This window comes from Serratia sp. NA_13, from assembly GCF_052691735.1.
Genome location: NZ_JBQZFV010000014.1, coordinates 57672 through 114336 on the forward strand (window position 1 = coordinate 57672; position 56665 = coordinate 114336).

General features: G+C 54.1%; 54 protein-coding genes and 1 pseudogene (2 of these 55 only partly in view). 31 read left to right on the forward strand and 24 right to left on the reverse strand.

The genetic code is table 11. The features are described from left to right. On the forward strand, positions 1-767 hold the 3' portion of the coding sequence (locus ACUTSU_RS17870; protein WP_445654490.1) for a divergent polysaccharide deacetylase family protein. Its footprint begins 196 nt before the window's first position; the window shows 767 of its 963 coding nt (coding positions 197-963); its start codon lies beyond the left edge, outside the window; the stop codon is at positions 765-767. 217 nt (positions 768-984) lie between these two features. Here ACUTSU_RS17870 and tdh read toward each other — a convergent pair whose 3' ends face one another. Next, positions 985-2010, reverse strand: a complete 1026-nt coding sequence (tdh, locus tag ACUTSU_RS17875; RefSeq protein WP_445654491.1) for an L-threonine 3-dehydrogenase — start codon at positions 2008-2010, stop codon at positions 985-987. Between the two features lie 9 nt (positions 2011-2019). Continuing rightward, complete coding sequence (gene kbl, locus ACUTSU_RS17880) at positions 2020-3216, reverse strand: glycine C-acetyltransferase (protein WP_445654492.1); 1197 nt, start codon at positions 3214-3216, stop codon at positions 2020-2022. A 240-nt stretch (positions 3217-3456) separates the two neighbouring features. Here kbl and rfaD point away from each other — a divergent pair, with 240 nt between their 5' ends. Genes rfaD through ACUTSU_RS17910 form a run of 6 tightly spaced genes read left to right on the forward strand, consistent with a single transcriptional unit; the run spans position 3457 to position 9837 of the window. Beyond that, positions 3457-4386: an ADP-glyceromanno-heptose 6-epimerase gene (gene rfaD / locus ACUTSU_RS17885; RefSeq protein WP_445654493.1), complete on the forward strand. Its 930-nt coding sequence runs from the start codon at positions 3457-3459 to the stop codon at positions 4384-4386. Between the two features lie 22 nt (positions 4387-4408). Then, the gene (gene rfaF, locus ACUTSU_RS17890; protein ID WP_445654494.1) at positions 4409-5455 is read left to right on the forward strand and encodes an ADP-heptose--LPS heptosyltransferase RfaF; all 1047 of its coding nucleotides are present in this window, start codon (positions 4409-4411) and stop codon (positions 5453-5455) included. A 2-nt stretch (positions 5456-5457) separates the two neighbouring features. Continuing rightward, positions 5458-6423, forward strand: coding sequence for a lipopolysaccharide heptosyltransferase RfaC (gene rfaC / locus ACUTSU_RS17895; RefSeq protein ID WP_445654495.1), 966 nt, complete (start codon positions 5458-5460; stop codon positions 6421-6423). Next, on the forward strand, positions 6420-7583 hold the full coding sequence (locus tag ACUTSU_RS17900; protein ID WP_445654496.1) for a glycosyltransferase: 1164 nt from the start codon (positions 6420-6422) through the stop codon (positions 7581-7583). The genes rfaC and ACUTSU_RS17900 overlap by 4 nt, the downstream gene beginning before the upstream one ends. A 27-nt stretch (positions 7584-7610) precedes the next feature. Then, on the forward strand, positions 7611-8849 hold the full coding sequence (locus ACUTSU_RS17905; RefSeq protein ID WP_445654497.1) for an O-antigen ligase family protein: 1239 nt from the start codon (positions 7611-7613) through the stop codon (positions 8847-8849). Between the two features lie 4 nt (positions 8850-8853). Continuing rightward, positions 8854-9837, forward strand: a complete 984-nt coding sequence (locus ACUTSU_RS17910; RefSeq protein WP_445654498.1) for a glycosyltransferase family 2 protein — start codon at positions 8854-8856, stop codon at positions 9835-9837. On the opposite strand, the gene ACUTSU_RS17915 is transcribed toward ACUTSU_RS17910, so the two are convergent. Then, entirely contained in the window at positions 9834-10937 is a 1104-nt protein-coding gene (locus ACUTSU_RS17915; RefSeq protein ID WP_445654499.1) for a glycosyltransferase family 9 protein, read from the reverse strand. The two genes, ACUTSU_RS17910 and ACUTSU_RS17915, sit on opposite strands and share 4 nt — an antisense overlap. Position 10938: 1 nt before the next feature. Then, positions 10939-11895: a polysaccharide deacetylase family protein gene (locus ACUTSU_RS17920; RefSeq protein ID WP_445654500.1), complete on the reverse strand. Its 957-nt coding sequence runs from the start codon at positions 11893-11895 to the stop codon at positions 10939-10941. 211 nt (positions 11896-12106) lie between these two features. Between ACUTSU_RS17920 and rfaQ the strand changes: the two genes are divergently transcribed. The 3 genes from rfaQ to ACUTSU_RS17935 are packed head-to-tail and all read left to right on the forward strand — an operon-like array spanning position 12107 to position 15413. Beyond that, on the forward strand, positions 12107-13189 hold the full coding sequence (gene rfaQ, locus ACUTSU_RS17925) for a putative lipopolysaccharide heptosyltransferase III (RefSeq protein WP_445654501.1): 1083 nt from the start codon (positions 12107-12109) through the stop codon (positions 13187-13189). Beyond that, complete coding sequence (locus ACUTSU_RS17930) at positions 13186-14313, forward strand: glycosyltransferase family 4 protein (RefSeq protein WP_445654502.1); 1128 nt, start codon at positions 13186-13188, stop codon at positions 14311-14313. Before rfaQ ends, ACUTSU_RS17930 begins: the two co-directional genes overlap by 4 nt. A gap of 2 nt (positions 14314-14315) precedes the next feature. Then, positions 14316-15413 (forward strand): glycosyltransferase, encoded by a 1098-nt coding sequence (locus tag ACUTSU_RS17935; protein ID WP_445654503.1) that lies wholly within the window; start codon positions 14316-14318, stop codon positions 15411-15413. A gap of 31 nt (positions 15414-15444) precedes the next feature. On the opposite strand, the gene ACUTSU_RS17940 is transcribed toward ACUTSU_RS17935, so the two are convergent. Next, positions 15445-16458 (reverse strand): glycosyltransferase family 9 protein, encoded by a 1014-nt coding sequence (locus ACUTSU_RS17940; RefSeq protein WP_445654504.1) that lies wholly within the window; start codon positions 16456-16458, stop codon positions 15445-15447. Positions 16459-16583: 125 nt separating this feature from the next. On the opposite strand from ACUTSU_RS17940, the gene waaA reads away from it, so the two are divergent. From waaA to coaD, 3 genes are read left to right on the forward strand one after another with little or no spacing between them, the layout of a single operon-like run. Further along, a complete protein-coding gene (waaA, locus tag ACUTSU_RS17945) occupies positions 16584-17861 on the forward strand; it encodes a lipid IV(A) 3-deoxy-D-manno-octulosonic acid transferase (RefSeq protein WP_153858501.1) in 1278 nt (425 codons plus the stop codon). Next, entirely contained in the window at positions 17862-18635 is a 774-nt protein-coding gene (locus ACUTSU_RS17950) for a glycosyltransferase family 2 protein (RefSeq protein WP_445654505.1), read from the forward strand. Positions 18636-18638: 3 nt separating this feature from the next. After that, entirely contained in the window at positions 18639-19124 is a 486-nt protein-coding gene (gene coaD / locus ACUTSU_RS17955) for a pantetheine-phosphate adenylyltransferase (RefSeq protein WP_445654506.1), read from the forward strand. Here coaD and mutM read toward each other — a convergent pair whose 3' ends face one another. From mutM to radC, 4 genes are all read right to left on the reverse strand, one after another. Continuing rightward, positions 19125-19934, reverse strand: a complete 810-nt coding sequence (mutM, locus tag ACUTSU_RS17960) for a bifunctional DNA-formamidopyrimidine glycosylase/DNA-(apurinic or apyrimidinic site) lyase (protein ID WP_445654507.1) — start codon at positions 19932-19934, stop codon at positions 19125-19127. It lies immediately after the preceding gene. Between the two features lie 130 nt (positions 19935-20064). After that, positions 20065-20232: a 50S ribosomal protein L33 gene (gene rpmG / locus ACUTSU_RS17965; protein ID WP_004392084.1), complete on the reverse strand. Its 168-nt coding sequence runs from the start codon at positions 20230-20232 to the stop codon at positions 20065-20067. 11 nt (positions 20233-20243) lie between these two features. After that, entirely contained in the window at positions 20244-20480 is a 237-nt protein-coding gene (gene rpmB, locus ACUTSU_RS17970; RefSeq protein ID WP_004953342.1) for a 50S ribosomal protein L28, read from the reverse strand. A gap of 263 nt (positions 20481-20743) precedes the next feature. Next, a complete protein-coding gene (gene radC, locus ACUTSU_RS17975) occupies positions 20744-21427 on the reverse strand; it encodes a RadC family protein (protein ID WP_445654508.1) in 684 nt (227 codons plus the stop codon). 180 nt (positions 21428-21607) lie between these two features. Here radC and coaBC point away from each other — a divergent pair, with 180 nt between their 5' ends. The 3 genes from coaBC (at position 21608) to slmA (ending at position 24112) form a co-directional block, all read left to right on the forward strand. Next, a complete protein-coding gene (coaBC, locus tag ACUTSU_RS17980; protein ID WP_445654509.1) occupies positions 21608-22825 on the forward strand; it encodes a bifunctional phosphopantothenoylcysteine decarboxylase/phosphopantothenate--cysteine ligase CoaBC in 1218 nt (405 codons plus the stop codon). Continuing rightward, the gene (gene dut, locus ACUTSU_RS17985) at positions 22803-23261 is read left to right on the forward strand and encodes a dUTP diphosphatase (RefSeq protein ID WP_012147515.1); all 459 of its coding nucleotides are present in this window, start codon (positions 22803-22805) and stop codon (positions 23259-23261) included. The genes coaBC and dut overlap by 23 nt, the downstream gene beginning before the upstream one ends. A 254-nt stretch (positions 23262-23515) precedes the next feature. Next, a complete protein-coding gene (slmA, locus tag ACUTSU_RS17990; protein ID WP_012147516.1) occupies positions 23516-24112 on the forward strand; it encodes a nucleoid occlusion factor SlmA in 597 nt (198 codons plus the stop codon). A 48-nt stretch (positions 24113-24160) separates the two neighbouring features. Here the strand turns inward: slmA and pyrE are convergent, their stop codons facing one another. Both pyrE and rph read right to left on the reverse strand, forming a co-directional pair. Beyond that, positions 24161-24802: an orotate phosphoribosyltransferase gene (gene pyrE, locus ACUTSU_RS17995; RefSeq protein ID WP_445654510.1), complete on the reverse strand. Its 642-nt coding sequence runs from the start codon at positions 24800-24802 to the stop codon at positions 24161-24163. A gap of 293 nt (positions 24803-25095) precedes the next feature. Beyond that, the gene (rph, locus tag ACUTSU_RS18000) at positions 25096-25812 is read right to left on the reverse strand and encodes a ribonuclease PH (protein WP_129938895.1); all 717 of its coding nucleotides are present in this window, start codon (positions 25810-25812) and stop codon (positions 25096-25098) included. 126 nt (positions 25813-25938) lie between these two features. Between rph and ACUTSU_RS18005 the strand changes: the two genes are divergently transcribed. Further along, positions 25939-26802, forward strand: a complete 864-nt coding sequence (locus ACUTSU_RS18005) for a YicC/YloC family endoribonuclease (RefSeq protein WP_017894448.1) — start codon at positions 25939-25941, stop codon at positions 26800-26802. A gap of 48 nt (positions 26803-26850) precedes the next feature. Here the strand turns inward: ACUTSU_RS18005 and ACUTSU_RS18010 are convergent. Beyond that, positions 26851-27245 (reverse strand): annotated as a pseudogene (locus ACUTSU_RS18010) (hypothetical protein). A 359-nt stretch (positions 27246-27604) separates the two neighbouring features. On the opposite strand from ACUTSU_RS18010, the gene ACUTSU_RS18015 reads away from it, so the two are divergent. Continuing rightward, positions 27605-28789 carry a NupC/NupG family nucleoside CNT transporter gene (locus tag ACUTSU_RS18015; protein WP_445654511.1) on the forward strand — a complete coding sequence of 395 codons (1185 nt, stop codon included), beginning with the start codon at positions 27605-27607 and terminating at the stop codon, positions 28787-28789. A gap of 35 nt (positions 28790-28824) precedes the next feature. Here the strand turns inward: ACUTSU_RS18015 and ACUTSU_RS18020 are convergent, their stop codons facing one another. Further along, on the reverse strand, positions 28825-29259 hold the full coding sequence (locus ACUTSU_RS18020; protein ID WP_445654512.1) for a DUF3574 domain-containing protein: 435 nt from the start codon (positions 29257-29259) through the stop codon (positions 28825-28827). A gap of 282 nt (positions 29260-29541) precedes the next feature. Here ACUTSU_RS18020 and ACUTSU_RS18025 point away from each other — a divergent pair, with 282 nt between their 5' ends. After that, a complete protein-coding gene (locus ACUTSU_RS18025; protein WP_012147533.1) occupies positions 29542-30159 on the forward strand; it encodes a trimeric intracellular cation channel family protein in 618 nt (205 codons plus the stop codon). On the opposite strand, the gene ligB is transcribed toward ACUTSU_RS18025, so the two are convergent. Continuing rightward, positions 30134-31867 carry an NAD-dependent DNA ligase LigB gene (gene ligB / locus ACUTSU_RS18030; protein WP_445654513.1) on the reverse strand — a complete coding sequence of 578 codons (1734 nt, stop codon included), beginning with the start codon at positions 31865-31867 and terminating at the stop codon, positions 30134-30136. The genes ACUTSU_RS18025 and ligB overlap by 26 nt on opposite strands. Before the next feature lie 284 nt (positions 31868-32151). On the opposite strand from ligB, the gene gmk reads away from it, so the two are divergent. Genes gmk through recG form a run of 5 tightly spaced genes read left to right on the forward strand, consistent with a single transcriptional unit; the run spans position 32152 to position 38015 of the window. After that, a complete protein-coding gene (gene gmk, locus ACUTSU_RS18035; RefSeq protein ID WP_445654514.1) occupies positions 32152-32775 on the forward strand; it encodes a guanylate kinase in 624 nt (207 codons plus the stop codon). A gap of 54 nt (positions 32776-32829) precedes the next feature. Continuing rightward, the gene (gene rpoZ / locus ACUTSU_RS18040) at positions 32830-33105 is read left to right on the forward strand and encodes a DNA-directed RNA polymerase subunit omega (protein WP_004953385.1); all 276 of its coding nucleotides are present in this window, start codon (positions 32830-32832) and stop codon (positions 33103-33105) included. A gap of 19 nt (positions 33106-33124) precedes the next feature. Then, positions 33125-35236, forward strand: a complete 2112-nt coding sequence (gene spoT, locus ACUTSU_RS18045) for a bifunctional GTP diphosphokinase/guanosine-3',5'-bis pyrophosphate 3'-pyrophosphohydrolase (protein ID WP_153858506.1) — start codon at positions 33125-33127, stop codon at positions 35234-35236. A 5-nt stretch (positions 35237-35241) separates the two neighbouring features. Continuing rightward, positions 35242-35937 carry a tRNA (guanosine(18)-2'-O)-methyltransferase TrmH gene (gene trmH / locus ACUTSU_RS18050; protein ID WP_445654515.1) on the forward strand — a complete coding sequence of 232 codons (696 nt, stop codon included), beginning with the start codon at positions 35242-35244 and terminating at the stop codon, positions 35935-35937. After that, positions 35934-38015 (forward strand): ATP-dependent DNA helicase RecG, encoded by a 2082-nt coding sequence (recG, locus tag ACUTSU_RS18055; protein WP_445654516.1) that lies wholly within the window; start codon positions 35934-35936, stop codon positions 38013-38015. Before trmH ends, recG begins: the two co-directional genes overlap by 4 nt. A gap of 59 nt (positions 38016-38074) precedes the next feature. Here recG and gltS read toward each other — a convergent pair whose 3' ends face one another. Continuing rightward, complete coding sequence (gene gltS, locus ACUTSU_RS18060; protein WP_445654517.1) at positions 38075-39286, reverse strand: sodium/glutamate symporter; 1212 nt, start codon at positions 39284-39286, stop codon at positions 38075-38077. A gap of 242 nt (positions 39287-39528) precedes the next feature. Here gltS and ACUTSU_RS18065 point away from each other — a divergent pair, with 242 nt between their 5' ends. Together ACUTSU_RS18065 and ACUTSU_RS18070 are read left to right on the forward strand one after the other, a co-directional pair. After that, the gene (locus ACUTSU_RS18065) at positions 39529-40929 is read left to right on the forward strand and encodes a nucleobase:cation symporter-2 family protein (protein WP_445654518.1); all 1401 of its coding nucleotides are present in this window, start codon (positions 39529-39531) and stop codon (positions 40927-40929) included. Between the two features lie 129 nt (positions 40930-41058). Further along, on the forward strand, positions 41059-42720 hold the full coding sequence (locus ACUTSU_RS18070; RefSeq protein WP_445654519.1) for an AsmA family protein: 1662 nt from the start codon (positions 41059-41061) through the stop codon (positions 42718-42720). A 37-nt stretch (positions 42721-42757) separates the two neighbouring features. Here the strand turns inward: ACUTSU_RS18070 and fabY are convergent, their stop codons facing one another. The 5 genes from fabY to typA all read right to left on the reverse strand — a co-directional run bounded on the left by fabY (position 42758) and on the right by typA (position 47680). Continuing rightward, the gene (gene fabY / locus ACUTSU_RS18075; protein WP_261433315.1) at positions 42758-43705 is read right to left on the reverse strand and encodes a fatty acid biosynthesis protein FabY; all 948 of its coding nucleotides are present in this window, start codon (positions 43703-43705) and stop codon (positions 42758-42760) included. A 23-nt stretch (positions 43706-43728) separates the two neighbouring features. Next, entirely contained in the window at positions 43729-44166 is a 438-nt protein-coding gene (dtd, locus tag ACUTSU_RS18080; protein WP_445654520.1) for a D-aminoacyl-tRNA deacylase, read from the reverse strand. After that, entirely contained in the window at positions 44163-45053 is an 891-nt protein-coding gene (locus ACUTSU_RS18085) for a virulence factor BrkB family protein (RefSeq protein ID WP_445654521.1), read from the reverse strand. Before ACUTSU_RS18085 ends, dtd begins: the two co-directional genes overlap by 4 nt. A 49-nt stretch (positions 45054-45102) precedes the next feature. Further along, positions 45103-45693 carry a glucose-1-phosphatase gene (gene yihX / locus ACUTSU_RS18090; protein WP_445654522.1) on the reverse strand — a complete coding sequence of 197 codons (591 nt, stop codon included), beginning with the start codon at positions 45691-45693 and terminating at the stop codon, positions 45103-45105. A 163-nt stretch (positions 45694-45856) separates the two neighbouring features. Beyond that, a complete protein-coding gene (gene typA / locus ACUTSU_RS18095) occupies positions 45857-47680 on the reverse strand; it encodes a ribosome-dependent GTPase TypA (protein WP_020837665.1) in 1824 nt (607 codons plus the stop codon). Positions 47681-48050: 370 nt separating this feature from the next. Between typA and glnA the strand changes: the two genes are divergently transcribed. From glnA to ACUTSU_RS18115, 4 genes are all read left to right on the forward strand, one after another. Further along, the gene (glnA, locus tag ACUTSU_RS18100; protein WP_135318559.1) at positions 48051-49460 is read left to right on the forward strand and encodes a glutamate--ammonia ligase; all 1410 of its coding nucleotides are present in this window, start codon (positions 48051-48053) and stop codon (positions 49458-49460) included. 309 nt (positions 49461-49769) lie between these two features. Further along, positions 49770-50819 (forward strand): nitrogen regulation protein NR(II), encoded by a 1050-nt coding sequence (gene glnL, locus ACUTSU_RS18105; RefSeq protein WP_445654523.1) that lies wholly within the window; start codon positions 49770-49772, stop codon positions 50817-50819. A gap of 8 nt (positions 50820-50827) precedes the next feature. Beyond that, a complete protein-coding gene (glnG, locus tag ACUTSU_RS18110) occupies positions 50828-52240 on the forward strand; it encodes a nitrogen regulation protein NR(I) (protein WP_445654524.1) in 1413 nt (470 codons plus the stop codon). 113 nt (positions 52241-52353) lie between these two features. Beyond that, positions 52354-52476 carry a YshB family small membrane protein gene (locus tag ACUTSU_RS18115; protein WP_017894468.1) on the forward strand — a complete coding sequence of 41 codons (123 nt, stop codon included), beginning with the start codon at positions 52354-52356 and terminating at the stop codon, positions 52474-52476. 47 nt (positions 52477-52523) lie between these two features. Here the strand turns inward: ACUTSU_RS18115 and hemN are convergent, their stop codons facing one another. Both hemN and yihI read right to left on the reverse strand, forming a co-directional pair. After that, positions 52524-53897, reverse strand: coding sequence for an oxygen-independent coproporphyrinogen III oxidase (gene hemN, locus ACUTSU_RS18120; RefSeq protein ID WP_445654525.1), 1374 nt, complete (start codon positions 53895-53897; stop codon positions 52524-52526). 182 nt (positions 53898-54079) lie between these two features. Beyond that, complete coding sequence (yihI, locus tag ACUTSU_RS18125) at positions 54080-54631, reverse strand: Der GTPase-activating protein YihI (protein ID WP_261097212.1); 552 nt, start codon at positions 54629-54631, stop codon at positions 54080-54082. A gap of 749 nt (positions 54632-55380) precedes the next feature. Here yihI and yihA point away from each other — a divergent pair. Then, positions 55381-56031: a ribosome biogenesis GTP-binding protein YihA/YsxC gene (gene yihA, locus ACUTSU_RS18130; RefSeq protein ID WP_112349269.1), complete on the forward strand. Its 651-nt coding sequence runs from the start codon at positions 55381-55383 to the stop codon at positions 56029-56031. Positions 56032-56310: 279 nt separating this feature from the next. Here the strand turns inward: yihA and ACUTSU_RS18135 are convergent, their stop codons facing one another. Together ACUTSU_RS18135 and polA are read right to left on the reverse strand one after the other, a co-directional pair. Then, positions 56311-56358: a spot 42 RNA, inhibition of DNA synthesis gene (locus ACUTSU_RS18135; protein WP_071892919.1), complete on the reverse strand. Its 48-nt coding sequence runs from the start codon at positions 56356-56358 to the stop codon at positions 56311-56313. Positions 56359-56565: 207 nt separating this feature from the next. Continuing rightward, on the reverse strand, positions 56566-56665 hold the 3' end of the coding sequence (gene polA, locus ACUTSU_RS18140; protein WP_445654526.1) for a DNA polymerase I. The gene runs 2705 nt beyond the window's last position; only the last 100 of its 2805 coding nucleotides appear in the window; its start codon lies beyond the right edge, outside the window — the gene reads right to left on this strand; its stop codon occupies positions 56566-56568.

The window sequence follows — 56665 nt, forward strand, 5'->3', positions numbered from 1 at the left end:
CCCGCGCCCACAGTCAGGGCCGTGAAGTGCTGATCCATATGCCGATGGCACCGCTCAGCAAACAACCGCTGGAACGCGATACGTTGCAGCCTTCGATGAGCAGCGAAGAGATCCAACGCATTATCCGCAATGCGGTCAATAATGTGCCCTATGCGGTGGGTATGAATAACCACATGGGCAGCGCCATGACCTCCAGTCTGCCGGGCATGCAGAAAGTGATGCAGGCGCTCGACAGCTACCAGCTCTATTTCCTCGACAGCATGACCATTGGCAACAGCCAGGCCACCCGCGCTGCTGCCGGCACACACGTGAAGGTGATCAAGCGGAAAGTGTTCCTGGACGATACCGCCAACGAAGCCGACATCCGACGCCAGTTCAACCGCGCGGTCGAGTTGGCACGACGCAACGGCTCCGCCATCGCCATTGGCCACCCGCGCCCGGCGACGGTAAGAGTGTTGCAGCAAATGCTGCCAACATTACCGGCCGATATCGTGTTGGTAAAACCCAGCTCTCTGCTGAATGAACCGCAGGGCGGCAGCGGTGGCAGTTACGTCCCACCAGCGGTCAAACCGCCGAAGCCGCAGCCGAAGAACCCATTCACCGGCGGTATCAAGCAGTGCAAGATCAAGTTGCCGAAGGAAAAAGTCAGTGCAGGCAAGGCTATAAGCGTGATCGGCGAAAGTGTGGCACAGTCACCAGCCGTAACCTTTATCAAACACCAGTGGCAACGCTGGACAGGGTCAGCGGTGGAAAAACCCAAAGCATAAAGAAAGAAAGGGGCCTGAATCCCGGCCCCTCAGACTGATGACAAACCTCATTCCTGCCCAGAGCGAGTAGAGGTCGATAAATAAAAATTAGGAAAATCAATTTATTGATTTTCGGCTGCTCACCACAAAGCAGGAAAAACCACGCTTTTTCCTGCTTTGTCAGCAACCTAAGGGGCCGGAATCCCGGCCCCTTTTACTCCTGAGCAGTTGTTTAAAACTAATCCCAGTTCAGAACCACTTTGCCGGACTGGCCGGAACGCATGGCATCAAAGCCCTGCTGGAACTGGTCGATTGAGAAACGGTGGGTGATGATAGGCGTCAGATCCAGACCAGACTGGATCAGCGCCGCCATCTTGTACCAGGTCTCAAACATTTCACGGCCGTAAATCCCTTTGATAAACAGCCCTTTGAAGATCACCTGATTCCAGTCGATCGACATATCCGACGGTGGAATTCCCAGCATGGCAATGCGCCCACCGTGGTTCATCGCATTGAGCAAGGTACGGAACGCCGGTGGCGCGCCGGACATTTCCAACCCGACGTCAAAGCCTTCGGTCATGCCCAGCTCGGCCATCACGTCATTCAGGTTTTCTTTGCTGACGTTTACCGCACGGGTCACGCCCATTTTGCGCGCCAGATCCAGGCGGTATTCGTTAACGTCGGTAATCACCACATGGCGGGCACCAACGTGCTTGCACACCGCCGCCGCCATGATGCCGATCGGCCCGGCACCGGATACCAGCACGTCTTCGCCAACCAGATCAAACGACAGTGCGGTGTGCACTGCATTGCCAAACGGGTCGAAGATAGACGCCAGCTCATCGGAAATATTGTCCGGGATTTTGAAGGCGTTAAACGCCGGGATCACCAGATATTCGGCAAACGAACCGGGGCGGTTCACGCCCACGCCAGTGGTATTGCGACACAGGTGCGTGCGGCCACCACGGCAGTTACGGCAATGGCCGCAGGTGATATGGCCTTCGCCGGAAACACGGTCACCAACGGTGAAGCCTTTGACTTCCTGACCGATGGCAACCACTTCACCGACATACTCATGGCCGACCACCATAGGGACCGGGATGGTTTTCTGTGACCATTCATCCCAGTTATAAATATGAACATCGGTACCGCAGATCGCAGTTTTACGGATTTTAATCATGATGTCGTTATGGCCCAGCTCCGGCTGAGGCACATCGGTCATCCAAATCCCTTCTTCCGCTTTCAGTTTTGACAATGCTTTCATGGTTTTACCTTATGCAATAACGCCAAGATCCTTACCGATACGAATGAACGCCGCAACAGCACGCTCAATTTGCTCCGGGGTATGATCGGCAGACATCTGGGTACGGATGCGCGCCTGGCCTTTCGGTACCACCGGATAGAAGAAACCCGTTACATAGATGCCTTCCTTGAGCAACGCATTGGCGAATTCCTGCGCCAGTTTTGCTTCACCCAACATCACCGGGATGATGGCGTGATCGGCCCCGGCCAGCTCAAAGCCCGCCGCGGTCATTTTTTCACGGAACAGGCTCGCATTGGCCCACAGGCGATCGCGCAGTGCATCACCCTCTTCCAGCAATTCCAATACTTTGATCGACGCGGCGACAATCGCCGGCGCCAACGAGTTGGAGAACAGATAGGGCCGCGAACGCTGACGCAACCACTCCACCACTTCTTTCTTCGCCGCGGTATAACCGCCGGAAGCGCCGCCCAGTGCCTTGCCCAGGGTGCCAGTAATGATGTCGACGCGCCCCATGACTTCACAATATTCGTGAGTGCCGCGCCCGTTGGCCCCGACAAAACCGACCGCGTGGGAATCATCTACCATCACCAGCGCCTGATATTGGTCCGCCAGGTCGCACACCCCTTTCAGGTTGGCGATCACGCCGTCCATTGAGAACACGCCGTCGGTGGCAATCATAATGTGGCGGGCGCCGTCGACTTTCGCCTGCTCAAGCTGCGCGGCCAGTTCGGTCATGTCGTTGTTAGCATAGCGGTAGCGCTTCGCCTTGCACAGGCGGACGCCGTCAATGATCGATGCATGATTCAACGCATCGGAGATAATCGCGTCTTCCGGGCCCAACAGGGTTTCGAACAGCCCGCCGTTGGCATCAAAGCAGGAAGAATACAGAATGGCGTCTTCCATACCGAGAAAATCGGCCAGCTTTTGTTCCAACTGTTTATGGCTGTCCTGAGTGCCGCAGATAAAACGCACCGACGCCATGCCGAAACCGTGGCTGTCCATACCGGCCTTGGCTGCTGCAATCATTGCCGGGTGGTTGGCCAGGCCAAGATAGTTGTTGGCGCAGAAGTTGATCACATGGCGGCCGTCAGCAACGGCAATATCCGCCTGCTGAGCGCTGGTGATGATGCGTTCTTCTTTGAACAATCCCTCGCTACGGGTGGTCTCAAGTTGTTGTTCCAACTGCTGATAAAAAGACGCGGACATTCGGTTATCTCCAGGATTGGGCTGTTTTCAACATATTTTACTGATTTGTAACCAAACTGACGAGAATCAGCGAGAGAGAATATGAAAATTGCAGCAGATATCACGGCAAAGTACCGCAGTGCTCGACATCACGGGATATTCAGAGCCCGTCCGATGTTTGCAGCGGCATGAAATGCTATTATAAGCGGCATAGAGCGTGGGACACCGTGTCCCACCGGGCAGAATAACAGGGGTAACCCAATGATTATCGTCACTGGTGGCGCCGGCATGATCGGCAGCAATATCATTAAAGCGCTGAATGACGCAGGGTATCGCGATATCCTGGTGGTAGATAACCTGAAAGATGGCACCAAATTCGCCAACCTGGTCGATCTCGACATCGCCGACTATATCGACAAAGAAGATTTCATCGCCAATATCGTGGCCGGTGACGATCTGGGTGAAATCGACGCCGTTTTCCACGAAGGTGCCTGCTCGTCCACCACCGAGTGGGACGGCAAGTACATGATGGACAACAACTATCAGTACTCTAAAGATCTGCTGCACTACTGCCTGGATCGCGAAATTCCGTTCCTGTACGCCTCTTCTGCAGCCACCTACGGCGGTCGTGAAGAGTTTATCGAAGAGCGCCAGTTTGAAGAGCCGTTGAACGTCTACGGCTACTCGAAATTCCTGTTCGACCAATACGTGCGTGAAATTCTTCCTGAGGCAGACTCACAGATCTGCGGCTTCCGTTACTTCAACGTCTACGGCCCGCGCGAAGGCCACAAGGGCGGCATGGCCAGCGTGGCATTCCACCTGAATGGTCAGATCAACCGCGGCGAGAACCCGAAACTGTTCGACGGCAGCCAGAACTTCAAGCGTGACTTCATCTACGTCGGCGACGTAGCGGCAGTGAACCTGTGGTTCTGGAAAAGCGGTGTCTCTGGCATCTTCAACTGCGGCACCGGCCGTGCGGAAACCTTCCAGGCGGTGGCCGACGCAGTGGTCGATTTCCATCAGAAAGGCACAGTGGAAAACATCCCGTTCCCGGAAAAACTCAAAGGTCGTTATCAGGCGTTTACCCAGGCCGACCTGACCAAGCTGCGCGCCGCCGGCTATGACGCACCGTTCAAAACGGTCGCCGAAGGCGTGAAAGAGTACATGGCCTGGTTGAACCACACCGCTTAAGCTGAAGGAACAAACGTAGGGTATGAAAATACTGGTTATCGGCCCTTCATGGGTTGGCGATATGATGATGTCGCAAAGTCTCTACCGCACCCTGAAGGCCGAGCACCCGACGGCAGAAATTGATGTGATGGCGCCGGCCTGGTGCCGTCCATTGCTGGCACGTATGCCGGAGATCAACCAGGCCCTGTCAATGCCGTTAGGCCACGGCGCGTTGGCACTCGGTGAGCGTCGACGTCTCGGGCATGCCCTGCGCGCTAACGGATACGATCGCGCTTATGTACTGCCGAACTCCTTCAAATCTGCACTGGTGCCCTTCTTTTCCCAGGTACCACGGCGCGTTGGTTGGCGCGGGGAAATGCGCTATGGCCTGCTGAATGATATTCGCGTACTGGACAAGGCCGCCTTCCCGTTAATGGTGCAGCGTTATGTCGCACTAGCCTATGACAAGCAACGCATTCAACGCGCAGAAGATCTGCCGCAGCCGCTACTGTGGCCACAACTGCAGGTCAGCGACGAAGAGATTGCCGAAACTACCGCCGCCTTCAACCTGACCGATCATCGGCCGATCATCGGCTTTTGCCCCGGTGCCGAGTTCGGTCCGGCCAAACGCTGGCCGCACTATCACTACGCCACACTGGCACAGAAGCTGATTGACCAGGGTTATCAAATCGCCCTGTTTGGTTCCGCCAAAGATAATGAAGCCGGTGAGCAGATACGGGCCGCGCTGGATGATGACTCCCGCGGCTTTTGCATGAATCTGGCGGGGGAAACCCAGCTTGAGCAAGCGGTGATCCTGCTGGCTTCCTGTTCGGCCGTGGTCAGTAACGACTCCGGCCTGATGCACATTGCAGCCGCGCTGAATAAGCCGCTGATTGCCTTGTACGGTCCAAGCAGCCCGGACTTTACACCACCACTGTCCGACAAGGCCAAAGTGATCCGCTTAATCAGTGGTTACCATAAGATACGCAAAGGCGATGCCGACCAGGGTTATCATCAGAGCCTGATCGATATTCAGCCACAGCAGGTGTTGGACGCGCTGACGCCGTTACTTGCCGCCAGCGAGGAATAAACATGCAGGTGTTGATTGTAAAAACCTCCTCAATGGGGGATGTGCTCCATACCCTGCCGGCGCTGACCGACGCCATGCGGGCTATTCCCGGCATCCGCTTCGATTGGGTGGTGGAGGAAGGCTTCAGCCAAATCCCCACCTGGCACCCGGCGGTAGACCGCGTGATCCCGGTGGCGATCCGGCGTTGGCGCAAAAACTGGTTCGGCAGCGAAACCCGCCAGCAACGTTGCGACTTTAAACGTGTGGTGCAAGAACGTGACTATGATGTCGTGATCGACGCCCAGGGGCTAATCAAAAGCTCCGCGCTGATCACCCGCATCGCCAAAGGCAGTAAGCACGGCCAGGACAGCAAAAGTGCCCGTGAACCTTTCGCCAGTTGGTTTTATAACCACCGCCATGACATCGACAAAAAGCAACATGCCGTAGAACGCACACGTGAACTGTTCGCCAAAAGCCTGGGCTATGACAAGCCGGACAGCTACGGTGATTACGCCATTGCGGCCCGCTTTCTCAACCACCCACCGGCTGACGCCGGGCAGTATCTGGTGTTTTTGCACGCCACCACCCGCGATGACAAGCACTGGCCGGAAGCTCATTGGCGCGATCTGATTGCATTAACCACACCGAGCGGACTAAAGATTAAACTGCCATGGGGCGCAGAGCACGAACGTCAGCGCGCGCTGCGTCTGGCGGAAGGCTTTCCGCACGTAGAAGTGTTGCCAAAACTCAGTTTGCAACAGGTTGCCGAAGTCCTGGCAGGAGCGAAAGCCGTTGTCTCGGTTGATACCGGCCTCAGCCACTTGACCGCCGCGCTCGACAGACCGAATATCACGCTGTTCGGCCCTACCGATCCAGGCTTGATCGGCGGCTATGGTCAGAATCAACACTCATTGATTTCCCCAGAAAAAAGCATGGCTACCCTCACCGCCGACGCAGTCTGGGCAGAGTTGCAAAAGGTTATTGGATGAAAAAGCTGCACGTTATCAATTTAGGGAAGATGGGTGGCGTCGAACGCCTGTTTCTGCAGTATATCAACGACACCACCGACGGCAGTAACGAGGTGATTTGCATCAGCAGTGAAGTCGGCGAAGAAATACGTCGGCAAATGCCTGGCCAGAAAGTGACCTTTGCAAATCGACTGTTCAACGCGCTACCCCTGCGCTGCCCGCAGTTTTTGCGTAAATACCTGCTGAAAAGAAAAATCGAGCGAGCCAACGCCGACGTGGTGATCGTTTGGGACCTGATACCGGGCCTGGCTGGAAAACCTAAACGCGGCAAGCTGGTGTATTACGATCACGGCTGTTCATGGCGCTATCCGAAGAATCAAAAAACCTTGCGTTTTCTCGCCATACTGGACGGGGTGATCTCGGCCTCATTTGCCTCAAAACGGGTGATGGAACTGCGCTTTAATTTACCCTGCCCGAATCACGTGGTGATCAACCGACTGAAAACGCCCTCCGGTATCAGCGATAGCCTGAAACCACTCAGCAAACCGATCAGAATAGGCACCGCCTCGCGCTTGGTCAGCCTGAAAGGCATCAGCGTGTCGTTACTGATGATGCAGGAACTGCTGCGCCGCGGGCACGATGTCACTCTGGAAATTGCAGGCAAGGGACCCGACAGGGCAGAATTTGAAGCCTTGGCGGAAAAGCTCGAGCTGGGCGACCGGGTCATCTTCAGCGGTTTTCAGGATAACGTCGCGGATTTCTTCAACCGCACACATATCTATATGAGTACGCCGATCACCGAGCCCTTCGGCTTATCCTGCATGGAATCGTTATATTTCGGCGTACCGGTGATTTTCCCGCTGGTCGATGGCCAGCCCGAGGTGATTCAAGACGGACAATGCGGTATTGGCTTGCTCCCCTCGGTAACGATTGAAGAACATCAACGGCTAACGGGCATCAAAGTGGATTTCCCACACGATGTCTATGATCCGGCCAGCGATACCTTGGTAACGCCGAAACTGCTGTCACATCTTGAGTGCGCAGATGCAGTGGAAAAGCTGATAGTGCCGGAAACCTATCAAAATATGAGTCAAAATGCGCAGCGTTACCCGGCAGAACATTTCAGCTACGCTATGTTCAAAACAGAATTTGACGACGCGCTGAAATCATTTATTGCTTAATATTAATGCGAGCCGGAACCCAGTCCCATGCAACTACTTAAAGAAACCACACCGCACCCTGTCTTCAGTTATCTGATCTATTTGGGATGCGCTATCGCGTTTTGTTCTATCCCCTTCGGTTCCGACACCGGGCGCAATCTTTTTTATGTCGCCAGCTATATCTCATTTATCGCCGTCTGTTTAAACCTGAAGTATTACTTTAAAAACAAAAAAAACCTTATCGTACCCGTTCTGTTTTTCTGCGTAGGTATGGGGAGCATTTTCTGGTTGCAGCACTTCAAACAACCGGGCGATTACATCAATATTTACCGCTCATACATGTCGACCGGCAAGTTGCAGATCGCCACCGCCTTTATTCTGCTGATTGCGTTAAATGAACGCCTTTGCATGCAACGCGCATTTATTGTTATTGCGTTGGTGACTGGTATTGCGGTCAACGGTTATTCCCTCTATCAGGGATTGTGGCTGGATATTGGCCGCGTAGAGATTAACTTCGATCGCGCTACCGTTGCCGCCTATTTGATTACCGCCATCAATCTGGTCATGTTGCAGGCGATTCTGATGCTGCGAACGAAATACCGCATTCCGCTGTATATCATCGGCTTTCTGGTCACCTTCTCCACGCTGGTGCTGACCGGCACCCGGGCGGCAATGCTGGTCTACCCGGTCGCGGTAGGCCTGTCGATACTGGCGACGAAAAACCTGATTTCCCATAAGCACAAAATCCTGTTGATAGCTTCAGTACCTTTATTGTTGGTCGCCTGCGGGTTCATCTTTAAACCACAAATTGAACAGCGTATTGCCGATTTTAAAACCAACATGCAGCAAGCGAATAATCCAGAAATCGACAATTCCATTATGTCACGCCTTACGATGCAAATAATCGGTGTGCGTACCGGAAACCTGGCCCCGTTGGGGCAATCAGCGGAACAGCGCGGAGAGGAAATCAAAGCTATAGTTGCCAAGCAGCCCGAACTGTATGGCGTAATGCCTTATATCAATGTTCATATGCACAATGAGCTGTTGGAGACCTACTCGCTCAAAGGCGTCTGGGGGGCCCTGTTTTTACTGGCGCTCTACATCGGTTTATTTGTTTCCTCATTAAAGCCTCACCGCAATGCACTGTTGCTGGGTGTAACCTTCAGCCTGTTTGTTTATGGGCTCAGTGACGTCATATTCTTTAGTACTGAAGGTACGGCGATTTTTTGCCTGGCGATCGTTGCCAGCGTGCTTTCAGTGAAAAAAACGTCAGTCGCTCAGGATTAACCTCATGAACTCATCGCCGCCTCTGCTCAGCGTTATCGTGCCATTTTACAACAACGAAAATTTCGTCGTTGCCAGCCTGAGCTCGCTGTTTAACCAGATCGGCGATGATATTGAGGTGGTCATCATTGATGACGGATCGACCGACAATTCCGCCTCGCTGGTGCGCCAACTTTTAGCCGAACACCGGCATCCCCATGTGATCTTTATTTCGCAAGAAAATAGCGGTATCGCCCACGCCCGCAACGTCGGCTTGCAGCTGGCTACCGGGCGCTATGTCACCTTCCTCGACGGCGACGACTTGCTGAGCAGCGACTATCTGGCCATTCTGCGGCCACTGCTGCAAGCAAACGAAGACGATCTGATCGATTTTAATTATCAGAAGTTTGCTGACAGTCCGCCGGTACAGCCTGTCGGCACCGCGATCCGCAGCAGCACTTATGACTTTGCTGGTCAGGGCCTGGCCTGTCTCACCTCGTTATTTGCCTACTCAATGTGGCACCTGTGGAGCCGTATCTATCGACGCTCATTGTTGGAAGGTGACCGATTCGAAGACGGTCGACGCTATGAAGATGTCATTTTCACGCCTTTTCAATATTTCAAAACGCGCAAAATTACTCATCTCGACCACGTGCTTTATTTCTATCGAGATAACAGTCAGGGGATCACCCGCAATATCAAACCCAAGGATATTGAGGACATGCTTTTTGCGACGGGGAAAATGTTGAGTTTTGTCGAACAGCACCGAGATGACGAGCCACTGCGCCAGCTGGCGGCTCTGATGCTCGGGAACTGTTTTTCAGAAATCAGAGGGATGTCGAAAGCGCTGTACGGTTACTATCACTATGAGCCGGAAACACTACGTGCCTTCAAACGCCTAGCTGAAGTCTGCAGCAACAGCGGCGTACCGCGAAAAAAGATCCGGCAAATGCGCTACGCCCACATAGACTCTTGGCTGTCAAAAATCCGCTGGCAAATGAAAAAGCGCTAAACGCGCGCTTTATCCAACGACAGATGATCCACCACTTCGGCGTAAATACGCTGCGGCTGGATCACCCCCATCGGGCTTTCCGCCTCCAGTGGCATGGTATAGCCGGTACGGGAAACCTGAATAATCCGATGAAGCTCCGGATCCTGAATCGGTCCGGTAGAACGTGAATCGGCGGTGACGAACAAACTGATGGTTTTAACCTTCAGCGCCACCGCCAAGTGCAGCGGCCCGGTATCGCCGGTGATCAGCACATGGAAACTGTCTATCAGCGTCAATAATGCCTGCAAGCCCGTTTTTCCAATCCGATTATCCACGCATGTCCGGGTTTCAGGGCTGACCTGATTCAGGAATTGTCGCGCTTTGCCTTCATCAAAAGGCCCGCCAATCAACACTATGCGTACGTTGGCCTGCCTGGCCACCAGTTCGTCTGCCAACCGGACAAAATGCGAGACCGGCCAGCAGCGTGACTCGCTAGAGGCCCCAAGCTGGAACCCAATCGTACAATGTTCAGTACTTTTGACACCTGGCTGATAAGGCGCTGGAATTTCCATGGTGGGATCATCGCTTCGACAGCCCAGAATTGAAATCAGCTCCATTTTGCGGCGAATAAAGTGACCGTAGTAATGGAAAATATAGTTGGTCAGCCAAGGTTCAAGCCCGCAAATACCGGAACTGTAGTTATCCCTGATAATATATTTAGCCCCGGATAAGACGGCACTAATAATGTCATACGGCAGATGTGAGTGCAGGATCAACGCCAAGTCAGGCTGATGCTCGCGCAATGATTTTAGCAATGGGCGCATGGTTTTGATTTTACTGTCCCAATACACCACCCGATCGTAATAGCGACCGTTCTCTACCAGTTCCTGGTTCTTTTTATGCACCACCAACGTAATGTGGGCGTCAGGGTAGCGCTCCCGCATCGCACGCAGCGCAGGCGTGTTGAACATAAAGTCACCCAGCGCCGTGGTGGAATAGATAACGATATTGTCAAACTGCAGCCGACTGTCGAAAGTCGCCTTGTCCTGGAAACGACCGGACTTTGCGGTATAGCGTCGCAAAAACCAATCCGCGACCTTAATTTTCCATTTTTTCGACATATCAGTTCACTTTAAGTTGATAATACTCGGCCAGCGTCATGCCCACCGTGCGTTGCTGCAGCCAGGCAAAGAGCTGCTCCAAATCACGATATAACACTTCAATATGCTGCTGCGTTTTAAAGGTAGGGCTGCCGCCGGGCATAAACTCGGACGAATGCAGCATAAATTCAACGTAGTCATGCCCCTGCGCCAGGCAGCGTTCAGCTACCGACTTCATTTTTTCCAGATTACCGCCGCTGGGCCGCAGCCAGTTTACTGACGGTGAACGCTGTTTGCCACGCAGGCTATCGTAACCCTGCTTAAGCGTATTCATCAGCGCTGAATGCTTATACTGGATACTCATCGGCACTTCCAGCAGCGATGAGGAACCCGCCCTGGCGATATTTTCCGGATCGATAAAATAGGCCTGCGACGGGAAGTTACGATAATCGGTGCCGCCGTTACCCTGCGGGTTACCCGGGGAATATTGCCAGTTCACTCGCGGCGTCACCGAACAATCTACCTGATAGCCATATTCCAGCAGCAAACCCGCATAGTATTCATTAAACGCCCAGCGCCCGGCACGGTGGCTGAGCATCTTGGTCTGGAAGCTGTCTTCCAGCAGTTTGGTCATATGATCGACCTTGGCGCGGATTTGATCGGCCGGGTATTCGATCAGATAGGGTTTATGTCGCCAGTCGTCGTCGGTTAAGGGCGTCAGCGGTGGGCTGTTCCAGGCATGCAAATGCATGCCAACTTCCCCGGTATTACGCGCAATCACATCACGGGCGAACTCGACATATTCTGCATCCACCGCCATTTCATAATTGGTGAGATACACCGGCTTAAAGCCATATTTCTCACACAACGCCTGAAAGCGCGGCAAAAAGCGCGTGTTTTCGGTCGAAATGCGATCGTGGTTTTGCCACAAATTATCGCCTTCGGTATCAATGGTGATAAGAAACGCCGGTTTGGTCATAAATATCGAGCCTGATATCAACAGAATGCATTATGTTACGCAGGGCCTTTCGCCAGGGCAAACGACTTTACTGCCTGGTTTGGACAACGTTGAAGACCTTTTGTCTCTCCTCAGAGTAATTTTTTCGCTTCACGGCAAGAAAACCGAGCAACAGTAGCCACATGCGATCGGGTCATTTAGAATCAAAGATTGATTTCCCTGAAAGCGACTCATGATGAACGACGCGCCAGCCCTAACTCCTGATACCTCGATACAGCGTATTCTGATCGTTAAACTTCGCCATCACGGCGACATGTTGCTGATCACGCCGGTCATCAATACTCTGCGGCAAAACTACCCGCAGGCGCAGATCGACGTACTGCTGTATAAAGAAACCCAGGAGATGCTGGCCAGCCAACCGGCGCTGTCGAATATCTTCGTTATCGATCGCCAGTGGAAAAAACAGGGTACGAAAGCCCACCTGCGCCACGAGCTTAATCTGATCCGGCAACTCAAAGGCCAAGGCTACGATCTAGTGGTCAACCTGGCCGATCAGTGGCGTAGCGCCATTATCGCCCGCCTGACCAGTGCGCGTATTCGGCTGGGGTTCGATTTCCCCAAGCGGCGAGGCTTCTTATGGCGCCATTGTCATACCCATCTGGTACCGGTGAGCGATCACGCCCGATTGCATACTGTTGAACAGAACCTGTCACTGTTACAACCGCTCAACCTGCCAAATCTTAGCCAACAGGTGACCATGAGCTACCCGCCGCAGAACTGGCAGACCTGCGAGAAGTTGTTACAGCAACAAGGCATTAGCGGTGATTTTATTGTGGTGCAACCCACCTCCCGCTGGTTCTTCAAATGCTGGAGCGAAGAAAAAATGGCGGCCACTATCAGCGCGCTACAGGCCGATGGTCACCAATTGGTGGTCACCTCCGGGCCGGACGTAAAAGAACGTGAAATGGTGGAACGCATTTTGGCACTTTGCCCGCCACAGGGCGTAATTTCACTGGCGGGTCAACTGACGCTGAGGCAACTGGCTGCCCTGATCGACCACGCTAAACTGTTTATCGGCGTAGATTCGGTGCCCATGCACATGGCCGCGGCGCTGCAGACCCCCTGCATAGCCCTGTTTGGACCTTCCAAACTGGTATTCTGGCGCCCCTGGCAGGTCATTGGCCACGTGATTTGGGCCGGAGACTACGGCGACTTACCCGATCCGGACGCCATCAAGACTGGCACCGATGAGCGTTATCTGGACCTTATTCCTACAGACGCGGTGATTGCAGCCGCGCGGAGCACGCTTTCATGAAAGCATTTCGTTTGGCGATTGTTCGCCAAAAATACCGCCCAGACGGTGGCGCTGAGCGTTTCGTTTCCCGTGCCCTTGAGGCGTTGGAACAGCAGGACCTCGATCTGAACGTTATCACCCGCGAATGGCAGGGTGACGCCAATCCAAACTGGCATATTCACCTGTGTAATCCGCTAAAATTCGGCCGTATCAGCCGTGAACGTGGCTTTGCCGAAGCGGCCAGAGCACTGTGGCAGAAAGAAAACTTCGATCTGGTGCAAAGCCACGAACGTATCCCAGGCTGCGATATTTACCGCGCCGGTGATGGCGTCCATCGCCGCTGGTTACTGCAACGGGCACGTTTGTTACCGGAATGGCGCCGGAAATGGTTGTTCTCCAATCGCTATCACCGTTACGTGATGTGCGCAGAACGGGCAATGTACGCTGCACCGGAGCTGAAGGCCGTTATCTGCAATGCCGAAATGATTAAGCAGGAAATCATCGATGACTTCGGAGTCCCCGCCGATAAAATCACGGTGATCTACAATGCCATTGATAATCAAAAATTTCCGCCCGCCACGCCCGATCAGCGGCAGCAATTGCGCCGGCAATACCAGATCCCTCAACAGGCGCATTGCATGATTTTTGTTGGCTCAGGCTTTGAACGCAAAGGGCTGGCCGCTGCCATCCGTGCCGTCGCAGCGACCGACAGCTATCTGCTGGTGGTAGGTAAGGATAAGGCGGAAAAACGTTATCAGGCGCTGGCGCAATCACTGGGCTGCAGCGATCGGGTGCGATTTATGGGGGTGCAGAAACGAACGCTGCCGTTCTATCAGGCCGCCGATGCGCTGTTGCTGCCCACGTTGTACGATCCGTTCCCCAACGTCATTCTGGAAGCCATGTCCTGCGGTCTGCCAGTTATTACCAGCACCACCTGCGGCGGCTCGGAGTTTATCACTCAGGGGCAAAATGGCTTTGTTACCGATGCCCTTGATGTCCCCGCGCTGATCGCGGCGATCGCAGCGCTACCACGCCAGGCCCTGGGCTCCACCATGGGTGAGGCCGCAAGAGCGCGTATCATGTCGGCCACTCCGGCACGCCTGTCGGAACAGCTGATCTCCCTTTATAACCGGCTGCTGGATTAACTATGCGTATTCTGATGATTATCGACGGCCTGCCTGGCGGAGGTGCTGAAAAAGTGGTGCTGACCCTGTGCCAGGGAATGCAGCAAATGGGTCATGACGTCGGCCTGATTTCATTGCGCGACGTCTGTAACTACCCGATCCCCGCAGGCATTCACTATCAGGTGGTCGCGGACCATAACCGCTCGCCGTGGCGCAAACTGACTGAACTGTCACGCCGCGCCGCCGCACTGGATCGGGCGATCGCCGACAACGAGCGCCAACAGGGTGCCTATGATTTGGTGTTCTCCAACCTGCATAAAACCGATCGCATCGTCAGCCGCAGCAAGTTGCTCTCGTCAGACCGCCTGTGGTTCTGCATTCACGGTATCCTGTCGACCTCCTATCTGGGCCATCGCAAGGGGCTGGATCGTTGGCTCAAACAACGGAAAATCGCCCTGGTTTACCAAGGCAGGAATATCGTTGCTGTCTCACAAGCCGTGGGCAACGACTTACAGCAGAACTTGCCGATCCGCCCAAACAGATTGGCGGTGATCAATAATCCGTTTGATATTGCCGCCATCGAGCAGCAGGCGGCGGAACCCTGTGAGCTGGCAGGCAAAGATTATCTGGTACACGTCGGCCGCTTTCATCCTCATAAGCGCCACGACCGCCTGCTGAAAGCCTATGCGCTATCGGGCATACAAGCCCCGCTGGCATTGATTGGCACCGGCAGCGAAACCAGCGTAGGGGAAGTGAAACAACTGGCAAACCAGTTGGGTATCGCAGACCGCGTGCTGTTCCTCGGCTTCCAGGCCAATCCCTACCCGTTTATTCGGCACGCATCGCTGCTGGTACTTAGCTCTGACAGCGAAGGCTTTGGTAACGTGCTGGTGGAGGCGTTACTCTGTGGTACCCCAGTAGTCAGTACCCGTTGCCCCGGCGGGCCTGCGGAAATTCTGGAAAAAGCGGGAATGGATAACGCACTGGCGGAACTCAATGAAAAATCACTGGCGGGAAAAATGGCAGATATTTATGCTACCCCACCAGAGATTAATTACCAACAACTGTTGAGCTATGGACTAGAGCCTATTTGTCAGCAATACCTGGCACTCAAAAAATAAATAAGGCAGGGGATCCCTGCCTCATAGTTAATTAATTTAACGTCTGTATTTTTTGCCAGACATCTTCCACAGAAACATCAATACAGTCGCCCGATTCGGTTTGCAGGATCTGATAGCGTCCAGACCATGGATGCCAGGATTCTTTATCCGTATCGCCAAAAAATACCACCATGTCTTTATTCAACGCGGCAGCCAGATGCATCTGCCCGCCATCGCTGCACAGCACCCTGTCACATAAATCAAAACCGGCCAGCAGTTCACGCACCGACGCCGTTGGGTACAGCGCCACACGCCCACTATGACATAACGCCAACAACTGCTCTGCGCGTTTCTGATCGCCAACATCATCCGGCGTTAACGTACCCTGAGGAGACCAGAAAATCAGTACCGCCGTATTCTGATCGGCGAGTAAGCGGTTGATAACTTCTGCATAGCGTTCAATCGGCCAGCGCCGCTTAGGGCTGCGACTGCTGATATGAACCGCAAAAACTCGCTCGGCCGGTGGTAAGCATTTTTGCAAACGCTGCGCCGCCTGCTGGCGCTCTTCAGCCGTCAGGTACACCCGTACCGGCGGGATCGGGATGTTCTGGTCAGTAATCGCCGAAAGGTAGCTGTAAGTGTGCTCTACCTGATGTTTGCCGCTGAAATTCTCCTTACGAAAAGGGTGATGGATATCAGGCGTACCCAAGTCTGCGCCAATAATATTGCCGATCCCCGCCATTTTTGCCAATCGCAGGCTGTACTTACAGGGAACCGGATTGGCCAGGATCGCCGCGTCGAATTTTATTTTACGCAGTTTAAGAAAAATCATCAGGCGTTCGAAATAAACCCCCAACGTGGTTTCATTTTTCGCCTTGTGCTTTGCCTTTTTATAGACGAAAACCTTTTCAAGGTGCGGGTTATTTTTAACAACATCCTGACTGACTTTATTGATTAACAGATAAAGTTTGGCATCCGGATAGGCAATTTTCACCCCTTCGATCAGCGGAGTGGTACAAACAAGATCGCCAATATTGTCACGGCGAATAATTAAAATATTCTTCATTCCAAGCCTATCAGCGAAATCGCTCGCCTGTTGTCTGAAACTGACACCCAAGGTTACCAAATTAGCGCCTTTCCCTTCCAGTTATGGTACTATTCTGAATAACCCATATAAATGAAATTGATAGAATGTTGCTGCGTTTATATCAGGTACTACTCTACCTCATCCAACCCCTGATCTGGCTCCGCTTACTGTTGCGCAGCCGCAAAGCTCCAGCCTACCGTAAACGCTGGGCAGAACGCTATGGCTTCTGCGCCGGAAAAGTCGTGCCGGGCGGCATCATGCTGCATTCTGTCTCCGTGGGTGAAACGCTGGCGGCCATCCCATTGGTTCGCGCGTTACGCCACCGCTACCCCTATTTACCGATTACTGTGACCACCATGACGCCGACTGGTTCAGAACGCGTGCAGTCCGCCTTCGGTAAAGACGTTCATCATGTTTATCTGCCTTACGACCTGCCCGGCTCGATGCGTCGTTTCCTGGATCAGGTGAACCCCAAGCTGGTCATCATCATGGAAACCGAGCTGTGGCCCAATCTGATTAACGCCCTGCATCAGCGTCAGATCCCCCTGGTGATCGCCAACGCCCGACTTTCCGCCCGCTCTGCCGCAGGCTATAAAAAAATCGGCGGTTTTGTCCGCGATATGCTGCGCCGCATTACGTTGATCGCCGCGCAAAATCAGGAAGATGGCGAACGTTTTGTCGAACTTGGCCTGAAACGCTCACAACTGACTGTAACTGGCAGCCTGAAATTCGATATTTCCGTTACGCCGGAGTTGGCTGCGCGCGCAATCACGTTGCGCCGCCAATGGGCGCCGCGTCGCCCGGTGTGGATCGCCACCAGCACCCACGAAGGTGAAGAAAGCATTCTGCTGGCCGCACACCGTAAACTGCTGGAAAAACACCCTGACCTGCTGCTGATCCTGGTGCCACGTCACCCGGAACGCTTCGCTACCGCCAAAGAACTGGTGCAAAAAGCCGGCTTCAGCTACACGCTGCGCAGCAGCGGTGAAATCCCGTCAGGCGGTACCCAGGTGGTGATCGGCGATACCATGGGCGAACTGATGCTGCTGTACGGCATTGCCGATCTGGCCTTCGTTGGCGGCAGCCTGGTGGAGCGCGGTGGACATAACCCGCTGGAAGCTGCTGCGCACGCTATCCCGGTGCTGATGGGGCCACATATCTTCAACTTCAAGGATATCTGCGCCAAGCTGTCACAGGCCGAAGGGCTGATCACCGTGACCGATGAAGATTCACTGGTCAAGGAAGTGGCTACGCTGCTCACCGACGAAGACTATCGCCGCTATTACGGCCGCCACGCGGTAGAAGTACTGTATCAAAACCAGGGGGCGCTACAGCGCCTGCTGCAATTGTTAGAACCGCACCTGCCGCCTCGGAGCCACTAAATGAGCGCGCGCAGAAGCCTGTCGGTGGTGATTATCGCCAAGAACGAAGCCGGGCTGCTGCCGGATTGCCTGCAATCCGTAGCCTGGGCAGACGAAATCGTCATGCTCGACTCAGGCAGCCAGGATGACAGCGTCGCCGTGGCCGAAAGTTTGGGTGCCAAAGTATTCACCCACGTCGACTGGCAGGGATTTGGCAAACAGCGCCAACTGGCTCAGAGTTACGCCAGCCACGACTATATTCTGATGATTGACGCCGACGAACGCGTTACACCGGAACTGCGCCAGTCAATTGAACAAGCGTTGACTGCGCCAGACGATAACCAAGTCTACAGCTGCGCACGCCGCAACCTGTTCCTCGGGCGTTTTATGCGCCACAGTGGCTGGTACCCGGATCGCGTCAACCGCTTGTATGCCAACCAGCGCTATCGCTATAACGACAATCTGGTGCACGAGTCGCTCGATATCAACGGGGCAAAAGTGGTGCCTCTTAATGGCGATCTACTGCATCTGACCTGTCGCGACTTTTTTGCCTTCCAGCGCAAACAGCTGCGTTATGCCGAAGAATGGGCCAATCAACGCCACCAGGCCGGCAAGCGCTGCGGCTATCTCTCGATAATAACCCACACTGTTGGCGCCTTCTGCAAAACCTGGCTACTGCGTGCCGGCTTCCTGGACGGTAAACAGGGGTTGCTGTTAGCCGTGGTCAACGCGCAATATACTTTCAATAAATATGCCGCACTCTGGGCATTGGGCCGCAACTTTTCAGAGAAGTGAATCATGACCCGTAAAGCCATTTATCCCGGTACTTTCGACCCCATGACCAACGGCCACCTGGATTTGGTAACCCGCGCATCATTGATGTTCGATCACGTCATTTTAGCGATTGCCGCCAGCCCGAGTAAAAAACCACTGTTCACACTGGAAGAGCGTGTAGCGTTAGCCAGCCAGGTAACATCTCATCTGGATAATGTGGAAGTGCTGGGGTTCAGTGAACTGATGGCGCATTTTGCTGCCCATCAGAATGCCAATATTCTGGTTCGCGGCCTGCGTGCGGTATCTGATTTTGAATATGAACTTCAATTGGCCAATATGAATCGCCATTTGATGCCGACGCTGGAAAGCGTGTTCCTGATGCCTTCCGAAGAGTGGTCGTTTATCTCGTCCTCACTGGTGAAAGAAGTGGCGCGCCACGGCGGTGACATCGCCCCTTTCCTGCCGGCAGTGGTCACCCAGGCATTGTTCGAAAAACTGACCGCACAATAATCAACGCTGGCAGCGTGGGCAGAAGAAAGTGCTGCGCTGCCCATGCTTGGCGGATTCAATCGGCGTGCCGCAAGCGCGGCAAGGCTCACCCGCACGGCCATAAACCTGCAATTCCTGGGCGAAATAGCCGGGTTTACCATCCGACTGCAGGAAATCCCGTAGTGTAGTTCCGCCCTGCTCAATAGAACGCAGCAATACTGCTTTAATGGTTTCCACCAAGACTTCGGCCTCGACCTTGCCCAGCGAGCCTGCAGGCCGGTCAGGCAGGATCCTGGCGGTAAATAGCGATTCACTGGCATAGATATTACCCACTCCCACGACCAGCTTGTTATCCATCAACCAGGGTTTGATCAGCGTCCGCTTGTTGCGTGATTTTTCGTACAGGTAGGCACCGGTAAAGGCATCACTCAAGGGTTCCGGCCCAAGGTGGGCCAGCACGTTACTGGTCGCCAGATCGTCACACCATAGCCAGGCACCAAAACGGCGCGGATCGGTATAACGTAGCGTCATGCCGTTGCTGATCACCAGATCGACGTGGTCGTGCTTTCCAGCCTCGGTTTCTTCCGCCAACATCCGCAGGCTACCTGACATCCCCAGATGGACGATAATCCAGCCGCTAGCCAGTTCAATCAGCAGATACTTGGCTCGACGCTGCACGCTCAGTACCGGCTGGTCGCTCAACGCCAGGATTTGCTCGGAGACCGGCCAGCGCAGGCGCGCATTGCGTACCACGGCATACTGAATGCTATGACCAACCAGGTAAGGTTCAATACCGCGGCGGCTGGTTTCAACTTCTGGTAATTCAGGCATTTGGCGCTCTCCTGTGCTTTCTATACCCTATGAATAAGTGCAGTTAACAACGCTGCAGCTTGAAAGGCGACGGATACCTTTAGAATGCAAAAAACCCGGCCGGAGCCGGGTTTTTATTAATCCACTAAAATTATTTAATTTTAGCTTCTTTGTAGATCACATGCTGGCGGACAACTGGATCGAATTTCTTCAGTTCCAATTTCTCCGGCTTAGTACGCTTGTTCTTCGTGGTGGTATAGAAGTGACCAGTACCAGCAGAAGAAACCAGCTTGATCTTCTCGCGAACACCTTTAGCCATGATGCAGTTCCTTAATACTTCTCACCACGGGTACGCAGATCGGCCAAGACCGTCTCAATACCCTTCTTATCAATAACACGCATACCTTTAGCAGATACACGCAGCGTTACAAAGCGCTTCTCAGCCTCAACCCAAAAACGGTGTGAGTGCAGGTTCGGCAGAAAACGGCGTTTGGTCGCGTTCATTGCGTGGGAACGGTTGTTACCGCTCACCGGGCGCTTGCCAGTAACTTGGCAGACTCGTGACATGTCTATTCTCCAAAAATCAAATCAGCTCGAGCTTCGTATAGAGTATGGCCGCCTCGTCAGGCTTTTAGAGCCCATCTCAGCAAACTTCATACTGAGGAGACTCTCGTCATCAGGTTAGAAACCACACATCAGGTTGGAAACCTGCTGAGATAGGCTCTTACGCCAAACCCAAGATTCTCAAAGGTGGCGTAGTATACGCTCTGAAGCGTAAGTGCTCAAGTCCCGAACAGCTAAAGATCCCAGAAGGATCGCGAAAAAATCGCTTAAAGCCATCCGCGCTCGGCAAAAGAGACACATTCACCCCGACCTATCACCAAATGATCGAGCACTCGGATTTCCAATAACAGGCAGGCATTAACCACTTGCTCGGTTATCAAACGATCGGCATGACTGGGTTCCGCCTTACCCGAGGGGTGATTATGCGCCAGAATAATGGCGGCCGCATTAGCCTTCAACGCTTCACGCACAATTTCTCTCGGGTATACGACAACGCTGCTGATGGTACCAGCAAACATCTCCTGATGGCGAATAACACGGTGCTGATTGTCTAAAAACAATACCAAAAACACTTCCCGCTCATGATGCGCCAGCAAACTTTGCAAATAATGCTGGGTCATCCTGGGGTTAAGCATGACATTTTCCTGCGACAGATGGCTGGAAAAGAATCGGAACGCCAACTCGGAAATCGCCTGCAGTTGTGCATAGCTGGAGTTCCCCAACCCTTTGTAGCTGCAAAAAACCGAGTGATCCGCCGACATCAGGTGATACAGCGAGCCAAACTGCTCCAACAACTGTTCAGCCAGTTGCATGACGTGCATGCCAGGAAAACCGGTGCGCAGAAAAATGGCTAACAGCTCCGCATCAGACAGTGCCGACGCTCCGTAGCGCAATAGTTTTTCCCGCGGCGCCAGTGTGTCCGACCACAAGGTAATTACCTGACTGCTCATCTTTGCCTCCCTGAAAACGCCACAGCATGCCATGCAGCGGGTAAGCCAACGACAGATGTTTGATAACATTGCGAAGTAATACGCAAAGCACAATGTAACGCCCTGCAGTCTCAGCAGAATCGCTCACCTGTCTGGCGGTTATGCTAAAATGGCACATCTTTCGGATTCAATCGGACAATCATGATGACGGGACTTTCCGGCAAACATATTGTGCTTGGCATCAGTGGCGGCATCGCCGCATACAAATGCCCAGAACTGGTACGCCGCCTGCGTGACAGAGGCGCCGAAGTGCGTGTGATAATGACCAGCGCGGCGAAAGCCTTTATCACGCCGCTGACGCTGCAGGCCGTTTCCGGCCATCCGGTCTCAGACGATCTGCTGGATCCCGCCGCCGAAGCGGCAATGGGGCATATCGAGCTAGGTAAATGGGCAGACCTGGTGATCCTGGCTCCGGCCACTGCCGATCTGCTGGCGCGCGTCGCCGCCGGCATGGCCAACGATCTGCTGACCACTGTTTGCCTGGCCACTGCGGCCCCCATTGCCGCCGCACCCGCCATGAACCAACAGATGTATCGTGCCGTCGCCACCCAGGCCAACCTGCAAACTCTGCAGGCGCGCGGCATGCTGCTGTGGGGGCCAGACAACGGCAACCAGGCCTGTGGTGACATCGGCCCAGGCCGCATGCTCGATCCGCTGGAAATTGTCGAACTGGCGAACAGCCATTTCTCTACGCCACAAGATCTGCAACATTTAAAGATTATGCTCACCGCCGGCCCGACGCGTGAAGCCTTGGATCCGGTACGTTTCATCAGCAATCACAGCTCCGGCAAGATGGGTTTTGCCATCGCCCGCGCCGCCGCCGCCAGGGGTGCGCAGGTCACGTTGATAGCCGGGCCGGTCAATCTGCCAACTCCTCCCTGGGTCACTCGGGTAGACGTCGTCAGCGCGTTGGAAATGGAGCAGGCGGTACAGCAGCGCGCCGCAGCGCAAGATATTTTTATCTCCTGCGCCGCAGTAGCCGATTACCGTGCGGAACAGATTTCCGATGAAAAAATAAAAAAACAGGGTGATGAAATCATCCTCAAAATGGTAAAAAACCCCGACATCGTTGCCGGCGTTGCCGCCATGACAAAAAAGCGCCCCTTTGTCGTGGGGTTTGCCGCCGAAACCCAGAATGTGGAAGAATACGCGCGACAAAAACTGGCGCGTAAGAAACTGGATTTAATTTGCGCTAATGATGTATCGCTTGCAGAGCATGGGTTTAACAGTGACACCAATGCCTTGCACCTTTTTTGGCAGGATGGAGAAAAGCGCCTGGCGCTGAGCGGCAAGGCACTCCTTGGCCAACGTTTAATAGACGAGATAGTCAGCCGTTATGATGAAAAAAATCGACGTTAAAATCCTGGACCCGCGTATCGGCAAGGATTTCCCATTACCGACCTACGCCACCCCCGGCTCTGCCGGCCTAGATCTGCGTGCCTGCCTGGACAGCGCCGTTGAACTGGCACCGGGTGAAACCCAGTTGCTACCTACCGGCCTGGCGATTCACATCGCCGATACCGATCTTGCGGCAGTAATCTTGCCGCGTTCCGGTCTGGGCCATAAACACGGTGTGGTATTAGGCAACCTGGTCGGCCTGATCGATTCTGATTATCAGGGTCAACTGATGGTTTCCGTCTGGAACCGCGGTCAAAAATCCTTCACTATTGAACCCGGCGAACGTATCGCACAGATGGTATTTGTGCCAGTGGTGCAAGCCGAGTTCAATCTGGTTGAAGAATTCGACAGCAGCGAACGTGGTGCCGGTGGTTTTGGCCATTCCGGCCGCCACTAAGCGATACCCACTTGCCGACAGGGAAACGTCGCCTGAAATCTTGCCACACCGGAGAGAAGGGCAGCTCTACGGCAAGGTTTGGCCGACTACGATTTCAGCGCAGAGCAGGACGCGCGGAGAATATAAGTCGTTAAGGCCGCTGACCCCAGCATCGTAAAAAAGCTATCACATAAGCCGCACAGGGATAATCTCTGCAGCGGCCGGTGCCCGGGTTTGCGAAAGTCTAAGCAGTTTTAGCAAGGGTCTAATCAGACATGGCAGAAAAAGAAAAAATCAAAAGGAACCGGCGCGAGGAAATACTGCAGGCGTTAGCCCAAATGCTGGAGTCCAGCGACGGCAGCCAGCGTATTACCACCGCTAAACTTGCCGCTAACGTCGGAGTCTCCGAAGCTGCACTGTACCGGCACTTCCCAAGTAAGACACGGATGTTCGACAGTCTGATCGAGTTTATTGAAGACAGCCTGATCACCCGCATCAATCTGATCCTGCAGGATGAGAAAGAGACCTTTAACCGCCTGCGTTTGATTCTGTTACTGGTGTTGGGGTTTGCCGAACGTAACCCGGGCCTGACGCGCATCATGACCGGCCACGCACTAATGTTTGAGCAGGATCGGTTACAAGGGCGAATCAACCAGCTGTTTGAACGCATCGAGGCTCAACTGCGCCAGGTGTTGAAAGAACGCAAACTGCGGGAAGGCAAAGGCTTTATCGTGGACGAAACGCTGCTGGCAAGCCAGTTACTGGCGTTTTGTGAAGGCATGCTGTCACGCTATGTGCGCTCCGAATTCCGCTACCGCCCAACGCAAGAATTCGATGGCCGCTGGCCACTGTTGGCGGCACAACTGCAATAAACCCTATACCGGGCGCGTTTGGCGGCGCCCGGCATAGTAGAACCCGCGTTAAACCCCGTACTGCTCGCGATAAGCACGAACTGCCGCCAGGTGAGCCGCCATTTCCGGTTTTTCTTCCAGATAAGCAATCAAATCCTTCAACGTCACGATGGAAATGACCTTGCAGTGATAGTCACGCTCAACTTCCTGAATAGCAGAAATATCCGCACGGCCGCGTTCCTGGCGATCGAGAGAAATCAATACTCCAGCCAAGGTGGCACCACCAGCGCCAATGATTTCCATCGATTCACGGATCGCCGTACCGGCAGTGATAACGTCATCCACCAGCATTACACGGCCCTGCAGTGGGCTGCCTACCAGTGTGCCCCCTTCGCCATGGGTTTTGGCTTCTTTACGGTTAAAGCAGTACGGCACATCACGCTCATGATGTTCCGCCAATGCGACCGCCGTGGTAGTGGCGATCGGAATGCCTTTGTAGGCCGGACCAAACAGCAGGTCGAACTCAATACCGGAATCCACCAGCGCTTCGGCATAGAAACGCCCTAACAGCGCGAGATCACGCCCGGTATTAAACAGGCCGGCGTTAAAGAAATACGGGCTGGTGCGGCCGGATTTCAGGGTGAACTCGCCGAATTTCAATACCTGCTTGTTAAGCGCGAACTCGATAAACTGGCGCTGATAGGCTTTCATTACTGCTTCTCCTCGTCTGGTCGGTTATACCCGTCATCTTTCAAGCTGCAGCGTTGTTACCTGCACTCAGTTATGTGGCCCGTCCATGGGCCACACCCCTTTGGGGCCGCTGCAAGCAGCGTTCAAATCTGCTCCCGGCAGATTTGTCACCCCAGTTACTTACCTGAGTAAGCGCCTGGGGATGAGCGAGTTGGCCGCCTAGCTGCAACTTGAAAGCTATAGGGTATAGATCTGTTAATACTGCCGCCCGATCGTCGGGCGTAAAAAAGGCGACTATTGAGTCGCCTTAATAATTAGTCTGCCAGCGCCGCTTTCTGCGCCTGGAAGATGGTATCGATGCCCCCTCGGGCCAGCGCCAACAGTGCCAATAGCTCATCGTGGCTGAACGGCTCACCCTCGGCGGTGCCCTGCACCTCGATCATGCGGCCATCTTCCATCATCACTACGTTCATGTCGGTTTCTGCCGCAGAGTCTTCAACGTACTCCAAATCGCACAGCGCTTCGCCGTTAACAATGCCGACAGAAACTGCAGCAACCAGCCCTTTCATCGGGTTGGCTTTCAGCTTGCCGTTAGTTACCAGCGCATTCAACGCATCGGCCAGCGCAACACAGGCACCGGAAATAGACGCGGTACGGGTGCCACCATCGGCCTGCAAGACGTCACAGTCGAGCGTGATGGTAAACTCACCCAGCTTTTTCAAATCTACCGCTGCACGCAGCGAACGGGCGATCAGGCGCTGAATTTCCAGCGTGCGGCCGCCCTGCTTGCCTTTTGCGGCTTCGCGGGCGTTACGGCTGTGGGTAGAACGCGGCAGCATGCCGTATTCAGCGGTGATCCACCCCTGGCCCTGACCTTTCAGGAAACGCGGAACGCCCTCTTCTACCGTGGCGGTGCACAAAACCTTGGTATCGCCAAACTCAACCAGCACTGAGCCTTCTGCATGTTTGGTATAGTGACGGGTCAGTGTCAGTGGGCGAACTTGTTGTGGTGCTCTGCCTGCAGGACGCATGGACTCTCTCCGGCTTCTAATCAACGATTGGCTGCGCATTATACGGGCTTAGTGACGTAATGCCTATCCTGCCCGCATCTCCAACGCTATAATCGCTTCATCTTTTCCTATTACGGGTACGCATCAATGATCCGCAGCATGACAGCCTACGCCCGGCGTGAAATCAAGGGTGAATGGGGCAGCGCAGCTTGGGAGCTGCGTTCCGTGAACCAACGCTATCTAGAAACCTACATCCGCCTGCCGGAGCAGTTCCGCAGCCTGGAGCCGGTGATCCGCGAACGTATTCGTGGCCGCCTGACCCGTGGCAAAGTGGAGTGCAACCTGCGCTTCGAACTGGATCCAAGCGCACAAAGCTCAATGATCCTGAACGAAAAATTGGCCAAACAGCTGGTTGAAGCCGCCAATTGGGTAAAAATGCAGAGCGACGAAGGGGAAATCGATCCTATCGACGTACTGCGTTGGCCAGGCGTGATGTCTGCCCAGGAGCAGGATCTGGACGCTATCAGCGCACAACTAATGCAGGCGCTGGACGGCGCACTGGATGACTTCATTATTGCTCGCGAAAGCGAAGGTACCGCACTGAAAGCGCTGATTGAACAGCGCCTGGACGGCGTTAGCGCCGAAGTGATCAAGGTACGTGCCCAGATGCCAAACATTCTGCAATGGCAGCGTGAGCGTCTGGTCAGCAAGTTGGAAGAGGCTCAGGTACAGCTGGAAAATACCCGTCTGGAACAGGAACTGGTGTTGATGGCGCAGCGTGTTGACGTCGCCGAAGAACTGGATCGCCTGGAAGCGCACGTAAAAGAAACGCACAACATCCTGAAGAAAAAAGAAGCCGTAGGCCGCCGACTCGACTTTATGATGCAGGAGTTCAACCGCGAATCCAACACCCTGGCATCCAAGTCGATCAATGCCGAAGTCACCACCTCCGCCATCGAGCTGAAGGTGTTGATTGAGCAAATGCGTGAGCAGATCCAGAATATCGAGTGATGTGTTCCTTCATTCGTTTAAAGCCCGCGCCAGCGGGCTTTTTTACGGCTAGGCTCTGGGTAAACCAGCGGCCTGCTCTTCGGTACTCAATCCCATTTTCTGCAGTTGAACGGCAATGCCCCAGGTCGAACGTTCAAATTCACTGCTCATCATCTCCAGCGTCATACCGGCTGCATGGCTTTCCTGCAACCGCTGTTTCTCTTCTCATCCCAAGGGAAATAAGATTTTGCCGGTCGCCCCTCGAAAATATTCTTCTGTCGCCGTTCCTCAGGCGTTAGCGTGGTTTTTTCCTGGCGCTCAGTTTCACTCTGAAACTCCTCGGCCAGAGCGAACAAAAGGCGTATCGCTTCCGGCGAACTGGTCATTGATACAGGTTCCAATAACTCGCCGGTATCGGGATTAACGCCATTAGCTAATGCCCGTAATAAGGTACTGGTGTTCATCATCTGTCTCCCATCCTGAGAAAAAAATCGCTGATCTTCTACGACAAAAAATCAGACTATTTTCTAAATAAACCAATCTATTAGTGAAACCCGTTGTGCATTCTGAGCATTGGGTTCCAAGCCGTTATGCAACAACCCTGGAAGAGGAGAACCTTTGCGCGCCAAAACGTAAAAATTACATCGGATGCGGATCGAACTGGGTTTATGAAAAACTGCGACCGAGTGGGCACGAGTGGCAATGGGTAACTTATCTCGCTGACTGATAGTATTTTATTCCAATTATCACCTAACGTAATGAAAGGTGGGCCAAGCTGTGGCTAAATGTGTTTTTTCATGCCCGCAAGCCGTACGGACTCTTTATGCCGCAAATTCTGCAATTTATTTTTGCCCTGGTGGTGATCATCGCCTTGGCACTGCTGGTCAGTAATGACCGCAAGAAAATCCGCCTGCGCTATATTATTCAGCTTCTGGTCATCGAAGGTGCACTCGCCTATTTCTTCCTGCATTCAGAAAGTGGCCTTAGCGTCATCAAACACGTCGCCGGCTTCTTTGAAACGCTGCTGACATACGCCGCACAAGGCTCCGACTTTGTGTTTGGTGGCATGAGCAAAGATGGATTGGCGTTTATCTTCCTTGGGGTTTTGTGCCCAATTATCTTTATTTCCGCGCTAATCGGTATTTTGCAGCATTTCCGCATTCTGCCACTGATTATCCGTGTGGTCGGCACCCTGTTGTCCAAGGTTAACGGCATGGGCAAGCTGGAGTCTTTCAACGCCGTCAGCACGCTGGTACTCGGACAATCGGAAAACTTTATCGCCTATAAGGGCATCATTGGCGATATCTCGCCGCGCCGCATGTACACCATGGCGGCAACTGCCATGTCGACAGTCTCCATGTCCATCGTTGGCGCCTATATGTCGATGATCGATGCGCAATACGTAGTCGCTGCGTTGATCCTTAATATGTTCAGTACCTTTATCATTTTGTCTATCATCAACCCCTATCAGTTGGACGATGAACCAGAGCTGAAGCTGAGTAAGCTGCATGAAGATCAAAGCTTCTTTGAAATGCTGGGGGAGTACATTTTGGCTGGCTTCAAAATTGCGATGATTATCGCTGCCATGCTGATTGGTTTTATTGCACTGATTTCTGCGGTAAACGCCCTGTTCTCCGCCGTGTTCGGTATCAGCTTCCAGCAGATCCTGGGCTATGTATTCTATCCGTTGGCCTGGCTAATCGGCATCCCGGCACCAGATGCACTACGGGCAGGCAGCATCATGGCGACCAAGTTGGTAGCCAATGAATTTGTGGCAATGATTGAACTGAAGAAAATTGCGGCGGAGCTAACACCACGCGGCCTGGGCATTCTGTCGGTATTCCTGGTCTCCTTTGCCAACTTTGCCTCTATCGGCATCGTGGCCGGGGCAATCAAAGGGCTCAACGAGCGACAGGGCAATGTGGTTTCTCGTTTTGGCCTGAAGCTGGTCTACGGCTCAACGCTGGTTAGCCTGCTTTCGGCGGCAATCGCCGGGTTGGTACTGTAAGCCCCCCATACCCCGGCCTGCGGGCCGGGACTTCATCAGAACGCGACACAGACCGGAGTATCAACCCGCATCACAGAATCCTGGGTAAACTGTTGCTTATAGCTGCTACGCAGCGCTTCGATATTGGTTTCACTTTCCTTGCCCGGTGCATGGATCAGCATCAGCGCTTTGCTGTTCTCGCGTGCCAGCTTGCCGTCATTACCCAGCCACTGCCCTTTGGCATCAAATACCGATAGTCCATCTTTAAAGCGCGGCGTCACTTGCTGGTCAACAAAACGCTGCCACTCTGCTGCGCTAATCACCGGCCCCGTCGGGCGGTTCAGACCAAAATAAAGCGTGGTTTGTGTCATAGGATCGCCCAGGGTGCAAGTCGCTGACTTTTGCTGTGCAGTGTTTGGAACCGAAGCAACGCAACCGCTCAGCAGTAAGACCGCGGTTAGAGCCGTCACCCGCAGGGGAGTAGTTTTCATTTATCTTTATGTTCCTTAGTGAATGCCATTATCCGTCGTCGACCAGCGGCCTCGGACCTAATGCAATAAATATAGTCAGCCATAGAAACTAACACTGAATTTCTAATGCATCGATTAGCAATAAAAGACTAGAAAATGCAATAAACAAGTTAAAAAAACCACCAATGGATTAATTAAAATAATCCGAAATGCCACCGGTTAGAAAAACTCAGTAGCGATGTGCCCCGTCGGCGATTACCCTTCCACCATTACACTCATTCCCGCCCACCCTGTGAAAACCTTATGTTACTGAGCATTCTTTATATCATTGGCATCACTGCCGAAGCCATGACCGGTGCACTGGCCGCAGGCCGTCGCCAGATGGATATGTTTGGCGTAATTATTATCGCTTCGGCCACCGCGATCGGTGGTGGTTCAGTGCGCGATATGCTGCTAGGGCATTTCCCACTGGGGTGGGTCAAACATCCTGAATACATCGTTATTGTCGCCATTGCGGCGATTGTCACTACCTGGCTGGCCCCCCTGATGCGTCACCTGCGTCGCCTGTTCCTGGTTTTGGATGCCGTTGGCCTGATAGTGTTTTCAATCATCGGTGCGCAAGTCGCACTGGATATGGGCCACGGCGCCATCATCGCCGCGATTGCCGCCGTGATCACCGGCGTATTCGGCGGTGTACTGCGCGATATGCTCTGCAATCGTATTCCGCTGGTCTTTCAGAAAGAAATCTACGCCGGTATTTCCTTTGGCGCCGCCTGGCTGTACATCGGCCTGCAGCACTTCAGCCTGCCACATAATCTGGTAGTGATCATCACTCTGGTCGTCGGCCTCAGCGCTCGGTTACTCGCCCTGCGCTTTCGTCTGGGCCTGCCGGTATTTAATTACCAGCACCCGGACCATTAACAGGATGCACCTCAGGAACAAAGCCAGCTATTTCCTGGGTCTCTAGTGTATTGACCAGCGCGAGCAATGGCGGGTGTTGAAGAAAATCAGCAACCTGCCGCGCCCTTTTTGCACCAATACCGGCCATTGTCCGCCACGCCTCGGTTGGCAATTGCTGGGCCTGATGCCAGCTTTTCAACATCACCACTTGCTGTAGGGACAGTGGCGCACCTAAAGCAATTAACCAGCGGGCAAATGGCTGCTGCCGCGCCAACTGAAATTGCCGGTAAATATTCTGCCCTCGTTTATCGCCAATTCCAGGGGCGGAGCTCAACTGTTCCGGCGTCAGCGCCAACCAGTCCAACAGATGCCGTACCAACCCCTGATCGATTAATGCCTGCCAGGTGGATTCACTGACGCTGTGCAGGTTTAACCCCTGTCGACCACTTAGCCACACCAGCCGGGCAAGAAATTGCTGACGGCAATCCGGCCGCCAACTAAAACAACTCAACGGATGATAATGCTCTGCAGATGGCGCACTAGGCACCGACCTTTCTTTTACCCGCCAGACCACCTTATTCAGATGTGGAATACCATGCCCCATCAGGCTGATCGCCACTTGATCTCCTGGCGAAACCGCCCACTGCCGCCAACGTGACAGCGAACCGAGATTAACCCGTGACACCCATTTGTCGTCCAGCCTGACAGGCTCAAGCCTCAGTACCACGGCAATTTTCCCGGTTCGCCCCACATTGAAATCGACCCCATTGACCTGCGTAACCTGCTGCACAGGCGGATATTTCCAGGCCACCGCCCAATCACCGGGCTTCGCTTGCCAATATTTTCCCTGTGGTGAACGCGCCTGATGAATCACCACACCATCGGTAACAAAAGGCAAAGCATCCTGGTACCAGTGCTCCCGCCATTGCTGCACTTCCGCCAATGATTTCACCGGTTGCGAGTAAGCGAGGGCCAGGGGGAATCCCATTGCGGCAAGCTGCCGCAAACGCGGCAACATGGCCTGCGGACCGTCCGGCCAAGCCCAGACAAACAGGCCAATCTGTTGCAATACCGGCGAAAGCTGCTTTTTCATCAATGCCCCGGCAACCCTGGCCCGGGCATTAATGCCGCCGCTGACTTTCTGTCGATGACCGTTCACCCTCAGGAACAACTCACCTTGCAGAGTCAACGTCTGTGGAGCCCCCTTAATACTGGCGGGTACTGCCGGTATCGCACGTACTTTTTCCAGCCAGTTCTCCCCTTTTAGACCATTTCCCCGACTGATCGCCGCCGCCAGTTCTCCGTCACGATAAACCAACGTAATGGCCACACCGTCCACCTTGGGTTGAACCCAAAGATCGCTACGGCCATGTAGCCATTGCACCACAGCAGCCGTATCCGGCAATTTACGTAATCCAGTATGAGCGACCGGATGCGTCACCTTGCCCATAGGTAAAAGCGGAACAGATTCATCTGCCGGTGCCAACCCGGCACAACCTAGCCACAGCCGCAGCTTTTTCCGCAGGCTGTCGTACACTTCATCCTCAATTAAACTGTTTCCCTGTTGGTAATAAGCCACATCCCAGCGCTCAAGCTGGTTTTTTAACGTGGTTATCTCCAGTTGCAGCCGTTCAGGTCGCCATGTTGGGCAAGTCTCCGCCCATAGCGACCCACTAAACGCCAAACAACCCAGCAGGATCATCCCGATCCCCATGACACCCTTATGCATTGAGCACCTCCCTGATAACCGGCAGTAAATCCGGGAAGTGGAAGCACGGCAATGGCTAAAGAGCCGTTCTGCAAAACACCTCGAGAAAAGCAGATCGCGTTGCAGAAAACCGCCAAAACTTAGCGATACGCTGCGCAAACCCGCCAGTTTGAAGTTTTTTCAGCACAAAGCAGCGGGCAAAATGCGAGCTAACGCTGCATCCGGCTCGTTAGCCGTGTATACTGTGCGGAGAAAATACACATCTGCTGTTATTGGCATATCAACCGCTATCAACGAACATCATCATGGCTCAAGGCACGCTTTATATTGTCTCTGCCCCCAGTGGCGCAGGGAAATCAAGTCTGATTCAGGCTTTGTTAAAGACGCAACCGCTGTACGACACGCAGGTTTCGGTTTCGCACACCACGCGCGACAGCCGCCCGGGTGAACAGCATGGCGAGCATTATTTCTTCGTCTCAAAAGATGAATTCTGCCGAATGATTGAGCAGGATGCCTTTCTTGAGCACGCCGAAGTGTTCGGTAACTATTACGGGACCTCACGCGCCGCCATTGAGCAGGTGCTGTCGACCGGCGTAGATGTTTTCCTGGATATCGACTGGCAGGGCGCACAGCAAATTCGCGCCAAAATGCCGCAGGCACGCAGCATATTTATTTTGCCGCCGTCGAAGGACGAACTTGGCCGTCGCCTGCGTGGCCGCGGGCAAGACACGGATGAAGTCATCGCCAAACGCATGGCGCAGGCCGTGGCCGAAATGGCGCACTACGCGGAGTATGATTATTTAATCGTGAATGATGATTTCGATCTGGCTCTATCCGATCTGAAAACCATTATTCGCGCCGAACGCCTGCGTTTAGGCCGCCAATTACTGCGGCATGACGCTTTAATCAGCAAACTATTGGCAGACTGAAGACAGTTTCAGTATTATGCCCAGTCTTTTCGTCACCTGTGGAGTAGCACAAATATGGCACGCGTAACTGTTCAAGACGCTGTAGAGAAAATTGGTAACCGTTTTGACCTGGTGTTGGTCGCTGCTCGTCGGGCACGTCAAATCCAGACTGGCGGTAAAGATGCACTTGTTCCGGAAGAAAACGACAAGTACACCGTTATCGCGCTGCGCGAAATCGAAGAAGGCCTGATCACCAGCCAAATCCTCGATGTTCGTGATCGTCAGGAGCAGCAAGAGCAGGAAGCCGCAGAGATTCAAGCGGTTACCGCCATTGCTGAAGGTCGTCGTTAATTAGACTGCGAGTCAGCCTTTGTACCTGTTTGAAAGCCTGAATCTGCTGATTCAACGTTACCTGCCTGAGGAGCAGATTAAGCGCCTCAAACAGGCATACCTCGTTGCACGTGATGCTCACGAGGGACAGACACGCTCCAGTGGTGAGCCCTACATTACTCACCCGGTTGCCGTGGCCTGCATTCTGGCGGAAATGCGTCTTGATCATGAGACGCTAATGGCAGCACTGCTGCACGACGTCATCGAAGATACCCCGGCCACCTACCAGGATATGGAACAGCTATTCGGCAAAAGCGTTGCCGAACTGGTTGAAGGCGTATCCAAGCTCGACAAGCTGAAGTTCCAGGATAAAAAAGAAGCTCAGGCGGAAAACTTCCGCAAGATGATCATGGCGATGGTGCAGGATATCCGCGTCGTGCTGATCAAGCTGGCCGACCGTACGCACAACATGCGCACCCTCGGTTCGCTGCGTCCTGACAAGCGGCGGCGTATCGCGCGTGAAACCCTGGAAATCTACAGCCCCCTTGCCCATCGTCTGGGTATTCACCACCTGAAAACCGAGCTGGAAGAGCTGGGCTTTGAGGCGTTGTACCCGAACCGTTATCGCGTAATCAAAGAAGTGGTGAAAGCCGCACGCGGTAACCGTAAAGAGATGATCCAGAAGATTCTCTCCGAGATCGAAGGGCGACTGACCGAGGCCGGCATCCCCTGCCGCGTCAGCGGGCGGGAAAAACATCTGTATTCCATCTACCTCAAGATGCACCTGAAAGAACAGCGTTTCCATTCGATTATGGATATCTACGCGTTCCGGGTGATCGTGAAGGAAGTCGACACCTGCTACCGCGTACTGGGCCAGGCTCACAGCCTGTACAAACCGCGTCCGGGCAGGGTCAAAGACTATATCGCCATTCCAAAGGCCAACGGCTATCAATCGTTGCACACATCACTGATCGGCCCACACGGCGTACCAGTTGAGGTGCAAATCCGTACCGAAGATATGGATCAGATGGCCGAAATGGGGGTCGCCGCGCACTGGGCTTATAAAGAAAAAGAACAGGGTGAAACCGGCACCACCGCACAAATTCGCGCTCAGCGCTGGATGCAGAGCTTGCTGGAGCTACAACAGAGCGCCGGCAGTTCGTTTGAATTTATCGAGAGCGTTAAATCCGATCTGTTCCCGGATGAGATTTACGTTTTCACCCCGGAAGGCCGCATTGTTGAATTGCCTGCGGGCGCAACGCCGGTCGACTTCGCCTACGCGGTGCACACCGATATCGGCCACGCCTGTGTTGGCGCACGTGTTGATCGTCAGCCATACCCACTGTCACAGTCATTGACCAGCGGGCAAACTGTCGAAATCATCACGGCTCCGGGGGCACGACCTAACGCCGCCTGGCTGAACTTTGTCGTCAGCTCAAAAGCTCGCGCCAAAATCCGCCAGATGCTGAAAAACCTCAAACGCGATGATTCAGTTGGCCTTGGCCGTCGCTTGTTAAATCATGCGTTGGGCGGCAGCCGCAAACTGGCAGAGGTTCCAGCAGAAAATATCCAACACGAGTTGGATCGCATGAAACTGGCGACGCTGGACGACCTGCTGGCTGAAATTGGCCTGGGCAATGCCATGAGCGTGGTAGTAGCGAAAAACCTGCAGGGTGACCAGTCTAATCTGGGGACGTCCTCTGGGGTTCGTAATCTGGCGATCAAGGGCTCAGACGGCGTGCTGATCACCTTCGCCAAGTGCTGTCGACCTATTCCAGGCGATCCGATCATCGCCCACGTCAGCCCAGGCAAAGGGCTGGTGATCCACCATGAGTCCTGCCGAAATATCCGCGGCTACCAGAAAGAACCTGAAAAATTCATGGCGGTAGAGTGGGATCAAGACATCGAGCAGGAATTCATCGCAGAGATCAAAGTGGACATGTTTAATCATCAGGGGGCGTTGGCCAACCTGACGGCAGCCATCAATGCCGCTGAGTCCAATATTCAAAGCCTGAATACCGAAGAAAAAGACGGCCGGGTTTATAGTGCATTTATCCGTTTGACCACCCGCGATCGCATCCATCTGGCAAATATAATGCGTAAAATCCGTATCATGCCGGATGTGATTAAAGTTAACCGTAACCGAAATTAGCGCTTATGAGCCCTGAACGCTATGCGCGGATTTGTGAAATGCTGGCCACCCGGCAGCCGGATTTAACCGTCTGCCTGGAACAGGTTCACAAACCGCATAACGTCTCCGCCATTATCCGCACCGCCGACGCCGTCGGCGTGCATCAGGTGCATGCCGTGTGGCCCACCCCACGCATGCGCACCCTGGTTTCCTCCGCTGCCGGCAGCAACAGTTGGGTGAATGTCAAAACCCATCCCACCATTGTCGACGCCGTGACCCATTTGAAAGCTCAGGGTATGCAGATCCTGGCAACCAACCTCTCCGCGCGCGCAGTAGACTTCCGCGAGGTGGATTACACCCGCCCGACCTGCGTGCTTCTGGGCCAGGAAAAAACCGGTATTACCGAAGAAGCACTGCGGCTTGCCGATCAGGACATCATCATTCCAATGATCGGTATGGTGCAGTCACTCAACGTGTCGGTCGCCTCAGCATTGATCCTGTACGAAGCACAACGCCAGCGGCAAAATGCCGGTCTTTATCGCCGTGAGCACAGCATGCTCGACCAAGAAGAACAACAGCGCCTGCTGTTTGAAGGCGGTTATCCGGTGCTGGCCAACGTGGCCAAACGTAAAAGACTGCCGCGTCCGCACATTGATGAACAGGGTCAGGTGGTCGCCGATGCCGAATGGTGGGCAGCCATGCAAGCGACGGTACGCAAATGAAAGGCCGCCTGCTGGATGCTATCCCACTCACCACACTTTCCGGCGTGGGTGCCAGCCAGGCGGGGAAACTGGTCAAAATTGGCCTGGAAACCATTCAGGACTTGTTGCTGCACCTACCACTGCGCTATGAAGACCGGACCCGCCTCTATCCAATAAACGACCTGCAACCGGGTATTTTTGCCACGGTGGAAGGTGAAGTACTGCGTACGGACATCAGTTTTGGCCGTCGACGTATGCTGACCTGCCAGATCAGTGACAGTACCGGCCTGCTCACCATGCGCTTCTTCAACTTCAATGCGGCGATGAAAAACAGTCTGGCAACCGGCCGTCGCGTAACCGCGTATGGTGAAGTCAAACGCGGCAATCACGGCGCAGAAATTATTCACCCGGAATACCGCATTCAGGGAGAAAGCAGCGAGATTGAGCTGCAAGAGTCACTGACCCCGGTCTACCCAACGACTGAAGGTATTCGGCAGGCTACGCTGCGCAAGCTGACCGATCAGGCTCTGGAACTGTTGGATACCTGCGCCATCACCGAGCTGTTGCCGCCGGAGCTGAGCGGTGGTTTGATGAGTCTGCCACAGGCTCTGCATACCCTGCACCGCCCGCCGCCGGATATCCAGTTGGTTGATTTGGAACAGGGCAAACACCCGGCGCAAAAACGACTGATCATGGAAGAGCTGTTAGCGCATAACCTCAGTATGTTGGCGGTACGCGCCGGCGCTCAGAGCTATCAGGCACTGCCTCTGATGCCGGATGATCGGCTTAAAACACAATTTCTCACCCAGTTACCCTTTACACCGACCGGCGCGCAAGACCGCGTGGTGGCAGATATTGAAGCCGATATGCAAAAAGGCTTCCCAATGATGCGTCTGGTACAGGGCGACGTCGGCTCCGGTAAAACTCTGGTGGCCGCACTGGCCGCGCTACGCGCCATCGCCCACGGCAAGCAGGTGGCATTGATGGCACCCACGGAACTGCTGGCCGAACAGCATGCCAACAATTTCCGCCAGTGGTTTGAACCGCTGGGATTGGAAGTCGGCTGGCTGGCCGGCAAGCAAAAAGGCAAGGCGCGTCTCGCACAACAAGAGGCGATTGCCAGTGGTCAGGTTTCCATGGTGGTCGGTACACACGCCATTTTCCAGGAACAGGTAAAATTTTCCGGCCTGGCACTGGTGATCATCGACGAACAGCACCGTTTTGGCGTCCACCAGCGGCTGGCACTGTGGGAAAAGGGGGAGGAGCAAGGCTTCCATGCCCATCAGTTGATCATGACCGCCACGCCCATCCCACGCACGCTGGCAATGACCGCCTATGCCGATCTCGACACTTCGGTGATCGACGAGCTGCCCCCAGGCAGAACCCCGGTCACTACCGTCGCTATACCCGATACTCGGCGCGCCGATATAATCCAGCGGGTGAAAAGCGCTTGTCTGGAAGAAGGCCGGCAAGCGTATTGGGTTTGTACGTTGATCGAAGAGTCTGAACTACTCGAAGCCCAGGCCGCAGAAGCCACCTGGGAAGAACTGAAAACCGCGCTGCCGGAGCTGAAAGTCGCGCTGATACATGGCCGAATGAAAGCGCAAGAGAAGCAGGCAGTGATGCAAGCCTTTAAACAAGGCGAACTCCAGCTGTTGGTGGCAACGACGGTGATCGAAGTCGGTGTCGACGTGCCGAATGCCAGCCTGATGATCATCGAAAACCCGGAGCGGTTGGGGCTGGCACAGCTGCATCAGCTGCGTGGCCGCGTGGGCCGTGGTGCCGTGGCGTCACATTGCGTGTTGTTGTACAAAACGCCACTGAGCAAAACCGCGCAGAAGCGGCTGCAGGTGCTGCGTGACAGCAATGACGGCTTCGTCATTGCCCAGCAGGATCTGGAGATCCGTGGCCCCGGGGAGCTGCTTGGCACACGCCAAACCGGCAGCGCCGAGTTCAAAGTAGCCGATTTGCTACGCGATCAGGCGATGATCCCGGAAGTACAACGCGTCGCTCGTCATATCCATCAGCAGTATCCGCAACATGCCCACGCGTTGATTGAACGCTGGTTACCGGAAAAAGCGCGTTACTCTAACGCCTGATTCCCTGCCAAAACTAAGGGCGCCAATCGGCGCCCTTCTGATTTATTGCAATCCGCTAATCAACCTATCGCCGGGAACACCGGCAACAGCAGATACAGCTTAATCACAATCGCGTTGGCAATATCAATAAAGAACGCCCCCACCATCGGCACCACCAGAAACGCCAGGTGCGATGGGCCGAAGCGATCGGTAATTGCCTGCATATTGGCGATCGCCGTTGGCGTCGCGCCCATGCCGAAGCCACAGTGACCAGCTGCCAGAACCGCCGCATCGTAATTTTTGCCCATCACCCGGTAGGTGACGAAAATCGCGTACAGCGCCATCACCAGCGTTTGCACCGCCAGAATCGCCAGCATCGGCAAGGCCAGCGAAGCCAGTTCCCACAACCGCAGGCTCATCAGCGCCATCGCCAGGAACAGCGACAGGCTGACATTTCCCAACACCGATACTGCGCGTTCAAACACGGTATAAAAGCCGGTGAAGGCCAGGGTGTTGCTGAGGATCACACCAACAAACAGCACGCAGACGAAGTTTGGCAGTTCAAACACCGTGCCACTCAGTAAACCGGTAATCAACTGACCCAAGCTCAGACAGATGGCGATCATGGCAATGGTTTCAATCATGACCAGCGAGGTGATCAAACGACCGCTCTCCGGCTTTTCAAAACCGCTTGGCTGGACGCTGTCATCCGGCGTGCCTTCCGGCGTGGACGAATGTTTCACCAGATAACGCGCAACCGGGCCGCCGATCAGGCCACCCAGTACCAGCCCGAAGGTAGCACAAGCCATCGCCACTTCCGTGGCGTTTTCAAACCCGTAGCGTTCGATAAACAGCTTGCTCCAGGCCGCGCCGGTGCCATGGCCACCGGACAAGGTAATGGAGCCGGCAATCAGACCCATCAGCGGATCCAGACCCAGCATTTTTGCCATGCCGATGCCGATGGCGTTCTGCACCAGCAACAGGCCCAGCACCACAAACAGGAACACCATTAATGCCTTGCCGCCCGCACGCAATCGCGCTAGGTTGGCATTCAGACCGATGGTGGCAAAGAAGGCCAGCATCAACGGGTCTTTCAGCGACATATCGAAGCTGATTTCCCAGTTAACCAGCTTTTTCAGGGCTAACAACAGGAGCGCCACCAGCAAACCACCGGCGACAGGGGCGGGGATAGTATATTTTCTCAACAAGGGAATGCTGGTGACACATTTGCCCCCGAGGAGCAAAACCAATGTTGCCGCGACTAACGTGCCATAAGTATCAAGATGGAACATCCAGGTACTCCATGTAAGGGGAAAGATCCAATTAAAAAATAATAAGTTATAGAAAACCGCTTAGTTTTTAAAACTCGATGAGTACAGGATTAGAAGTAAAAAACGCTGATAACACAAGAAAAAATGAATGAAAATGCGACATAACCGGCGATTATACTAACATAACTTTAACGCGCAACCGTTTGCTTTTGTGAGGCAAATCATTAAAATGCCTGCTTTGCCGTTTCTGGGAATGCCACACCATGACCATGCCATCTGCCGAGCTCGATGCCGCGCAAAAAACCTCTGCCACACCCCGTAACAGTGAGCTGATTTATCGCCTGGAAGACCGACCACCTCTGCCGCAAACGCTGTTTGCCGCCGGTCAGCACCTGTTGGCAATGTTTGTTGCGGTGATCACCCCAGCGCTGTTGATTTGTCAGGCGTTAGGTTTACCGGCACAAGATACTCAGCACATTATCAGCATGTCGCTGTTTGCCTCCGGTCTGGCCTCTATACTACAAATTAAAACCTGGGGACCGGTCGGTTCTGGCCTGCTGTCCATTCAGGGAACCAGCTTTAACTTTGTCTCGCCGTTGATTATGGGTGGTCTGGCGCTGAAAAACGGCGGGGCCGATGTTCCCACCATGATGGCAGCGCTGTTTGGCACGCTAATGGTCGCCTCCTGCACCGAAATCCTGTTATCACGAGTGCTGCATCTGGCACGGCGCATTATTACCCCGCTGGTCTCCGGCATTGTGGTGATGATTATCGGTTTATCACTGATCCAGGTCGGACTGACCTCCATCGGCGGCGGCTATGCCGCGATGAACGGGGGCAGCTTCGGCGCCCCCAAAAACCTGCTGCTGGCCGGCGCGGTATTATTGGTCATCATTCTGCTTAACCGTCAGCGCAACCCCTACCTGCGCGTTGCCTCGCTGGTGATCGCCATGGCGGTCGGCTATTTACTGGCCTGGGCCATGGGTATGTTGCCGGAAAGCCAGCCGGTTACCGAAACGGCAGCTATCATTATCCCGACACCGCTGTATTACGGTCTGGGCTTTGACTGGAACCTGTTACTGCCGCTGATGCTGATCTTTATGGTCACCTCACTGGAAACCATCGGCGATATCACCGCCACCTCGGACGTGTCAGAGCAGCCGGTCAGCGGCCCGCTGTATATGAAGCGCCTGAAGGGCGGTGTGCTGGCCAATGGCCTGAACTCGATGCTCTCGGCAGTATTTAACACCTTCCCCAACTCCTGTTTTGGTCAGAACAATGGCGTGATCCAACTGACCGGCGTCGCCAGCCGCTATGTCGGTTTCGTGGTGGCTCTGATGCTGATCGCGCTGGGGCTGTTCCCGGCAGTCGCCGGTTTCGTGCAACATATTCCCGAGCCGGTCCTGGGCGGAGCCACTCTGGTGATGTTTGGCACCATCGCCGCATCTGGCGTACGTATCGTGTCTCGTGAACGACTGAATCGCCGTGCAATCATGATCATGGCGCTGTCACTGGCGGTGGGTATGGGCGTTTCCCAGCAGCCGCTGATCCTGCAGTTCGCGCCGGACTGGCTGAAAACCCTGCTCTCCTCAGGTATTGCTGCCGGTGGTATCACCGCTATCGTGCTGAACCTGGTGTTCCCGCACGAACACGAAAAGCCATAATCGGCCGCACCGATGATTAAACGGCCGCTCGCGGCCGTTTTTTATTGCCTATCAGACCATTGCTCTTGAGATGCCCGGCCAATTACGGCATAAACAGGGTATCTTTTTTGACCGACGCGGATGTAGACGATGAAATTTATCGGGAAACTGTTGCTGACGTTGCTGCTGTTGGTTGTGCTTGCCATTGCGCTGCTGTACGTCATTGGGCAAACCCGTTGGGCCGCGGGCTACTTGAGCCGCTGGGTCAGCGATAACAGTGAATATCGCCTGTCGGTGGCCAAGATCTCGCACTCGTGGGGCCAACCGGGTCAAATCAGCTTGGAAGACGTTAAACTAGCGACAAAGAATCAGCCACCTTCGCTGGTCGCCAAGCGACTGGATCTCGGCCTCAGTCTGCGCCAACTTACCGAACCGCGTTATTTCCACAGCGTAACGCTACGCGAAGGTACGCTTAAGCTCTCACAGCAAAATGCTGTATTGCCGATTCAGGCCGATGTACTGCAACTGAGCAATATGGCGCTGCAATCCAACGATGAAACCTGGCAGCTTAATGCGCAACAGGTCAATGCCGGTATTACGCCATGGCAACCGAAAACCGGTTATCCATTGGGTGAAAGCCATCAGTTCCAGTTCAGCGCCGGTTCCATGACGCTAAATGGCATCCCCGCTTCTCAGATATTGGTACAGGGCGAACTCAAACAAAACCAGTTGCTGCTCAGCAACTTCGGAGCCGATCTGGCGCAAGGTGATTTGACTGGCGTGGCGACCCGCGCCGCCGATGGCAGTTGGCAGGTAGAGCGCCTGCGGCTAAGCGGCGTACGCCTGCAAACTCCACTCACGCTGGAACAGTTCTGGCAGCGCTTTACCGCCCTGCCATCGATCACGCTCAAACGTTTTGATCTGATCGATGCGCGGCTGGAAGGTAAAGAGTGGGCATTCAACGATCTTGATCTGTCGCTGCAAAATGTCACCTTCCAGCAGGGCGACTGGAGCACTCCGGACGGTTCGCTGAACTTCAATGCCAGCGATCTGATCAACGGCAGCCTCCACCTGATTGATCCGATCATGAATATGCGGCTCTCGTCTGCAGGTATCGCTATTCAACAGTTCACCACCCGTTGGGAAGGTGGACTGTTGCGCACCTCCGGCAACTGGCTGCGCGCCAACAACCGACTGCAACTCGATGAGGTAGCGGTCGCCGCGTTGGAATACACCTTGCCAAGCGACTGGCGTGGGCTGTGGTTGCGACAATTACCGCACTGGTTGGCGGAGGTGTACGTCAACAAACTGACCACCAACCGCAACCTGATCATCGATATCAACCCGGCCTTCCCGTTCCAGATAACCGCGCTGGACGGCTACGGCAGTAACCTGCTGCTGGCGCGCGGCCACCAATGGGGCATCTGGTCCGGCACGCTGAATCTCAACGGTAGCGAAGCGACTTTCAACAAGATCGACGTACGTCGGCCATCACTGGCGCTGAATGCCAATGATGGCCAAATCAACGTCACCGATCTCAGTGCCTTTATGCCGCAGGGGTTGTTGGAGGCCAAAGCCACCGTTGAGCAACTGCCGGGCAAACCCTTCACGCTATTGCTGAACGGGCGCTCGGTACCGGTGAACACGCTACAACAATGGGGGTGGCAGCCGGTGCCACTGGAAGGTGACGGCAACCTGCAATTACAGTTGAAGGGCTTGCTAAGCAGCGATGGGCCGTTTAAGTCTTCTTTGCAAGGCCGGTTACAGGCCACCAGCAAGACGGGACAAACGTTGGAGCAACAACTGCCTTGAATGTGAAGTGGCCCTCTCAGCACAGAGGGCCTCAGTATCAACCTTCGATCGCCTCGCAACCGCCCTGGTCCAGAGGCACTTCCGGCTCGGCGGGCAGCACCATATAAGTGCCTTCAAACACCGCCCCTCTGTCATCGTCACCGAACAGATGTACTTCCGCCTGCACTCGCGCACGACGACCACGCGCCAGACGCGCCAAGTCACCGCTCAACGAACTCAGATCCGCAACCGCTCGCGGCCGACCGGTGATCGGTTTGCTGTAACGGATATGGGCATCCGCCAGAATAATGGTGCCGCCCAGATGGCGTTCACGCAGCAACAGCCAGATCAGCCCCCAGGCAGTCAAGGTGGCCAACGAGAACAGGCTACCGGCGAACAGCGTATGGTGCGGATTCTGGTTGCCTATCTCCGGCATGGTGGTGACAAAGCGTTGGCCAGTGTATTGGCTAATGCGCACGCCCATCTTCTCACTGAGTGGAATATGATCGTACCAGGCCTGCTGCAGCTGGCCACACCAGTCAGGGCGATGCAGAATGTCGTCCAGCGTCGCCACGGGCTTTATCATCAGGAAGTGACGAATCGGCGTAGTTTGCGGCGCAGTGATCTCACCCTGATTGACAAAGCCCAGTTTGGCAAAGAAATCCACTGCATCTTCACGGGCGCTACACACTACACGCTTCACGCTTTCCTGGCGCGCCACGGACTCCAGGGTCATGGCCACTAACGTCCCCAGACCTTTGTCCTGAACCGTCGGGTCTACTGCCAGAAAGCGAATCGCTGCCTCGTTGTCGGCATTGATATACAGCCGCCCAATCGCGACAATTTTTCCGGCCTCGTCCACCACCATTTGGTGATGCGCCATGGCGTCATAGGCATCCTTTTCCGACCCCACCGGCTGGTGCAGCGGCTTGCGCAGCATTTCCCAGCGGAACTGGTAATAATCCTTCAGTTCTTGTTCTGTTACCGGTACTCGTAGGTGATACATAGACGCCTTCTCTTTGAAAATACTTAAACCTGCAGCCAAAACGTCACCGGCCCATCGTTCACCAACGCGACTTTCATGTCCGCGGCGAATTCGCCGGTTTGGGTTTCTACGCCGCGCTCGCGGCACTGGCCAACAAAATATTGGTATAACCGATCGGCGACCAAAGGTTGCGCACCGCGTGAGAAGCTCGGACGCATGCCTTTTTGCGTATCGGCCACCAGCGTGAACTGCGAGACCACCAGCAGGCTTCCCCCTGCCTGTTGGACATTGAGATTCATCTTGTCGTTCTCATCGCCAAAGATGCGGTAGCCCAATACGCGCTCACACAGGCGCTCGGCCTTCTGTTCGTTATCGTCCTGCTCCACGCCCAATAACACTAACAAACCGGGGCCTATGTTGCCTACCGTCTGGCCTTCCACCATGACGCTGGCATTTAATACCCGTTGAATTAACGCAATCATAACTGCCCTTCTGATGACTGTTCCTGTTGTTGTGCCTTTTGCTGTCGGTAGTCGCGGTATTCCCCAATGGTCACCGTGATTTCTGCGCCGAGTAACACGATACACCAGCTCCAGTAGACCCAAAGGAATAAAATGGGGATCACCGCCAACACACCGTAAATCAGCTGATAAGACGGGAACATGGTGACATACAGCGCAAACCCCTTCTTGCCCAGCTCAAATAGCAAACCGGCCACCAGCGCGCCAATCAACGCATCCTTGGGTGGCACCCTAACCGTCGGCACGATGCAATACAGCAGCCAGAACGATATCCACGACAGAATCAGCGGGAAAATACGCAGTACCTGATCGACCAGGCTGTTGACGCCAGTCTGCGCCAACCAGTTCAGTGACAGCAGATAGGAGCTGATCGCCATACTGGCCCCCACCAACAGCGGCCCCAGGGTCAGTACCATCCAGTACACCGCGAAAGAAAACACAATCGGGCGCTTGTTCTTACTGCGCCAGATGGTATTCAGCACGCTATCGACCGAGGAGATCAACAGCAGCGCGGTGACAATCAACCCGCAAGTGCCGACGGCAGTCATCTTGTTGGAGTTGGCGACAAACTGCTCCAGATAACTCTGGATCACATTGCCGGCGGCAGGCATGAAGTTGGAAAAGATAAAGCTCTTCAGTTGGACGCTGATGTCGGAGAACATCGGGAATGCGGCAAACAACGCAAACACCACGGTCACCAGAGGTACCAGTGACAGCAGTGAGACGTAGGCCAGGTGGCCCGCCAACATGGTCAGGCCATCGCTGTCGACGCGTTTAATCAGCAGTCGTAAAAAGGTGACGCTGGGTTTTATCGAAGCGGGCAGCTTCTTGCGGCGGAAAAATGACATAGCCACTCCTTGATGTCAGTTTGTACGCCTTAAGCTTAACCCTTCGCAGTCATTGGGCAAAATAAGCCGGCACCACGTCACGATCGGTCACGTGCACCCCTTTAATACCCAGCACCTCAGCCGCGGTCACATTAGCCGCCACGTCATCAAAAAATACCGCCTGCTCGGGAGGCGTATTTTCTGCGCTTAACACGTGCTGAAAGATGTTGGCGTCCGGTTTGCGCATACCGATGTCCTGAGACAGGTACAGATGATCGGCGGCTTCGGCCACCTGCGGGTAGTGCTGCGGCCAGTAATTGCAGTGCAAGCGGTTGGTGTTCGATAACACCACCACCCGGTGACCTTCGCTGCGCAGGCGCTTCATGATATCGATCACTTCTGGACGCAGGGCGACAAACACCGCCTGCCAACCGGTAGCGAACTGCTCGAAACTGAGGGCAATCCCCATTTCGGCACTCAACCCTTCGGCAAAGTCTTCATCGCTGATTTCACCGCGCTCGTGCTGCTGAAACAATTCGCCCATAGCAAAACGTTCGGACAAGACCGCCAATGGCGTACCGCTCAAACTGCTCCATACACCCAGTACACGTTTGAAATCGATATCGACGATCACATTACCTAAATCAAAGATATACAGCATAGTCCTCTCCTGATGGGCCGGTGAGATTTTACTGTAGCGGGAAAAGCAGAGGCTGAATAGAGAGCGGATGGAAAAGCGTATAGCACGCGGCAGAAATGAGAAAAGACAGAGGAAAAAACTCAGGGCGCTGGCGCGCCCTAAGTGTTGCAGACTAAATCGGCGATTAAGCTTCTTTAGGACCGCGGCTTGCACGCTTACGATCGTTTTCCGTCAGGTGACGCTTACGGATACGGATCGAGGTTGGCGTGACTTCTACCAGTTCGTCATCATCGATGAATTCCAGAGCTTGCTCCAGGGTCATTTTGATAGCCGGAACCAGGGTAGTGGCTTCGTCAGTACCGGAAGCACGCATGTTGGTCAGCTTCTTACCGGTCAGGCAGTTCACGGTCAGGTCGTTGGAACGTGAGTGAATACCGATGATCTGGCCTTCATACACTTCCGCACCGTGACCCAGGAACAGCTTGCCGCGATCTTGCAGACCGAACAGGGCGAACGCTACCGCTTTACCCTGGCCGTTAGAGATCAGCACGCCGTTCTGGCGCTGGCCAACTTCACCCGGACGCACGTCGTCGTAGTGGCTGAAAGTGGAGTACAGCAGACCGGTACCGGAAGTCATGGTCATGAACTCGTTACGGAAGCCAATCAAGCCGCGGCTTGGGATCACGTAGTCGAGACGCACACGGCCTTTACCGTCTGGATCCATGTTTTTCAGGTCAGCTTTACGCTCACCCATGGCTTGCATGACGGAACCCTGGTGCTGTTCTTCGATGTCCAAGGTCACGTTTTCGAACGGCTCTTGTTTACGACCATCGATTTCACGGAAGATTACTTTCGGACGGGATACCGCCAGTTCGAAACCTTCACGACGCATGTTTTCGATCAGAACCGACAGGTGAAGTTCACCACGGCCAGATACGCGGAATGCATCAGCATCTTCAGTTTCTTCAACGCGCAGTGCCACGTTGTGCACCAGTTCCTTGTTCAGACGCTCAAGGATTTGACGCGAAGTCACAAACTTACCTTCTTTACCGCAGAAAGGTGAGGTGTTGACGTTGAAGAACATGGTTACGGTCGGCTCATCTACAGACAGCGCCGGCAGTGCTTCCACTGCAGAGGTGTCACAGATGGTGTCGGAAATGTTCAGCTCGCCCAGACCAGTGATAGCGATGATGTCGCCCGCTTCAGCCAGGGTAGACTCGATACGCTCCAGACCCATGTGGCCCAGCACTTTGCCCACTTTACCGTTGCGAGTTTTACCTTCGCTATCGATGATGGTGACCTGCTGGTTTGGCTTCACTTTACCGCGCTTGATACGGCCGATACCGATCACGCCCAGGTAGTTGTTGTAGTCCAACTGGGAGATTTGCATCTGGAATGGCGCTTCGAGCTCAACCTGCGGTGCAGACACGTGGTCTACGATCGCTTGATACAGCGGGGTCATGTCTTCCGCCATCTCATTGTGGTCAGTACCCGCGATCCCCATCAATGCAGAAGCATAGATGATTGGGAAGTCGAGTTGCTCGTCGGTCGCGTCGAGGTTAACGAACAGGTCGAAGACCTGATCAACAACCCAATCAGGACGTGCGCCCGGACGGTCAACCTTGTTGATTACCACGATCGGCTTCAGACCATTAGCAAAAGCTTTTTTGGTCACAAAGCGGGTTTGCGGCATTGGGCCATCCATTGCATCCACAACCAGCAGCACCGAGTCAACCATTGACATCACACGCTCAACCTCACCGCCGAAGTCGGCGTGTCCTGGGGTATCCACGATGTTGATGCGGTAGTCTTTCCAATTAATGGCGGTGTTTTTAGCGAGGATGGTAATCCCACGCTCTTTCTCCAAATCGTTGGAGTCCATTACGCGTTCGGTGGCTTCTACACGCTCTCCGAAAGTACCGGATTGTTGCAGCAGCTTGTCAACCAGGGTGGTCTTACCATGGTCAACGTGGGCAATAATGGCGATGTTACGCAAATTTTCGATCACAGCTTTGCCTCAGGCATTAGAAATAGCGCGCTATTGTACACGTATTAAGCGAGGGACTAAACAAGATCACAACAGTCTCTTATAAACAACTGTGTACAGGTCAGTATGTGATCCCTTTCACGGTGCAAAAAGCAGCACCCGGTGCACTTTTGCACCACTATAGTGCCCAACCATCCATTGTTTGCACCATTTAGGTGCAAATAGTCACTAATGGTGCATACTGAATCTGTGCAAAAGCCGCGCAGAAAGGCGATTAAAGCGCTTTCGCAAAGTTGGCACAGTTTTCGCTTTAGTCTTTTCAAGACAAAAAAAGCCAGTTCCACAGATTCGTTCCACGACGAAGACAATGACAAATCCGGGAGAGTTAAGTATGTCCGCTGAACACGTTTTGACGATGCTGAATGAGCATGAAGTGAAATTCGTAGACCTGCGTTTCACTGACACCAAGGGTAAGGAACAGCACGTTACCATCCCTTCTCATCAGGTAAATGCCGACTTCTTCGAAGAAGGTAAAATGTTTGACGGTTCCTCGATCGGTGGTTGGAAGGGCATCAACGAATCTGACATGGTGCTGATGCCAGACGCCAGCACGGCGGTATTGGATCCGTTCTTCGAAGAATCCACGCTGATTATTCGCTGCGACATCCTCGAGCCAGGCACCATGCAAGGCTACGACCGTGACCCACGTTCAATCTCCAAGCGTGCAGAAGACTTCCTGCGTTCTTCCGGCATCGCGGACACCGTGCTGTTCGGGCCTGAACCAGAATTCTTCCTGTTCGATGATATTCGTTTCGGCAGCAGCATCCGTGGTTCCCACGTAGCTATCGACGATATCGAAGGCGCATGGAACTCCGGCACCCAATACGATGGCGGCAACAAAGGCCACCGTCCGGCAGTCAAAGGCGGCTACTTCCCGGTTCCTCCGGTCGACTCGTCACAGGACATCCGTTCTACCATGTGTTTGACCATGGAAGAAATGGGCCTGGTGGTTGAAGCGCACCACCACGAAGTGGCAACCGCAGGTCAGAACGAAGTGGCAACCCGCTTCAACACCATGACCAAGAAAGCCGACGAAATCCAAATCTACAAATACGTGGTTCACAACGTGGCTCACGCATTTGGTAAAACTGCGACCTTCATGCCGAAACCTATGTTCGGTGATAACGGCTCCGGTATGCACTGCCACATGTCACTGTCCAAGAACGGGACTAACCTGTTCGCCGGCGACAAATACGGCGGCCTGTCTGAAACTGCCCTGTTCTACATCGGCGGCATCATCAAGCACGCCAAAGCGATCAACGCCCTGGCCAACCCAACCACCAACTCTTACAAGCGTCTGGTCCCAGGTTACGAAGCACCGGTAATGCTGGCTTACTCAGCCCGTAACCGTTCTGCTTCCATCCGTATCCCAGTGGTAGCCAGCCCGAAAGCGCGCCGTATCGAAGCCCGTTTCCCGGATCCAGCGGCGAACCCATACCTGTGCTTCGCGGCTCTGCTGATGGCAGGCCTGGACGGTGTGATTAACAAAATCCACCCTGGCGATGCCATGGACAAAAACCTGTATGACCTGCCACCAGAAGAAGAAGCTGAAATTCCAAAAGTTGCAGGCTCTCTGGATGAAGCGCTGGCTGCACTGAGCGAAGACCGCGAGTTCCTGACCCGTGGTGGCGTATTCACCGACGACGCGATTGACGCTTACATCGATCTGCGTAAAGAAGAGATGGACCGCGTGCGCATGACGCCGCACCCGGTTGAGTTCGAACTGTACTACAGCGTTTAAGCTTTACGGCGCCGTCTGTGGACGGCGCTCAGATTTAGTTGTCTTTTTTTGTTGCCGTGGAAACTTTCTGCCCATCTTCGGATGGGTTTTTTTCTCCACCGTATTTTCTGCAAAACTATTCCGTACCGCACGCATGGCGGATGGAGTAGGATAAATGCACTAAAAAGGTGCAGTCGTCTGCTATGCCCAAGAGATTTCACGGCGCAGCTAGGCGGCAACCGAGCGAACCGACAGGAGCTTGGTCTGCCAAGTGACTGGTGTGAGTAAGAGCAGCCAACAACGCTGCGTCTTGAAAGATAAAGGGCATATATGGCAACTGGCAAGCTGCCCGACGCTGGGCAGATCCTCAATTCACTCATCAACAGCATCCTGCTATTGGATGCTCGGCTTGCGGTTCATTACGCCAATCCGGCAGCACAACAACTGCTGGCACAAAGTTCCCGTAAACTTTTCGGTACACCGTTACCCGATCTGCTCGGTTATTTCTCGCTGAATGTCGATCTGATGCGTGAGAGCCTGCGTGCCGGTCAGGGCTTTACCGATAGCGAAGTGACCCTAGTGGTCGACGGGCGCGCTCATATCCTCTCCCTGACCGCCCAGACGCTGTCTGAAGGCTATATCCTGATCGAACTGGCGCCCATGGATAACCAACGCCGCCTGAGCCAGGAACAGCTGCAGCACGCTCAGCAGGTTGCCGCTCGCGATCTGGTTCGTGGTCTGGCGCATGAGATTAAAAACCCGCTTGGTGGGCTGCGCGGTGCGGCACAGCTGCTGGCCAAGGCTTTGCCCGATCCGTCGCTGACCGAATATACCAAGGTGATCATTGAACAGGCCGACCGCCTGCGCAATCTTGTCGATCGCCTGCTGGGCCCGCAACGGCCGGGCCAGCACATTACTCAGAGTATTCATCAGGTGGCGGAGCGAGTCTGCCAACTGGTGTCGCTGGAAAAGCCAGATAACGTGACTCTGGTGCGCGACTACGATCCGAGTCTGCCGGAGTTGGCGCACGACCCGGATCAAATCGAGCAGGTGTTGCTGAACATCACCCGCAATGCGCTACAGGCGTTGGGCGAAGCCGGTGGCACTATCACACTGCGCACCCGTACCGCATTCCAGATCACCCTGCACGGCACCCGCTACCGGCTAGCGGCACGTATCGATATTGAAGATGACGGCCCCGGCGTACCGGCACAGCTGCAGGACACGCTGTTTTACCCAATGGTCAGCGGCCGCGAAGGCGGAACCGGCCTGGGTTTATCCATCGCCCGTAATCTTATCGATCAGCATTGCGGAAAAATTGAATTTAACAGTTGGCCAGGACATACCGAATTCTCGGTTTACCTGCCTATTCGCCAGTGAGGTTTTCTATGCAACGAGGGATAGTCTGGATCGTCGATGACGATAGCTCCATCCGCTGGGTGCTTGAACGCGCGCTCACTGGAGCGGGTGTGAGTTGCGTGACCTTTGAAAATGGCAATGCGGTACTGGAAGCCCTGGCCACGCAAACTCCTGACGTGTTGCTGTCTGACATCCGCATGCCGGGCATGGATGGTCTGGCGTTGCTCAAGCAGATCAAGCAGCGCCACCCCATGCTTCCGGTCATCATAATGACGGCACATTCGGATTTGGACGCCGCGGTCAGCGCCTACCAGCAAGGGGCGTTTGATTACCTGCCAAAACCCTTCGATATCGATGAAGCAGTCGCGCTGGTAGAACGCGCCATCAGTCATTATCAGGAACAGCAACAACCGGCACGCAGCCAGCCGACCAACGACCCGGTGGCCGACATTATCGGCGAAGCCCCGGCAATGCAGGACGTGTTCCGCATCATTGGTCGTCTGTCGCGTTCATCGATCAGCGTGCTGATCAACGGCGAATCCGGCACCGGTAAAGAGCTAGTGGCCCATGCCTTGCATCGCCACAGCCCACGAGCCAAATCTCCGTTTATCGCGTTAAATATGGCGGCTATCCCTAAAGACCTGATCGAATCCGAGCTGTTCGGCCACGAGAAAGGGGCCTTTACCGGCGCCAATCAGATCCGTCAGGGCCGCTTTGAGCAGGCCGACGGCGGGACATTGTTCCTGGATGAAATCGGCGATATGCCGCTGGATGTGCAAACCCGTTTACTGCGTGTGCTGGCAGATGGTCAATTCTACCGGGTCGGTGGCTACGCACCGGTGAAGGTGGACGTGCGCATTATCGCCGCCACCCACCAGAACCTGGAGCTTCGGGTACAGGAAGGTAAATTCCGTGAAGATCTGTTCCATCGCCTGAACGTCATTCGCGTACATCTGCCACCGTTGCGTGAACGTCGTGAGGACATACCGCGTCTAGCGCGCTACTTCCTGCAAGTGGCGGCAAAAGAGCTGGGCGTTGAGGCGAAGAATCTGCATCCGGAAACCGAAACCGCCCTGACCCGCCTGCCGTGGCCAGGTAACGTGCGTCAGTTGGAAAACACCTGTCGCTGGTTAACCGTGATGGCTGCCGGGCAGGAAGTGCTGATTCAGGATCTGCCTAGTGAGCTGTTTGAAACCGCTGCGCCGGAAACGACGGGCCACAGCTTGCCGGACAGTTGGGCTACGCTGCTGGCGCAGTGGGCAGACCGCGCACTGCGTTCCGGGCATCAAAACTTGCTGTCGGAAGCGCAACCGGAAATGGAGCGCACTTTGCTCACGACCGCGCTGCGCCATACCCAGGGGCATAAGCAGGAAGCCGCTCGTTTGCTGGGTTGGGGCCGCAATACGTTAACCCGCAAGTTGAAAGAGTTGGGAATGGAATAGTTTGCGTTGTTGATTATAGAAAACACAATCAAGCGCACAAAAAATCGACGACTTCAGGCTTTACAGCCGCTCTGCCGGCAGTATGATCGGGGCGCACACTCTGGAGGCTCTCGATGCTGGACTCACTGGTCGCATTCATTTCCCAAGGCGCGGAGCTTGGCTCTGCCGCCAGCCACACGCCGCAGGCAGCCGTTGCTGCGGTGCTGTGCGCAGCACTGATTAATTTCTTCAGTTGAATTGCTAATTGAAAAAATGGCCGCTAATGCGGCCATTTCTTTATCGTTCAAATAACCCGAGAGAATTGCTGAGTACGCGCCTGCTGCCGCAGGTAGATATCAAAACACATGCAAATATTGCGGATCAGCAACCGACCCCGTGGCGTGACGCGAATACCCTGCTCGTCACGCTCCACCAGCCCATCGCGTTCAAACGGTGCCAGCAGTTGCAGGTCTTCGGCAAAATAGCCGGCGAAGTCGATCGCGAACTGTTGTTCTATTGCCAGATAGTCCAGCTTGAAATTGCAGATCAGCGTTTTGATCACCTCGCGCCGCAGGCAATCGTCTTCCGTCATCGCCAGACCGCGCCACAAGGCATTCCCCTGCGCCTCAACGCTACTGTAATAGGTCTTCAGTTCTTTCTGGTTCTGGGCATAGCTGTCCCCCAGCATGCTGATGGCGGATACTCCCAGCCCCAGCAAATCACTGTCCCCCTGAGTGGTATACCCCTGGAAGTTGCGGTGCAGTTTTCCTTCGCGCTGTGCCACGGCCAGTTCATCATCCGGGCGGGCAAAGTGGTCCATGCCGATAAACTGATAGCCGGACTCGGTCAGGGAGGCGATGGTCTGCTGCAGGATATCCAGTTTCTGCTGCGCGCTCGGCAAATCCGCGTCTTTGATTTTACGTTGGGCTGCAAACAGGTTCGGCATATGGGCGTAGTTGAATACGCTGAGGCGATCCGGGTTGAGTTCCGCCACCCGCTGCAGGGTGTAAGCGAAGCTCTCCGGCGTCTGCTTTGGCAGCCCGTAGATCAAATCGATATTGGTGGAGTTAAAGCCCAAAGCCTTGGCGCGGGCGATCAGAGCGAAGATAAAGGTTTCATCCTGCTCACGGTTCACCAGCCGCTGCACTTCTTTATTGAAATCCTGTACCCCCATGCTCAGACGGTTAAAGCCTTCGCTGCGTAAATGATCGAGCACATCCAGCTCAATCTCGCGCGGATCGACTTCGATCGACATTTCCAAATCGGGGAGAAAATCAAAGTGTTGGCGCAGCGTGGCCACCAGCTTGCTGATTTGCGACTTGCTCAGGTAGGTTGGTGTACCGCCCCCCCAATGCAACTGACCGACTTTACGCCCGGCAAACAGAGGAGCGCGCTGGGCGATCTCCTGTGCCAGCACCGCCAGATATTCATCGGCCTTGTGCGTCTGACGCGTCACCAGCTTGTTGCAGCCACAGAAATAGCAGAGTTTGTGGCAGAAAGGGATATGGACATACAGTGACAGCGGGCGTTCTGGATAGCGCGCAGCGGCGCGTTGAAACGCCGCTTCGCCGTAGCCCTGATTGAACTCCAGCGCTGTGGGGTATGAGGTATAACGCGGCCCTGAATAGTTATATTTCTGGATCAGGGCCAGATCCCAGACAATTGCCTGCTCTGACATGCTCACTCCTTCCGATATTTTTTCCTACCGGGCCGGGAAATGGGCAGTTGTCTACGCTGTCTGGCCGCGGAAGCGCTGCGAAAACGCGTTTTGCGTTTAGACAGCCGCCATAGTTTACCGAATAACCACAGCAGATAACACATCAAGAGTAGGGCTATTGTCAGGTTCAGCCACATGACGCGTTAAATTACGTCTTTTGGGTTACCGCCTTTCAGCAGTTTCAGGATATCTTCCCGCTTCTCTTCTTCTTCTTCGTCGTCGTCACCCAATTCAATGCCCAATTGCTCCATCAGGGCATCGATACGATCCAGCGTCTGATCAACATATTTCTGATCTTCGGCGCTCAGAGTCTCGCCGTCATCAATGCGATCCAGCAGTGCGTCCAAACGCTCATCATTTTCCAGCTTGGCCAGTTCTTCTTCCGGCGTCAGACGTGGCTTAGGCTTGGCTTCAGCTTTCGGCTTGGGTTGCGGTTTGGCTTTTGGCTTATCTTCAACCACCAGCGCTACCGGGACTTTGCTGCCAATACGCGGATCTTTGGCCTGAGCCGCCGCTTTATTCTTTTGATTAGCGGACTCAACCTGGGTGCGAGAACCGGAAGCGAGACCACGGCGTTTTTTCGCACGCTTGTGTTCACGGGCTTCCTGATCGAGCTCCGCACGACTTTTCTTTTTGTTTTTCGGCGTCGCCGCGCTGCTGCGTGGGGCGCGAGGTGCTTTTGATGGCTGGTTCATAGCGTATGCTCTTAGGTATGTAGATTCAGTATAGAGATAGATGCTATACGATTGCGGCGGAATCTAGCAGAAAGCGGACAAAGAAAAAAGGCGGCAGGTTAAACCCGCCGCCTATTTGCACCCTCTTTCGAAGGATATTCCAGCTCACGCGCTCCGTGCGCACACTCAACATCCTGGTTTTTCCTTTTGCTATAAACGCATTCCCTGCCGCACTACGTCCTTCATCCTGAAAGAAAAATCGTCCATGGCACAATCCATGCGCATCCACTCTTCCTGAGCGCGCTTCCCGCGGGCATCCAAATTGCAGTGACTTCACCATCCTTGTGCTATTCGCATATTCAGATGCAAATAGGTCAATTCCTTCTGGGTTCTTCCTGGCACTCCAGCACTTCCTGTGCACTCCATGAGATTTATCACCCTTCCCGGATGTTCCTTAAATCCTGCACAGCCTTGTGCTGCAACCTACTTTACGCTATCAGGAATTAGGCTCAAGGTAGTTGCCGGGCAATTGGCATAACAAAAAACACAACGGAGAATTAACATTCTGTTTTTAAAGGTAAACAATAAAAACAGCTTTCGAATAAAGCGACATTACCCACTATTCGAATGGCGAATGTCTCACAAACCCGCTTAGGTCTGACTGCCATGATCTGCTGGCCCGATGCTTAAAACAGAGAAACACACCATTTTTACCGCTGATGCAGTTATAATCGCCAACCAGTTAGCCATCCTTGCGGAGACGAAAAATTTTGACCAGCAAGAATTACAATTATCATGTGACCCATTTCGTCACCAGTGCGCCCGATATTCGCCATCTTCCGGGGGATGAAGGTATTGAAGTTGCGTTCGCCGGTCGCTCTAATGCCGGTAAATCCAGCGCGTTAAATACCCTGACCAACCAGAAAGGCCTGGCGCGTACCAGTAAAACGCCGGGCCGTACCCAGCTGATTAACCTGTTTGAAGTGGAAGAAGGCATTCGCCTCGTCGACCTGCCAGGTTATGGCTACGCCGAAGTTCCTGAAGAGATGAAACGCAAATGGCAGCGTGCGCTGGGTGAATACCTGCAAATGCGTAACTGCCTGAAAGGCCTGGTGGTGCTGATGGATATCCGCCATCCGTTGAAAGATCTCGACCAACAGATGATTCAGTGGGCCGTCGATGTCGGTACGCCGGTCATGATCCTGCTGACCAAAGCGGACAAGCTGGCGTCTGGCGCGCGCAAGGCGCAGCTCAATATGGTGCGTGAAGCGGTAGTGCCGTTTATGGGCGATATCCAGGTTGAAGCCTTCTCCTCCCCGAAAAAAATCGGCGTCGATAAGCTGAGCCAGAAACTGAATACGTGGTTTAACGAGATCCCACCGGAAGTGCTGCCGGAAGATGACGACACCGCCGGCGAATAACAACATCCCAGGTGCCGCAATAGCCGATGTGGAAACGCATCGGTTTTTTTACGCCTGCGATCCGCAAAGCCAGGTTTTTTTCGTTATCTAATTACAGTTTTGACTGAAATCCATCATAAATTCTTATGACCATTTAACGATGGGAACCCAGAGAATGAGCAAATTCAGGGGATCGAACGAGGAAAAAGTTTTTCGGAGAGAATAGGGAAAAATTATGGCTCAGCTTTGTTTTTACAATAAAAAACGCCCCAGTCAATACTGACTGGGGCGGCTAAATATTCAGCCAAATCCGATTACGTGAAGTAAAAGGTCTGAAAGATAGAACATCTTACCTCTGTACCCTACGCGAGTAACTTTACATGATTTTTTCGCAGTGCAAAAGAATTTTTTGTAGTTTACTTACACAGTTTAGTGCGTAATAACGGCGAGGTTGCGGAAACAATCGCCGTATCTTGTAGCTTAATTACAAAAACTGCTTAGGTTATCGCCAGTTAGCACTCCCACAGGGGACCAGACTGACGAATCACCACATTATCAGTGAGCTTCATCCCAGTTGGCACCCACACCAACGTCGACTTTCAGCGGTACGGCCAGCGCCATGCTGTTTTCCATCAGCTCACGAATACGCTGGTTG

What these genes read in the sequence shown, in the direction of transcription:
- waaA (WP_153858501.1), top strand. Translation starts at nt 16,584, where the DNA reads ATGTTGCTGCGTTTATATCAGGTACTACTCTACCTCATCCAACCCCTG.
- ACUTSU_RS17940 (WP_445654504.1), bottom strand. Translation starts at nt 16,458, where the DNA reads ATGAAGAATATTTTAATTATTCGCCGTGACAATATTGGCGATCTTGTT.
- ACUTSU_RS17910 (WP_445654498.1), top strand. Translation starts at nt 8,854, where the DNA reads ATGAACTCATCGCCGCCTCTGCTCAGCGTTATCGTGCCATTTTACAAC.
- glnG (WP_445654524.1), top strand. Translation starts at nt 50,828, where the DNA reads ATGCAACGAGGGATAGTCTGGATCGTCGATGACGATAGCTCCATCCGC.
- ACUTSU_RS17930 (WP_445654502.1), top strand. Translation starts at nt 13,186, where the DNA reads ATGAAAGCATTTCGTTTGGCGATTGTTCGCCAAAAATACCGCCCAGAC.
- ACUTSU_RS17915 (WP_445654499.1), bottom strand. Translation starts at nt 10,937, where the DNA reads ATGTCGAAAAAATGGAAAATTAAGGTCGCGGATTGGTTTTTGCGACGC.
- ACUTSU_RS17920 (WP_445654500.1), bottom strand. Translation starts at nt 11,895, where the DNA reads ATGACCAAACCGGCGTTTCTTATCACCATTGATACCGAAGGCGATAAT.
- coaD (WP_445654506.1), top strand. Translation starts at nt 18,639, where the DNA reads ATGACCCGTAAAGCCATTTATCCCGGTACTTTCGACCCCATGACCAAC.
- ACUTSU_RS18070 (WP_445654519.1), top strand. Translation starts at nt 41,059, where the DNA reads ATGAAATTTATCGGGAAACTGTTGCTGACGTTGCTGCTGTTGGTTGTG.
- rph (WP_129938895.1), bottom strand. Translation starts at nt 25,812, where the DNA reads ATGCGTCCTGCAGGCAGAGCACCACAACAAGTTCGCCCACTGACACTG.
- trmH (WP_445654515.1), top strand. Translation starts at nt 35,242, where the DNA reads ATGAGCCCTGAACGCTATGCGCGGATTTGTGAAATGCTGGCCACCCGG.
- rpoZ (WP_004953385.1), top strand. Translation starts at nt 32,830, where the DNA reads ATGGCACGCGTAACTGTTCAAGACGCTGTAGAGAAAATTGGTAACCGT.
- slmA (WP_012147516.1), top strand. Translation starts at nt 23,516, where the DNA reads ATGGCAGAAAAAGAAAAAATCAAAAGGAACCGGCGCGAGGAAATACTG.
- rfaF (WP_445654494.1), top strand. Translation starts at nt 4,409, where the DNA reads ATGAAAATACTGGTTATCGGCCCTTCATGGGTTGGCGATATGATGATG.
- gltS (WP_445654517.1), bottom strand. Translation starts at nt 39,286, where the DNA reads ATGTTCCATCTTGATACTTATGGCACGTTAGTCGCGGCAACATTGGTT.
- ACUTSU_RS18015 (WP_445654511.1), top strand. Translation starts at nt 27,605, where the DNA reads ATGCCGCAAATTCTGCAATTTATTTTTGCCCTGGTGGTGATCATCGCC.
- recG (WP_445654516.1), top strand. Translation starts at nt 35,934, where the DNA reads ATGAAAGGCCGCCTGCTGGATGCTATCCCACTCACCACACTTTCCGGC.
- ACUTSU_RS18020 (WP_445654512.1), bottom strand. Translation starts at nt 29,259, where the DNA reads ATGAAAACTACTCCCCTGCGGGTGACGGCTCTAACCGCGGTCTTACTG.
- kbl (WP_445654492.1), bottom strand. Translation starts at nt 3,216, where the DNA reads ATGTCCGCGTCTTTTTATCAGCAGTTGGAACAACAACTTGAGACCACC.
- glnA (WP_135318559.1), top strand. Translation starts at nt 48,051, where the DNA reads ATGTCCGCTGAACACGTTTTGACGATGCTGAATGAGCATGAAGTGAAA.
- dtd (WP_445654520.1), bottom strand. Translation starts at nt 44,166, where the DNA reads ATGATTGCGTTAATTCAACGGGTATTAAATGCCAGCGTCATGGTGGAA.
- ACUTSU_RS18005 (WP_017894448.1), top strand. Translation starts at nt 25,939, where the DNA reads ATGATCCGCAGCATGACAGCCTACGCCCGGCGTGAAATCAAGGGTGAA.
- ACUTSU_RS18025 (WP_012147533.1), top strand. Translation starts at nt 29,542, where the DNA reads ATGTTACTGAGCATTCTTTATATCATTGGCATCACTGCCGAAGCCATG.
- rfaQ (WP_445654501.1), top strand. Translation starts at nt 12,107, where the DNA reads ATGATGAACGACGCGCCAGCCCTAACTCCTGATACCTCGATACAGCGT.
- yihI (WP_261097212.1), bottom strand. Translation starts at nt 54,631, where the DNA reads ATGAACCAGCCATCAAAAGCACCTCGCGCCCCACGCAGCAGCGCGGCG.
- hemN (WP_445654525.1), bottom strand. Translation starts at nt 53,897, where the DNA reads ATGTCAGAGCAGGCAATTGTCTGGGATCTGGCCCTGATCCAGAAATAT.
- gmk (WP_445654514.1), top strand. Translation starts at nt 32,152, where the DNA reads ATGGCTCAAGGCACGCTTTATATTGTCTCTGCCCCCAGTGGCGCAGGG.
- ACUTSU_RS17935 (WP_445654503.1), top strand. Translation starts at nt 14,316, where the DNA reads ATGCGTATTCTGATGATTATCGACGGCCTGCCTGGCGGAGGTGCTGAA.
- ACUTSU_RS17905 (WP_445654497.1), top strand. Translation starts at nt 7,611, where the DNA reads ATGCAACTACTTAAAGAAACCACACCGCACCCTGTCTTCAGTTATCTG.
- ACUTSU_RS17950 (WP_445654505.1), top strand. Translation starts at nt 17,862, where the DNA reads ATGAGCGCGCGCAGAAGCCTGTCGGTGGTGATTATCGCCAAGAACGAA.
- coaBC (WP_445654509.1), top strand. Translation starts at nt 21,608, where the DNA reads ATGATGACGGGACTTTCCGGCAAACATATTGTGCTTGGCATCAGTGGC.
- yihX (WP_445654522.1), bottom strand. Translation starts at nt 45,693, where the DNA reads ATGCTGTATATCTTTGATTTAGGTAATGTGATCGTCGATATCGATTTC.
- rfaD (WP_445654493.1), top strand. Translation starts at nt 3,457, where the DNA reads ATGATTATCGTCACTGGTGGCGCCGGCATGATCGGCAGCAATATCATT.
- ACUTSU_RS18085 (WP_445654521.1), bottom strand. Translation starts at nt 45,053, where the DNA reads ATGTCATTTTTCCGCCGCAAGAAGCTGCCCGCTTCGATAAAACCCAGC.
- mutM (WP_445654507.1), bottom strand. Translation starts at nt 19,934, where the DNA reads ATGCCTGAATTACCAGAAGTTGAAACCAGCCGCCGCGGTATTGAACCT.
- ligB (WP_445654513.1), bottom strand. Translation starts at nt 31,867, where the DNA reads ATGCATAAGGGTGTCATGGGGATCGGGATGATCCTGCTGGGTTGTTTG.
- ACUTSU_RS17900 (WP_445654496.1), top strand. Translation starts at nt 6,420, where the DNA reads ATGAAAAAGCTGCACGTTATCAATTTAGGGAAGATGGGTGGCGTCGAA.
- rpmG (WP_004392084.1), bottom strand. Translation starts at nt 20,232, where the DNA reads ATGGCTAAAGGTGTTCGCGAGAAGATCAAGCTGGTTTCTTCTGCTGGT.
- rfaC (WP_445654495.1), top strand. Translation starts at nt 5,458, where the DNA reads ATGCAGGTGTTGATTGTAAAAACCTCCTCAATGGGGGATGTGCTCCAT.
- tdh (WP_445654491.1), bottom strand. Translation starts at nt 2,010, where the DNA reads ATGAAAGCATTGTCAAAACTGAAAGCGGAAGAAGGGATTTGGATGACC.
- radC (WP_445654508.1), bottom strand. Translation starts at nt 21,427, where the DNA reads ATGAGCAGTCAGGTAATTACCTTGTGGTCGGACACACTGGCGCCGCGG.
- pyrE (WP_445654510.1), bottom strand. Translation starts at nt 24,802, where the DNA reads ATGAAAGCCTATCAGCGCCAGTTTATCGAGTTCGCGCTTAACAAGCAG.
- ACUTSU_RS18065 (WP_445654518.1), top strand. Translation starts at nt 39,529, where the DNA reads ATGACCATGCCATCTGCCGAGCTCGATGCCGCGCAAAAAACCTCTGCC.
- glnL (WP_445654523.1), top strand. Translation starts at nt 49,770, where the DNA reads ATGGCAACTGGCAAGCTGCCCGACGCTGGGCAGATCCTCAATTCACTC.
- fabY (WP_261433315.1), bottom strand. Translation starts at nt 43,705, where the DNA reads ATGTATCACCTACGAGTACCGGTAACAGAACAAGAACTGAAGGATTAT.
- dut (WP_012147515.1), top strand. Translation starts at nt 22,803, where the DNA reads ATGATGAAAAAAATCGACGTTAAAATCCTGGACCCGCGTATCGGCAAG.
- ACUTSU_RS18115 (WP_017894468.1), top strand. Translation starts at nt 52,354, where the DNA reads ATGCTGGACTCACTGGTCGCATTCATTTCCCAAGGCGCGGAGCTTGGC.
- rpmB (WP_004953342.1), bottom strand. Translation starts at nt 20,480, where the DNA reads ATGTCACGAGTCTGCCAAGTTACTGGCAAGCGCCCGGTGAGCGGTAAC.